The organism is Mycobacterium mantenii, from assembly GCF_010731775.1.
In the GTDB taxonomy this organism is placed as follows: Bacteria; Actinomycetota; Actinomycetes; order Mycobacteriales; family Mycobacteriaceae; genus Mycobacterium; species Mycobacterium mantenii.
Genome location: NZ_AP022590.1, coordinates 3672765 through 3728297, shown reverse-complemented (window position 1 = coordinate 3728297; position 55533 = coordinate 3672765). Strand labels below are relative to the sequence as shown.

At 67.4% G+C, this 55533-nt stretch carries 60 protein-coding genes and 1 pseudogene (2 of these 61 running past the window's edge); 39 read left to right on the top strand and 22 right to left on the bottom strand.

The features are described 5' to 3' along the window. A protein-coding gene (locus tag G6N50_RS16820) for an MMPL/RND family transporter (RefSeq protein WP_083095000.1) crosses the window boundary here: on the top strand, positions 1-1808 show its 3' portion. It extends 1123 nt beyond the left edge of the window; 1808 of the gene's 2931 nt are visible here — the last part of the coding sequence; the start codon falls outside the window, past its left edge; the stop codon is at positions 1806-1808. 91 nt (positions 1809-1899) lie between these two features. Here G6N50_RS16820 and G6N50_RS16815 read toward each other — a convergent pair whose 3' ends face one another. From G6N50_RS16815 to G6N50_RS16795, 5 genes are all read right to left on the bottom strand, one after another. Continuing rightward, entirely contained in the window at positions 1900-2253 is a 354-nt protein-coding gene (locus G6N50_RS16815; protein ID WP_232068767.1) for a hypothetical protein, read from the bottom strand. A 96-nt stretch (positions 2254-2349) separates the two neighbouring features. Continuing rightward, entirely contained in the window at positions 2350-2802 is a 453-nt protein-coding gene (locus G6N50_RS16810) for a DUF5078 domain-containing protein (protein WP_083095001.1), read from the bottom strand. Between the two features lie 79 nt (positions 2803-2881). After that, positions 2882-3793: a crotonase/enoyl-CoA hydratase family protein gene (locus G6N50_RS16805; RefSeq protein WP_083095002.1), complete on the bottom strand. Its 912-nt coding sequence runs from the start codon at positions 3791-3793 to the stop codon at positions 2882-2884. Between the two features lie 7 nt (positions 3794-3800). Next, the gene (locus tag G6N50_RS16800; protein ID WP_083095003.1) at positions 3801-4112 is read right to left on the bottom strand and encodes a hypothetical protein; all 312 of its coding nucleotides are present in this window, start codon (positions 4110-4112) and stop codon (positions 3801-3803) included. A gap of 10 nt (positions 4113-4122) precedes the next feature. Continuing rightward, positions 4123-6165 carry a prolyl oligopeptidase family serine peptidase gene (locus G6N50_RS16795; RefSeq protein WP_083095004.1) on the bottom strand — a complete coding sequence of 681 codons (2043 nt, stop codon included), beginning with the start codon at positions 6163-6165 and terminating at the stop codon, positions 4123-4125. Between the two features lie 76 nt (positions 6166-6241). On the opposite strand from G6N50_RS16795, the gene exaC reads away from it, so the two are divergent. Genes exaC through G6N50_RS16765 form a run of 6 tightly spaced genes read left to right on the top strand, consistent with a single transcriptional unit; the run spans position 6242 to position 10939 of the window. Next, positions 6242-7765 (top strand): acetaldehyde dehydrogenase ExaC, encoded by a 1524-nt coding sequence (gene exaC / locus G6N50_RS16790; protein WP_083095005.1) that lies wholly within the window; start codon positions 6242-6244, stop codon positions 7763-7765. 56 nt (positions 7766-7821) lie between these two features. Continuing rightward, complete coding sequence (locus G6N50_RS16785; protein WP_083095006.1) at positions 7822-8310, top strand: DUF779 domain-containing protein; 489 nt, start codon at positions 7822-7824, stop codon at positions 8308-8310. A 19-nt stretch (positions 8311-8329) separates the two neighbouring features. Next, positions 8330-8608 (top strand): putative holin, encoded by a 279-nt coding sequence (locus G6N50_RS16780; protein WP_179970023.1) that lies wholly within the window; start codon positions 8330-8332, stop codon positions 8606-8608. Next, a complete protein-coding gene (locus tag G6N50_RS16775; protein WP_179970022.1) occupies positions 8601-9203 on the top strand; it encodes a hypothetical protein in 603 nt (200 codons plus the stop codon). Before G6N50_RS16780 ends, G6N50_RS16775 begins: the two co-directional genes overlap by 8 nt. A 49-nt stretch (positions 9204-9252) precedes the next feature. Next, positions 9253-10650 carry a dihydrolipoyl dehydrogenase gene (gene lpdA / locus G6N50_RS16770; protein WP_083095008.1) on the top strand — a complete coding sequence of 466 codons (1398 nt, stop codon included), beginning with the start codon at positions 9253-9255 and terminating at the stop codon, positions 10648-10650. Positions 10651-10657: 7 nt separating this feature from the next. Beyond that, positions 10658-10939, top strand: a complete 282-nt coding sequence (locus G6N50_RS16765) for a hypothetical protein (RefSeq protein WP_083095009.1) — start codon at positions 10658-10660, stop codon at positions 10937-10939. Here the strand turns inward: G6N50_RS16765 and G6N50_RS16760 are convergent. After that, a complete protein-coding gene (locus G6N50_RS16760; protein WP_083095010.1) occupies positions 10934-11500 on the bottom strand; it encodes a carboxymuconolactone decarboxylase family protein in 567 nt (188 codons plus the stop codon). The genes G6N50_RS16765 and G6N50_RS16760 overlap by 6 nt on opposite strands. After that, entirely contained in the window at positions 11497-12912 is a 1416-nt protein-coding gene (ramB, locus tag G6N50_RS16755) for an acetate metabolism transcriptional regulator RamB (RefSeq protein WP_083095011.1), read from the bottom strand. Before ramB ends, G6N50_RS16760 begins: the two co-directional genes overlap by 4 nt. Before the next feature lie 161 nt (positions 12913-13073). Between ramB and G6N50_RS16750 the strand changes: the two genes are divergently transcribed. The 4 genes from G6N50_RS16750 (at position 13074) to G6N50_RS16735 (ending at position 17370) form a co-directional block, all read left to right on the top strand. Further along, the gene (locus G6N50_RS16750) at positions 13074-13868 is read left to right on the top strand and encodes an acyl-[acyl-carrier-protein] thioesterase (RefSeq protein ID WP_083095012.1); all 795 of its coding nucleotides are present in this window, start codon (positions 13074-13076) and stop codon (positions 13866-13868) included. A gap of 267 nt (positions 13869-14135) precedes the next feature. Then, entirely contained in the window at positions 14136-15422 is a 1287-nt protein-coding gene (gene aceA / locus G6N50_RS16745) for an isocitrate lyase (protein ID WP_083095013.1), read from the top strand. A gap of 128 nt (positions 15423-15550) precedes the next feature. Then, on the top strand, positions 15551-16414 hold the full coding sequence (locus tag G6N50_RS16740) for a 3-hydroxybutyryl-CoA dehydrogenase (RefSeq protein ID WP_083095014.1): 864 nt from the start codon (positions 15551-15553) through the stop codon (positions 16412-16414). 95 nt (positions 16415-16509) lie between these two features. After that, positions 16510-17370, top strand: coding sequence for a cyclopropane mycolic acid synthase family methyltransferase (locus G6N50_RS16735; RefSeq protein WP_083095015.1), 861 nt, complete (start codon positions 16510-16512; stop codon positions 17368-17370). A 60-nt stretch (positions 17371-17430) separates the two neighbouring features. Here G6N50_RS16735 and pcaA read toward each other — a convergent pair whose 3' ends face one another. Both pcaA and G6N50_RS16725 read right to left on the bottom strand, forming a co-directional pair. Further along, positions 17431-18294 (bottom strand): cyclopropane mycolic acid synthase PcaA, encoded by an 864-nt coding sequence (gene pcaA, locus G6N50_RS16730; RefSeq protein ID WP_083095016.1) that lies wholly within the window; start codon positions 18292-18294, stop codon positions 17431-17433. A 183-nt stretch (positions 18295-18477) separates the two neighbouring features. Further along, a complete protein-coding gene (locus G6N50_RS16725; protein WP_142275536.1) occupies positions 18478-19197 on the bottom strand; it encodes a TetR/AcrR family transcriptional regulator in 720 nt (239 codons plus the stop codon). A 134-nt stretch (positions 19198-19331) separates the two neighbouring features. Here G6N50_RS16725 and G6N50_RS16720 point away from each other — a divergent pair, with 134 nt between their 5' ends. The 6 genes from G6N50_RS16720 (at position 19332) to deoC (ending at position 23599) form a co-directional block, all read left to right on the top strand. Continuing rightward, positions 19332-20714 carry a DUF445 domain-containing protein gene (locus G6N50_RS16720; RefSeq protein ID WP_142275537.1) on the top strand — a complete coding sequence of 461 codons (1383 nt, stop codon included), beginning with the start codon at positions 19332-19334 and terminating at the stop codon, positions 20712-20714. 93 nt (positions 20715-20807) lie between these two features. Further along, positions 20808-21221, top strand: coding sequence for a helix-turn-helix domain-containing protein (locus G6N50_RS16715; protein WP_067836915.1), 414 nt, complete (start codon positions 20808-20810; stop codon positions 21219-21221). A gap of 275 nt (positions 21222-21496) precedes the next feature. Continuing rightward, positions 21497-22102, top strand: coding sequence for a heparin-binding hemagglutinin HbhA (gene hbhA / locus G6N50_RS16710; RefSeq protein WP_083095019.1), 606 nt, complete (start codon positions 21497-21499; stop codon positions 22100-22102). 87 nt (positions 22103-22189) lie between these two features. After that, a complete protein-coding gene (locus G6N50_RS16705) occupies positions 22190-22477 on the top strand; it encodes a DUF2516 family protein (RefSeq protein WP_067103121.1) in 288 nt (95 codons plus the stop codon). 4 nt (positions 22478-22481) lie between these two features. Continuing rightward, entirely contained in the window at positions 22482-22922 is a 441-nt protein-coding gene (locus G6N50_RS16700; protein WP_083095020.1) for a DUF2599 domain-containing protein, read from the top strand. Then, positions 22922-23599, top strand: coding sequence for a deoxyribose-phosphate aldolase (deoC, locus tag G6N50_RS16695; RefSeq protein WP_083095021.1), 678 nt, complete (start codon positions 22922-22924; stop codon positions 23597-23599). The genes G6N50_RS16700 and deoC overlap by 1 nt, the downstream gene beginning before the upstream one ends. Before the next feature lie 19 nt (positions 23600-23618). Here the strand turns inward: deoC and G6N50_RS16690 are convergent, their stop codons facing one another. From G6N50_RS16690 to G6N50_RS16680, 3 genes are read right to left on the bottom strand one after another with little or no spacing between them, the layout of a single operon-like run. After that, complete coding sequence (locus tag G6N50_RS16690; protein ID WP_179970021.1) at positions 23619-24662, bottom strand: LmeA family phospholipid-binding protein; 1044 nt, start codon at positions 24660-24662, stop codon at positions 23619-23621. Further along, positions 24659-25492 carry a carbon-nitrogen hydrolase family protein gene (locus tag G6N50_RS16685; RefSeq protein ID WP_083095023.1) on the bottom strand — a complete coding sequence of 278 codons (834 nt, stop codon included), beginning with the start codon at positions 25490-25492 and terminating at the stop codon, positions 24659-24661. The genes G6N50_RS16690 and G6N50_RS16685 overlap by 4 nt, the downstream gene beginning before the upstream one ends. 54 nt (positions 25493-25546) lie before the next feature. After that, on the bottom strand, positions 25547-26059 hold the full coding sequence (locus G6N50_RS16680; RefSeq protein ID WP_083095024.1) for a DUF2505 domain-containing protein: 513 nt from the start codon (positions 26057-26059) through the stop codon (positions 25547-25549). A 26-nt stretch (positions 26060-26085) separates the two neighbouring features. On the opposite strand from G6N50_RS16680, the gene G6N50_RS16675 reads away from it, so the two are divergent. Beyond that, positions 26086-27195: a UDP-N-acetylmuramate dehydrogenase gene (locus G6N50_RS16675; protein ID WP_083095025.1), complete on the top strand. Its 1110-nt coding sequence runs from the start codon at positions 26086-26088 to the stop codon at positions 27193-27195. A 32-nt stretch (positions 27196-27227) separates the two neighbouring features. Beyond that, a complete protein-coding gene (locus G6N50_RS16670; protein WP_179970165.1) occupies positions 27228-28604 on the top strand; it encodes a L,D-transpeptidase in 1377 nt (458 codons plus the stop codon). Here G6N50_RS16670 and G6N50_RS16665 read toward each other — a convergent pair. Continuing rightward, positions 28588-29337: an SDR family NAD(P)-dependent oxidoreductase gene (locus G6N50_RS16665; protein ID WP_083095027.1), complete on the bottom strand. Its 750-nt coding sequence runs from the start codon at positions 29335-29337 to the stop codon at positions 28588-28590. The genes G6N50_RS16670 and G6N50_RS16665 overlap by 17 nt on opposite strands. A 233-nt stretch (positions 29338-29570) precedes the next feature. On the opposite strand from G6N50_RS16665, the gene G6N50_RS16660 reads away from it, so the two are divergent. From G6N50_RS16660 to regX, 6 genes and pseudogenes are all read left to right on the top strand, one after another. Next, a complete protein-coding gene (locus tag G6N50_RS16660) occupies positions 29571-30851 on the top strand; it encodes an ROK family protein (RefSeq protein WP_232069000.1) in 1281 nt (426 codons plus the stop codon). A gap of 60 nt (positions 30852-30911) precedes the next feature. Then, positions 30912-32186 carry a D-inositol-3-phosphate glycosyltransferase gene (gene mshA / locus G6N50_RS16655; RefSeq protein ID WP_083095029.1) on the top strand — a complete coding sequence of 425 codons (1275 nt, stop codon included), beginning with the start codon at positions 30912-30914 and terminating at the stop codon, positions 32184-32186. A gap of 50 nt (positions 32187-32236) precedes the next feature. Further along, positions 32237-32798: pseudogene (locus G6N50_RS16650) on the top strand (YbjN domain-containing protein). A 47-nt stretch (positions 32799-32845) separates the two neighbouring features. After that, on the top strand, positions 32846-33595 hold the full coding sequence (locus G6N50_RS16645) for a phosphoglyceromutase (protein WP_083095030.1): 750 nt from the start codon (positions 32846-32848) through the stop codon (positions 33593-33595). A gap of 153 nt (positions 33596-33748) precedes the next feature. Next, positions 33749-34978 carry a sensor histidine kinase gene (locus tag G6N50_RS16640; RefSeq protein WP_142275538.1) on the top strand — a complete coding sequence of 410 codons (1230 nt, stop codon included), beginning with the start codon at positions 33749-33751 and terminating at the stop codon, positions 34976-34978. A 49-nt stretch (positions 34979-35027) separates the two neighbouring features. Then, positions 35028-35711 carry a two-component sensory transduction protein RegX gene (regX, locus tag G6N50_RS16635; RefSeq protein ID WP_007768263.1) on the top strand — a complete coding sequence of 228 codons (684 nt, stop codon included), beginning with the start codon at positions 35028-35030 and terminating at the stop codon, positions 35709-35711. A gap of 187 nt (positions 35712-35898) precedes the next feature. Here regX and G6N50_RS16630 read toward each other — a convergent pair whose 3' ends face one another. The 3 genes from G6N50_RS16630 to G6N50_RS16620 are packed head-to-tail and all read right to left on the bottom strand — an operon-like array spanning position 35899 to position 39034. After that, positions 35899-37767, bottom strand: a complete 1869-nt coding sequence (locus tag G6N50_RS16630; protein ID WP_083095031.1) for a GMC family oxidoreductase N-terminal domain-containing protein — start codon at positions 37765-37767, stop codon at positions 35899-35901. After that, entirely contained in the window at positions 37764-38093 is a 330-nt protein-coding gene (locus tag G6N50_RS16625) for a hypothetical protein (RefSeq protein WP_083095032.1), read from the bottom strand. The genes G6N50_RS16630 and G6N50_RS16625 overlap by 4 nt, the downstream gene beginning before the upstream one ends. Beyond that, complete coding sequence (locus tag G6N50_RS16620) at positions 38090-39034, bottom strand: hypothetical protein (RefSeq protein WP_083095033.1); 945 nt, start codon at positions 39032-39034, stop codon at positions 38090-38092. The genes G6N50_RS16625 and G6N50_RS16620 overlap by 4 nt, the downstream gene beginning before the upstream one ends. Before the next feature lie 45 nt (positions 39035-39079). On the opposite strand from G6N50_RS16620, the gene G6N50_RS16615 reads away from it, so the two are divergent. Next, positions 39080-39796, top strand: coding sequence for a FadR/GntR family transcriptional regulator (locus G6N50_RS16615; protein WP_083095034.1), 717 nt, complete (start codon positions 39080-39082; stop codon positions 39794-39796). Between the two features lie 9 nt (positions 39797-39805). On the opposite strand, the gene G6N50_RS16610 is transcribed toward G6N50_RS16615, so the two are convergent. Further along, on the bottom strand, positions 39806-40600 hold the full coding sequence (locus G6N50_RS16610; RefSeq protein WP_083095035.1) for a hypothetical protein: 795 nt from the start codon (positions 40598-40600) through the stop codon (positions 39806-39808). 119 nt (positions 40601-40719) lie between these two features. Here G6N50_RS16610 and G6N50_RS16605 point away from each other — a divergent pair, with 119 nt between their 5' ends. From G6N50_RS16605 to G6N50_RS16565, 9 genes are all read left to right on the top strand, one after another. Beyond that, entirely contained in the window at positions 40720-41736 is a 1017-nt protein-coding gene (locus G6N50_RS16605; RefSeq protein WP_083095036.1) for a Ppx/GppA phosphatase family protein, read from the top strand. After that, positions 41733-42710, top strand: a complete 978-nt coding sequence (locus tag G6N50_RS16600) for a hypothetical protein (RefSeq protein ID WP_083095037.1) — start codon at positions 41733-41735, stop codon at positions 42708-42710. The genes G6N50_RS16605 and G6N50_RS16600 overlap by 4 nt, the downstream gene beginning before the upstream one ends. Before the next feature lie 14 nt (positions 42711-42724). Next, entirely contained in the window at positions 42725-43567 is an 843-nt protein-coding gene (locus G6N50_RS16595) for a sugar phosphate isomerase/epimerase family protein (protein ID WP_083095038.1), read from the top strand. A 25-nt stretch (positions 43568-43592) separates the two neighbouring features. Beyond that, on the top strand, positions 43593-44447 hold the full coding sequence (locus G6N50_RS16590; protein ID WP_083095039.1) for a thioesterase family protein: 855 nt from the start codon (positions 43593-43595) through the stop codon (positions 44445-44447). A gap of 27 nt (positions 44448-44474) precedes the next feature. Beyond that, positions 44475-45350: a pyrroline-5-carboxylate reductase gene (proC, locus tag G6N50_RS16585; protein WP_179970020.1), complete on the top strand. Its 876-nt coding sequence runs from the start codon at positions 44475-44477 to the stop codon at positions 45348-45350. Positions 45351-45488: 138 nt separating this feature from the next. Beyond that, entirely contained in the window at positions 45489-45743 is a 255-nt protein-coding gene (locus G6N50_RS16580) for a cell division/environmental response transcriptional regulator (RefSeq protein WP_067836986.1), read from the top strand. Positions 45744-45889: 146 nt separating this feature from the next. Next, positions 45890-45991, top strand: a complete 102-nt coding sequence (locus tag G6N50_RS16575) for a 30S ribosomal protein bS22 (protein ID WP_003402602.1) — start codon at positions 45890-45892, stop codon at positions 45989-45991. 51 nt (positions 45992-46042) lie between these two features. Further along, a complete protein-coding gene (locus tag G6N50_RS16570; RefSeq protein ID WP_083095041.1) occupies positions 46043-47170 on the top strand; it encodes an SDR family oxidoreductase in 1128 nt (375 codons plus the stop codon). Further along, the gene (locus G6N50_RS16565; RefSeq protein WP_179970019.1) at positions 47152-48240 is read left to right on the top strand and encodes a lysophospholipid acyltransferase family protein; all 1089 of its coding nucleotides are present in this window, start codon (positions 47152-47154) and stop codon (positions 48238-48240) included. Before G6N50_RS16570 ends, G6N50_RS16565 begins: the two co-directional genes overlap by 19 nt. A 62-nt stretch (positions 48241-48302) precedes the next feature. On the opposite strand, the gene G6N50_RS16560 is transcribed toward G6N50_RS16565, so the two are convergent. The 5 genes from G6N50_RS16560 to G6N50_RS16540 all read right to left on the bottom strand — a co-directional run bounded on the left by G6N50_RS16560 (position 48303) and on the right by G6N50_RS16540 (position 51492). Next, positions 48303-49229 carry a cyclopropane mycolic acid synthase family methyltransferase gene (locus tag G6N50_RS16560; protein WP_083095042.1) on the bottom strand — a complete coding sequence of 309 codons (927 nt, stop codon included), beginning with the start codon at positions 49227-49229 and terminating at the stop codon, positions 48303-48305. Next, complete coding sequence (locus G6N50_RS16555) at positions 49230-49751, bottom strand: FAS1-like dehydratase domain-containing protein (RefSeq protein ID WP_083095043.1); 522 nt, start codon at positions 49749-49751, stop codon at positions 49230-49232. It lies immediately after the preceding gene. Between the two features lie 44 nt (positions 49752-49795). Continuing rightward, positions 49796-50704, bottom strand: coding sequence for an HAD family hydrolase (locus tag G6N50_RS16550; RefSeq protein WP_083095044.1), 909 nt, complete (start codon positions 50702-50704; stop codon positions 49796-49798). Between the two features lie 196 nt (positions 50705-50900). Continuing rightward, entirely contained in the window at positions 50901-51191 is a 291-nt protein-coding gene (locus tag G6N50_RS16545) for a WXG100 family type VII secretion target (RefSeq protein WP_083095045.1), read from the bottom strand. Then, the gene (locus G6N50_RS16540) at positions 51184-51492 is read right to left on the bottom strand and encodes a WXG100 family type VII secretion target (RefSeq protein WP_083095046.1); all 309 of its coding nucleotides are present in this window, start codon (positions 51490-51492) and stop codon (positions 51184-51186) included. Before G6N50_RS16540 ends, G6N50_RS16545 begins: the two co-directional genes overlap by 8 nt. 60 nt (positions 51493-51552) lie before the next feature. On the opposite strand from G6N50_RS16540, the gene G6N50_RS16535 reads away from it, so the two are divergent. The 4 genes from G6N50_RS16535 to G6N50_RS16520 all read left to right on the top strand — a co-directional run. After that, entirely contained in the window at positions 51553-51822 is a 270-nt protein-coding gene (locus G6N50_RS16535) for a glutaredoxin family protein (protein WP_083095082.1), read from the top strand. A gap of 126 nt (positions 51823-51948) precedes the next feature. Then, positions 51949-53319, top strand: a complete 1371-nt coding sequence (locus G6N50_RS16530; RefSeq protein ID WP_083095047.1) for a glutamyl-tRNA reductase — start codon at positions 51949-51951, stop codon at positions 53317-53319. Positions 53320-53332: 13 nt separating this feature from the next. After that, complete coding sequence (gene hemC, locus G6N50_RS16525; RefSeq protein WP_067837304.1) at positions 53333-54280, top strand: hydroxymethylbilane synthase; 948 nt, start codon at positions 53333-53335, stop codon at positions 54278-54280. A gap of 23 nt (positions 54281-54303) precedes the next feature. After that, positions 54304-55533, top strand: partial view of a bifunctional uroporphyrinogen-III C-methyltransferase/uroporphyrinogen-III synthase gene (locus G6N50_RS16520; RefSeq protein WP_083095048.1) — the 5' portion only. Its footprint extends 432 nt past the window's final position; the window shows 1230 of its 1662 coding nt (coding positions 1-1230); the start codon lies at positions 54304-54306; the stop codon falls past the right edge of the window.

Genomic DNA, 55533 nt, shown 5'->3' with positions numbered 1-55533 from the left:
GTCGCATGGGCACCGTGGTCGTTCGCTGGCCCGCACCGGTACTCGCGGTGACCATCGGGGTTGCGCTGGTTGGTCTGCTAGCCCTGCCCGGTTACAAGACGGACTACGACAACCGCCACTTCCTGCCGGCGGACACCCCGGCCAATGTCGGTTATGCCGCCGCGGACCGGCACTTCGACCAGGCTCGGCTCAATCCTGAGCTGTTGATGATCGAGACCGATCACGACCTGCGTAACCCGGCCGATTTCCTGGTCCTGGACAAGGTCGCCAAGGCGGTCTTCCACATCCCCGGTATCGGCCGGGTGCAGACCATCACCCGGCCGTTGGGCACGCCGCTCGACCACAGCACCCTCGGTTTTCAGATGGGTGCGCAGGCCGCAGGGCGGATTCAGACCCAGCACTATCAGGACGAGCAGGCGGCGAACCTGCTCAAGCAGGCGGACGAGCTGCATAAGACGATGGCGACCCTGCATGAGCAGATGCAGGTCACCCAGGACCTCAGCAACACCACGCACGAAACCACCAGGCTCACCAAAGAAACCGTGAAGATCACCGAGGCATTGCGCGACGACATCGCCAACTTCGACGACTTCTTGCGGCCGATTCGTAGTTACTTCTACTGGGAGAAGCACTGCTACGACATTCCGGTGTGCTGGGCACTCCGGTCGGTCTTCAATGCACTCGACGGCATCGACCAGGTGGCTGAGAACATCGTGAACCTCAGCGCGAACCTGGACAAGCTGGATCGGATCCAGCCGAAGTTGGTGGCGCTGATACCGCCGCAGATCGAGAGCCAGCAGCGCAATCTCGACACCATCATGTCGAACTACGCGACCACCATGGGTCTCAACGAACAGGCGAGAGCGCAGTCTGACAACGCCACCGCCCAGGGCGATGCCTTCGACAAAGCGAAGAACGACGACACGTTCTACCTTCCGCCGGAGGCGTTCAAGAGCCCGGATTTCGCCCGGGGTCTCAAACAGTTCATCTCGCCCGACGGGCACGCCGTCCGGCTGATCATCTCCCATGAAGGCGACCCGGCGAGTCCTGAAGGCATCAAACACATCGAACCGATCAAGCAGGCCGTGCACGAGGCGATCAAGGGCACCCCTTGGGAGGGCGCCAAGGTCTACCTCGGCGGCACCGCCGCGACGTACAAGGACATGCACGACGGCTCCGACATCGACCTGATGATCGCCGGAATTTCCGCGGCCACACTCATTTTCGTCATCATGCTGATCATCACGCGAAGCGTCGTGGCGGCCGTCGTGATCGTCGGGACGGTGTTGTTGTCGCTGGGCGCCTCGTTCGGACTCTCCGTGCTCTTATGGCAGTACATCCTGGGCGTGAAGTTGCACTGGATGGTGCTGGCGATGGCGGTCATCCTGCTGCTGGCGGTCGGCTCCGACTACAACCTGCTGCTGATATCGCGGTTCAAGGAGGAAATCCACGCCGGGCTCAAAACCGGGACGATCCGCGCGATGGCCGGTTCGGGCTCGGTGGTGACCTCCGCCGGTCTGGTGTTCGCCGCCACCATGGCCACGTTCATGTTCAGCCCGCTGCTGGTGATGGCCCAGGTGGGTACGACGATCGCGCTGGGTCTGCTGTTCGACACCTTGATCGTGCGGTCGTTCATGACGCCGTCGCTGGCCACCTTGCTCGGGCGCTGGTTCTGGTGGCCGCAGCACGTGCGTCCACGGCCGGCCAGCACCATGCTGCGACCGTACGGACCGCGTCCGGCCGTGCGCCAGCTGATCCTCAACGACGTCGACGAGCACCCACCGGGCGGAGTGGTACAACCGCGCTGATCCTATGAGGCGCTTGAGTGTCGAGATTCGCACTGGCGTGGAGAACTGCGACTCGAGCCCGAGGCCAACACCGAACGGCCACGACTCCGAACTACTGACGGAGGTCGGTCACGCTTAAGGCGTGACTCAGCTTGTGTACCGGTCTGCCGCAGGTCAGGCAGTAGGCACGCGGGGTGGACCTGATCCGGTCAAGCTGCCGCAGCACCTCGGTCTGCAGGTCGCGCAGGCAGCCGGTGCATAGGATGCCGACGGAATTGCCGAGCGGGTCCAGGGAGGGCTGATTGCAGCCGTCCACGGCGTGCCGGTGCACGACGTGGGTGGCGCGGCTGGTGCAACCGGCGTCGGATTGGCAGGTGACTTCATGCCAATCGAGCGTCGCCAGGATGCCCGCGAATTTGTTGCGGTGGGCCTCGCCCCGAAATGACTCAGCGCCTGTGCTGTGCATGGCACAACTATCCCGCGGGGAGGCGCGGCGGACCATCCGGTTAACGGATGATTGGGATGTCCCCCGATCGGGGGACGGCGGTTGAAGGCGTGCGGCTTATGCCCAGTTCCACACCGACATGTCGCCGGCCGGGTACGTGTTGCAGATGTCGGTGGCTTTGGCCACCACGCCCTTGTTGTTCCAGAAGATCTTCATGTGGTTGGGCCAGGCCACCCACAGCGGATCGGAGACGGGCGCATAGAAGTTCTCGGAGTAGTTCCGGCGGTCCTGCGGCGACAGCGAGTAGAACCAGTGCGCCTTGTCGATGGTCGCCTGCTGGACGTTCGGGTGGTTGTTGAAGTCGATCATGTAGCGCTGGTAGTACACCGGGCTGGTGTCCCGGGAGGCCGCCAGGATCTGCTCGGCGTCGCACGTCGTATTGATCATCCGGCGGGGGATCGGAAAGTCCTCCGTGGAATCGGCCCCCGCGGTCGACGGAAAGATCGCAGCGGTGATACCCAGAGCAAGAAATGCGGCGCCTGCACGCAGGCCAGTACTCAGCCGAGACATAGTTGTTACGGTAACACTTTTTGGCTGGCCGGGGACAGTTCCCAGCTCACTGCCAGGATTTCGCTAGTCCATCTCAGTATCAGTCGCGATCAGGGACGATGACGTGCGTAGGATCGGGCCGCAACTCCGGCGGGGCCTGGCTGTAGTCGCCGAACGGGCCGTCGCGGCGCTCGACGGCTGCCCGCACGCCCTGGGTTTGCGCGGTGTCGATGAAGGCCAGCGCGTCGGGGGTGTTGCGCATCAGGCCGTCGAGGATGCCGCCCAGCGTCTGGGTGGACGCCAGCCCCATGTTCTCGTAGGCCTGGTTGACGATCAGCTTCTGCGCCTGCAGCTGCGACAGGGGGATTTGCGCCAGCTCGGCGGCGATCTCGGCGACGCGCGCCTCGAGCCGTTCGAACGGCACCGCCTCGTTGATCAGCTCGATCTCGGCGGCCTGCGCGCCGGTCAGCGGCCGGCCGGTCAGCGAGTGCCACTTCGCCTTGGCCAGGCTCAGCCGGTAGAGCCACATGCCGGTCAGATATGCCCCCCACATCCTGCTGTAGGGCGTGCCGATCACGGCGTCTTCGCTGGCGATGACGAGGTCCGCGCAGAGCGCGTAGTCGCTGGCTCCGCCCACGCACCAGCCGTGCACCTGGGCGATCACCGGCTTGGACGCCCGCCAGATGGCCATGAACTTACTTGTGGGGCCGGTCGCGCGGGCACTGACCATCGCGAAGTCCTTGCCCGGGTCCCACTTGCCGTCGGTCATCATGGCGTCGCCCCAGTGCTGGAACCCGCCGCCGAAGTCGTAACCCCCGGAGAAGGCGCGGCCCGCGCCGCGCAGCACGATGACCTTGATCGCCGCGTCGCGCTCGGCCAGGCCGATGGCCGCCTCGATCTCGTCGGGCATCGGCGGCACGATGGTGTTGAGCTGCTCGGGGCGGTTCAGCGTGATGGTGGCGACCGGGCCGGCCGTCGTGTAGAGCAGCGTCTCGAAGTCGCTCGTCGGCATGGCTTCCTTACGGGTCGGGCTCGCGGTTTTCCGGCGAGGATGCGTAGATGCGCCCGTTGATCTTCAGATAAGGCGTGGTGAGGTAGGCCGAGAAGGCGACGATGGCGGAAAAGACCGCCGCCGAGAGGACGCCGTTCGGCCAGAGCTGGCCGGTCCCGAACGCAAAGCAGACGATGCCGACGATCGCGGTCGCCCAGTAGAACCGGCGCCCGGCGCGACGGTGCTTGATAAACCTATAGCGCGCCTGGGCCGCCGAGACCAGGATGAAGATCAATCCCGTCGCCAGCAGCGTGAGTTCGATGCGTTGGATCGCTGACACGCTGATGATCTTAGGGGCGGGTGAGCATCTGCCACAGGAACGAATAGGTCAGCGCCGACTTGAATGCGACCTGCTCGTTGTCGGCCGCGCCGGCGTGCCCGCCCTCGATGTTCTCGTAGTAGAAGACCGGATGACCGGCGGCCTCCAGTGCCGCGGTCATCTTGCGGGCGTGACCCGGATGCACCCGGTCATCGCGGGTCGACGTCGTCATCAGCACCGGCGGATAGTGGCGCGTCGCCGAAACGTTTTGGTACGGCGAGTATTCGGAGATGAACGCCCAATCCTTCGGGTTGTCCGGGTCGCCGTATTCGGCCATCCAGGAGGCGCCCGCCAGCAGCAGGTGATAGCGCTTCATGTCCAGCAGCGGCACGCTGCACACCAGGGCGCCGAATCTGTCCGGGTACTTGGTCAACATGATGCCCATCAGCAGGCCGCCGTTGCTGCCGCCCTGCGCGCCGAGCTGGTCGACGGTGGTGATGCCGCGCTCCACCAAATCGGTTGCCACGGCGGCGAAGTCCTCGGCCACCTTGTGCCGGCCCTCGCGCATCGCCTGGGTGTGCCAGGCCGGGCCGTACTCGCCGCCGCCGCGGATGTTGGCCAGGACGTAGGTGCCGCCGCGGGCCAGCCACAGCCGGCCCAGCACGCCGCTGTAGCCCGGGGTGTTCGACGATTCGAAGCCGCCGTAGCCGTAGAGCAGGGTGGGTGCCGGGCCCTCGGACCCGTGCGGGCCGCCGGGCCGCACCACGAAATAGGGGATCGGCGTACCGTCCTGCGAGGCGACGAAATGCTGTGTCACAGAGATGTTTTCGGCATCGAAGAAGGCCGGCGCGGACTTGATCTGTTCGAGTTGCCCGCCGTCGGTTCCGCGCATCAGCCGCGACGGAGAGTCGAATCCGCTGGAATCCAGGAAGAATTCGTCGCCGGTGTCGTCGGCGGAAACGACGACGGTGTTGGTCGCGGCCGGAATACCGGGGACGGGCTCACGCCGCCAGCTGCCGGGCGTGACGATCTCTACGCGGCTGGCCACGTCGGCCAGTGAGACGATCAGCAGCCGGTCCTTGGTCCACGCGTAATGGTTGAGGGCCGTGTGCGCGTCGGGCTCGAAGACGACCTGCAATTGCGCTGTGCCGGCGAGGAATTCTTCATAGTTGGCGGCCAGCAGCGACCCGGCGGTATAGCTGGCGTTGCCCAATAACCAGTCGCTGCGCAACTCGATTAACAGCCACTCGCGGTGCAGGCTCACGCTGGCGTCGGTGGGCGTGTCGATGCGAATGAGTTCCGGGCCGCGCAGTTCGTAGACCTCTTCGTTCCAGAAGTCCAAAGCCCGGCCGATCAGGGTGCGCTCGTAGCCGGGGATCCGGCTGGTGCTTGCCACCACGTTCACGTCCGAACGTGCCCCCTCGAAGACCGTTTCGGCGTCGGCGAGGGGGGTGCCGCGGCGCCACCGCTTGACCACCCGAGGGTAGCCGGAATCGGTGAGCGAGTCGGCGCCGAAGTCCGTGCCGACCAGCACGGTGTCCGGGTCGTCCCAGCTGACCTGCGACTTGGCTTCCGGAAGCTCAAACCCGTCGTCGACGAATTCCCGCGTCAGCATGTCGAATTCACGCACGATGGAGGCGTCGGAGCCGCCGCGGGACAGGCTGACCAGCGCGCGGGTGTATTCGGGGTAGATGACGGCGGCGCCGGCCCACACCCATTTCTCGCCGTCGTCCCGGCCCAACTCGTCGACGTCGATCAGCACATCCCACTCGGGAGACTCGGTGCGGTAGCTGTCCAGCGTGGTGCGCCGCCACAGCCCGCGCGGGTTGGCCGCGTCGCGCCAGAAGTTGTAGAGGTACTCGCCGCGGCGGACCACATACGGGATGCGGGCGTCGGTGTCGAGCACTTCGAGTGCCTCGGCGCGCATCCGCTCGAAATTCTCGTCGCGGAAGCGCGCCAGCGTCGGCTCGTTACGCGTCCGCACCCAATCCAGCGCCTCGTCACCGGTGACGTCCTCGAGCCACAGGTACGGATCTTCGTTGTCGTGCGGGGCGGCGTGAGCTTGCGACGTCATAGAAGCCATAGAAATCCATTGTGGCTCCGGCGGTAGTGTGAGGTGAATTACACAGCCGAACGAGGGGTGAGAGCAGATGACTGTTTTCGCACGTCCGGGTTCCGCCGGGGCATTGATGTCGTATGAATCCCGCTACGAGAACTTCATCGGCGGGCAGTGGGTTGCGCCGGCCAAGGGACGCTACTTCGAGAACCCGACCCCGGTCACCGGCCAGACGTTCTGCGAGGTGGCCCGCTCCGACGAGGCCGACATCGAGAAGGCACTCGACGCCGCGCACGCGGCCGCTCCCGGGTGGGGCAAGACGGCGCCGGCCGAGCGGGCGGCGATCCTGAACAAGATCGCGGACCGCATCGAGGAGCACACCGCCGCGCTGGCGGTGGCCGAGGTCTGGGATAACGGCAAGCCGATCCGCGAGGCGCTGGCCGCCGACATTCCGTTGGCCGCCGACCACTTCCGGTATTTCGCCGGGGCGCTGCGGGCGCAGGAGGGCTCGCTGTCGCAGATCGACGAGGACACCGTGGCCTACCACTTCCACGAGCCGCTCGGCGTGGTCGGGCAGATCATCCCGTGGAACTTCCCGATCCTGATGGGCGCGTGGAAACTGGCGCCCGCGCTGGCAGCCGGCAACGCCGTGGTGCTCAAACCCGCAGAGCAGACACCGGTTTCGGTGCTCTACCTGATGTCGCTGATCGGCGATCTGCTGCCGCCCGGGGTGGTCAACGTCGTCAACGGATTCGGCGCCGAGGCAGGCAAGCCGCTGGCGTCGAGCAACCGGATCGCCAAGATCGCGTTCACCGGCGAGACCACCACCGGGCGATTGATCATGCAATACGCGTCGCAGAACCTGATCCCGGTCACCCTGGAACTCGGGGGCAAGAGTCCCAACATCTTCTTCTCCGACGTGATGGCCAAGGCCGACGACTATCAGGACAAAGCGCTGGAGGGCTTCACCATGTTCGCCCTCAACCAGGGCGAGGTGTGCACGTGCCCGTCGCGCAGCCTGGTCCAGGCCGACATCTACGACGAGTTCCTCGAGCTGGCCGCGATCCGCACCAAGGCGGTCCGCCAGGGCGACCCGCTGGACAGCGAGACCATGCTGGGCTCGCAGGCATCCAACGACCAGCTGGAAAAGGTGTTGTCCTACATCGAAATCGGAAAGGACGAGGGCGCCAAGATCATTACCGGCGGCGAACGCGCCGAGCTCGGCGGCGACCTGTCCGGCGGCTACTACATGCAGCCGACGATTTTCGGCGGCAACAACAAGATGCGGGTCTTTCAGGAGGAGATCTTCGGGCCGGTGGTGACGGTGACGTCGTTCGCCGATTACGACGACGCGATCTCGATCGCCAACGACACCCTCTACGGCCTGGGCGCCGGGGTGTGGAGCCGCGACGGCAACACCGCGTATCGGGCCGGGCGCGACATCCAGGCCGGCCGGGTGTGGGTGAACTGCTATCACGTCTATCCCGCGCACGCGGCATTCGGCGGCTACAAGCAGTCCGGCATCGGCCGGGAGAACCACAAGATGATGCTCGATCACTATCAGCAGACCAAGAACCTGATGGTGTCCTACTCCGAGAAGGCGCAAGGGTTCTTCTGATGCGCCGGCGACGATAGACGGAGCGGAGCGATCGAAAAAGGGAGAGGAGTGGCGCGATGGGTCTCCCGCCAGCCGGGGTGGTGATCACGGCCGGTGCCGCCGAACTGCTGGCGCGCCTGCAGGACCGCCACGGCCCGGTGATGTTCCACCAGTCCGGCGGCTGCTGCGACGGGTCGTCGCCGATGTGTTACCCGCTGGGCGACTTTCTGGTCGGCGACCGCGACGTCTTGCTCGGCGTCCTCGACGTCGGGACAGGCGGGGTACCGGTGTGGATTTCGGGTCCGCAGTACACGGCCCACTATCGCGACAAGCACACCCAACTGGTCATCGACGTGGTGCCGGGCCGCGGCGGCGGGTTCAGCCTGGAGGCGCCCGACGGGGTGCGGTTCCTGTCCCGCGGGCGGGGCTTTACCGACGAAGAACGGGCCGCGCTGGCCGCCGCGGCGGTGATCACCGGCGCCGATTACGAACGCGGCGAACGGCCCCAGGCGCGGGGTCCGGTGGTGGCCGACGCGGCCTCGGCGACATGCCCCACGCGCCGGTAGCCGCAGTACAGTCGGGGAAGTGATCCCTCTTCCGCGTCCCTGGTTGTTGGCCAGCGCCATGTTGATCGGCAGTGCGGTCGGACTTCTGGCGGGTGTGGCGTGCACCGTGGCTATCCACGCCAGCGTCCGCCCGGGCATCGCGATCGCGTTGGGGGTCGGCATCCTCAGCGTGGTCGGGCTGACGACGATCCTGCTCTCCGGACGCCGCTGGGTCACCATGCTGGGCGCGTTCCTGCTGTCGGTGGCGCCGGGCTGGTTCGGCATGCTGGTCGCGTTGCGGGTGACCGCTGGTGCCTGACGACAAGGCGCCTGACCACAAGGACGCCTCGAACCCCGGCACCGAGGCCTTCGTGCCGGACTTCTCGGATGGCGACGACGACTCCGAGCACACCGGCACCCAGTCATGGGTCCCCGATTTCGATGACGACACCGGCGAGCACCCCGTCGCGACCGAGCCCGGGCCTTCCACCGCGACCGCGGACGTCGAGGCGACGACGCCCACGCCGGACGCCGACGAAGAGCCGCCCGAACCCGTCGGCCCGGTGCAACCGATCAACGTGCCCGGCCGTTACCTCTACCTCAAGTGGTGGAAGCTGGCGTTGGTGCTCCTCGGCGTATGGGCGGTGGCGGCCGTGATCGGGCTGGGCCTGTTCTATTGGTGGTACCACTCGGCCGACAAGACTCCGGCGCTGTTCGTGGTCCTGGTCTACGTGGTGGCGTGCATCGTCGGCGCGGTGATGCTGGCGATGACCCAGGGCAGGCCGCTGGTTTCGGCGCTCTCGGTGGCGGTGATGTCCGGGCCGTTCGCGGCGCTGGTCGCCGCGGCGCCCCTGTACGGCTACTACCACTGCGAGCGAGTGGGGCACTGTCTGGTCGGCGTCATTCCGTACTGACGCCTCGCCCGGGCGGCCACCAGGGGTCCTGGCGCACTAGGGTGGGCTCGTGACTTCTCACTATGACGTCGTCGTCCTCGGCGCCGGTCCCGGCGGATATGTCGCAGCTATCCGCGCCGCGCAATTGGGCCTGAACACCGCAGTCGTCGAACCCAAGTATTGGGGTGGAGTCTGCCTCAACGTCGGCTGCATCCCGTCCAAGGCGCTGCTGCGCAACGCCGAACTCGCGCACATCTTCACCAAGGAGGCCAAGACCTTCGGCATCAGCGGCGAGGCGACCTTCGACTACGGAATCGCATTCGACCGCAGCCGCAAAGTGTCCGAGGGCCGCGTCGCCGGCGTGCACTTCCTGATGAAGAAGAACAAGATCACCGAGATCCACGGCTACGGCCGGTTCAGCGACGCCAACACGCTGTCGGTCGATCTCAACGACGGCGGCACCGAGACCGTCACGTTCGACAACGCCATCATCGCCACCGGCAGCAGCACCCGCCTGGTTCCCGGCACGTCGCTGTCGGAAAACGTGGTCACCTACGAAGAACTTATCCTGTCCCGCGAGTTGCCGGAATCGATCATCATCGCCGGCTGTGGGGCGATCGGCATGGAGTTCGGCTACGTGCTGAAGAACTACGGCGTCGACGTGACCATCGTGGAGTTCTTGCCGCGCGCGCTGCCCAACGAGGACGCCGAGGTCTCCAAGGAGGTCGAGAAGCAGTTCAAGAAGCTGGGCGTCAAGGTCCTCACAGGAACGAAAGTCGAGTCGATCTCCGACAACGGCTCCGAGGTGACCGTCGTCGTCAGCAAGGACGGCAACTCGCAAGAACTGAAGGCCGCGAAGGTGTTGCAGGCCATCGGTTTTGCGCCCAACGTCGAGGGCTTCGGCCTGGAGAAGGCCGGTGTCGCGCTGACCGACCGCAAGGCCATTGGGATCACCGACTACATGCGCACCAACATCGAACACATCTACGCGATCGGCGACGTCACCGGGAAGCTGCAGCTGGCCCACGTCGCCGAGGCCATGGGTGTGGTGGCCGCCGAAACCATCGCCGGCGCCGAGACTTTGGCGCTCGGCGACTATCGGATGATGCCGCGGGCGACGTTCTGCCAGCCCAACGTCGCCAGCTTCGGACTCACCGAGGAGCAGGCCCGCGACGAAGGCCACGACGTTGTGGTGGCGAAGTTCCCGTTCACCGCGAATGGCAAGGCCCACGGCGTAGGCGACCCCAGCGGATTCGTCAAGCTGATCGCCGACGCCAAATACGGTGAGCTGCTGGGCGGACACCTGGTCGGCCACGACGTCTCCGAACTGCTTCCGGAGCTAACGCTGGCCCAGAAGTGGGATCTGACCGCCACCGAGCTGGCGCGCAACGTGCACACCCACCCGACCATGTCTGAGGCGCTGCAGGAATGCTTCCACGGCCTGGTCGGGCACATGATCAATTTCTGACCCGTCGATGATGCGCACCGTGAGCCCTCAGACCATCGCGGGTGCCGTCGCCGGCCTGGCGACCGGTTATGTCCTGTGGTTGCTGGCCATTTCGAACGGCGACAACGCGACGGCCGGCCAGTGGGGCCCGCTGGTGCTGCTGGCATCGGTGGTGCTGGGGATCGGCGCGGCGGTGTGGGGCTTGCGGCAGCGACGGCGTGGCAAGCAGTCATGGGGTGCGTTCGCCTTCGCGCTGCCGGTACTTCCCGTGATCCTGACGCTGGCCATCCTCACCGACGTCTATTTATGACCGGTGTGGGTTGTCCAGCGGAATCTCGAGCGCTGACATCGTCGCAGCAAGACCGTCGTATTGGCTTGCAAGCAAACAGAATTCGATCAGCTGTCGGCGATCCAGGTGAGTCGCCAGCTGACGCCAGGTATCGGCGGTGACCGTGCGGTCCTTGACGAACTCATCCGTCGCCGCCAGCAGCGCCTGCTGACGCACGGTCAGGTGTGCCTCGACCGGGTCCAGCTGCTCGGGCCAGGCGAAGATCGCGGTCTGCAGGTCCGCATCCAGCCCGGCCTTGCGGGCCATCCGGCGATGGTGCTGCAACTCGTATTCGCACGCGCGCAGATGTGCCACCCGCAGGATCACCAATTCGGTGTCGATGGTGGGAAGCTTGCCGCGCAGCAACCGGCCCCCGTACGCCAGCCACGTCCAGAACAGCAGCCGGCGCTGGCCCAGGGTGGTGAACAGGTGCATCTCCGGGGCGCCCACGGTGCGCGCACCCAACTTCGCGACCACCCAATTGATCGGTCCCAGTTCGCGAAACCGCCCCGACGGGATGCGGCCGTCCGGTGCGGTACTCATGGTTGGGTCACCAGATAGGGGGACACCGTGCTGCGGTGCTCGTCGAGATCGAGCGCGCGGCCGAGCGCCGGGAAGGCGCGCTGCGGGCAATTGTCGCGTTCGCAGACCCGGCAGCCCGCGCCGATCGGTGTCGCTATGTCCCCCGACAAGTCGAGTCCTTCCGAGTAGACGAGCCGGTGCGCGTGGCGAAGCTCGCAGCCCAAGCCGATCGCGAAGGTCTTACCCGGCTGACCATACCGGGCCGCGCGACGTTCCACGGTGCGGGCCACCCACATGTAGTTGCGGCCATCGGGCATCTGGGCGATCTGCACCAGGATCTTGCCCGGATTGGCGAACGTCTCGTAGACATTCCACAGCGGGCAGGTGCCTCCGCTGGAGGAGAAGTGAAAACCGGTGGCGGACTGGCGTTTTGACATGTTGCCGGCCCGGTCGACCCGGATGAACGAGAACGGCACGCCGCGCATCGACGGCCGCTGCAACGTCGAAAGCCGGTGCGCGATGGTCTCGTAACTGATCGAGTAGAACGACGACAGCCGCTCGACGTCGTAGCGGAAATTCTCCGCGACGTCGTGGAACTGGCGGTAGGGGAGCACGGCGGCCGCGGCGAAGTAGTTGGCCAACCCCAGCCGGGCCAGCGTGTGTGACTCGTCGCTGGTGAACTTGCCCTCCTCCACCAAAGTGTCGATCAGATCCCCGAACTCGAGGTAGGCCAGCTCGGCGGCCATCTTGAAGACCTGCTGCCCCAACGACAGGTGATTGCTGAATTCCAGCGTCTTGGTCGCGGGGTCGAAACGGTGCAGCACGGTGTCACCGAGATCGATCCGCCGGTTGATGTGCACCCCGTGCACCTCGGTGAGCCGGCGGGTCAGCTCACGCGCCAAATCGCCGTGGTGCAAACGCATTTTGATGGTCAGGTCTTCGGCGGCGGTGTCCAGCTCGTGCAGGTAGTTCTGCCGTTGATAGAAGTAGTCGCGCACTTCTTCGTGCGGCATGGTGATCGACCCGCTGCCACTGCCGTCGGAGTACCGCTCCTCGGTGGCGGCCGCAAGCTGCGCCGTGGTGATCCGGTAGCGCCGGTGCAGGTTGACCACCGCACGGGCGAACCCGGGATGGGCGTTGACCATCTCGGCGACCTCGGTTGGGTCGACGTCGATGTCGAGATCCCGGTCCATGGTGACCTCGCGCAGCTCGGCGACCAGCCGAGTGTCGTCCTGCGAGGAGAAGAAGGTCGCGTCCACCCCGAAAACCTCGGTGATGCGCAGCAGCACCGCCACCGTCAGCGGCCGAACGTCGTGCTCGATCTGGTTGAGGTAGCTCGGCGAGATCTCCAGCATCTGGGCCAGGGCGGCCTGGGAAAACCCGCGTTCGTTGCGCAGTTGGCGAACGCGGGAGCCGACGAACGTTTTGGACACTTCTCCGAGGTTACCGGCTATGCGAAGGTATGGTTCGCAGACTTGGCAGCAAGCACGGTCGCGTCGGGATTGGTTTTTGGCCCAGCTCGTTGGCATGATTCGCAACGGAGGCCCCAGGACTGGCCTGGGGTGCCCACGAGGAGGAAACGGGGAGCGAAGCCGTGAGCCTGGACAAAGAACTGATGCCGGTTCCCGACGGCCACCCCGACGTGTTCGACCGCGAATGGCCGCTGCGGGTGGCCGACATCGACCGCACGGGCCGGCTGCGTCTGGACGCGGCGTGCCGGCACATTCAGGACATCGGCCAGGACCAGCTGCGCGAGATGGGTTTCGAGGAAACCCACCCGCTGTGGATCGTCCGCCGCACGATGCTCGACCTGATCCGCCCCATCGAGTTCCAGGACATGCTGCGGTGCCGGCGGTGGTGTTCGGGCACTTCGAACCGGTGGTGTGAGATGCGGGTCCGGGTCGACGGCCGCAAGGGCGGGCTGATCGAGTCCGAGGCCTTCTGGATCAACATCAACCGGGAAACCCAGATGCCGTCGCGCATCTCCGACGACTTCCTGGCGGGCCTGCACAAGACCACGTCCGTCGACCGGCTGCGGTGGAAGGCCTATCTGAAGCCGGGCAGCCGCGACGACGCGGTCGAGATTCACGAGTTTCCGGTCCGGGTCACCGACATCGACCTGTTCGACCACGTCAACAACTCGGTGTACTGGAGCGTCATCGAGGACTACCTGGCGTCGCACCTGGCGTTGATGGCGCGGCCGCTGCGCATCACCATCGAGCACGAGGCGCCGGTGGCGCTGGGCGACAAGCTGGAGATCATCTCGCACATCCATCCGGCCGGATCGACCGAACAATTCGGTCCCGGGCTCGTCGATCGGCCTGTTACAACGCTCACATATGCGGTCGGCGACGAGACCAAAGCGGTCGCCGCGCTCTTCAATCGCTAACCGGACAAGCGTCCCGTTAATTTGCCAGCTGACCTGCGGATTCGGGTTACTGGCGGGTAGCTTCTGAAACGGTTCAGTTCCCGTTCATCTTCGCAAGATTTGCTAATTCCGGCGAAGCCGTTGCCGAAATTGGCAAATGAAACGGGTGGAAATGCATGGTCAGGCTGTGCCATCTTCGAGTTAGCACACCAGTGAAGTTGAGCCGCTAGCTACCGCCGGTGAGGCATCCACCAACTCAGTAGTGAAGATCGTGAAGGAGCATGCCCAATGTCTGTCGTTGGCACCCCCAAGAGCGCCGAGCAGATCCAGAAGGACTGGGACACCAACCCGCGTTGGAAGGGTGTCACCCGGACCTACAGCGCCCAGGACGTCGTCGCCCTGCAAGGAACCGTCGTCGAGGAGGCCACGCTGGCCCGCCGCGGCGCCGAGGTGCTCTGGGAGCAGCTTCACGACCTGGAGTACATCAACGCGCTCGGCGCCCTGACCGGCAACATGGCCGTGCAGCAGGTCCGCGCCGGCCTGAAGGCCATCTACCTGTCGGGTTGGCAGGTCGCGGGTGACGCCAACCTGTCCGGCCACACCTACCCCGACCAGAGCCTCTACCCGGCCAACTCGGTGCCGCAGGTGGTCCGCCGGATCAACAACGCGCTACTGCGCGCCGACGAGATCGCCAAGGTCGAGGGTGACACCTCGGTGGAGAACTGGCTGGCCCCGATCGTCGCCGACGGTGAGGCCGGTTTCGGTGGTGCGCTCAACGTCTACGAGCTGCAGAAGGCCATGATCGCCGCCGGTGTTGCGGGATCGCACTGGGAGGACCAGCTGGCCTCGGAGAAGAAGTGTGGCCACCTGGGCGGCAAGGTGCTGATCCCGACCCAGCAGCACATCCGGACCCTGACTTCGGCCCGCCTGGCCGCCGACGTGTGCGACGTTCCGACCGTCGTCATCGCCCGGACCGACGCCGAGGCCGCCACGCTGATCACCTCCGACGTCGACGAGCGCGACCAGCCGTTCATCACGGGTGAGCGGACCAAGGAAGGCTTCTACCGCGTCCGAAACGGCCTCGAGCCGTGCATCGCGCGGGCCAAGGCCTACGCGCCGTACTCCGACCTGATCTGGATGGAGACGGGAACTCCGGACCTCGAGCTCGCCGCCAAGTTCGCCGAGGGCGTCAAGGCCGAGTTCCCCGACCAGATGCTGGCCTACAACTGCTCGCCGTCGTTCAACTGGAAGAAGCACCTGGACGACTCCACCATCGCGAAGTTCCAAAAGGAGCTTGGTGCAATGGGATTCAAGTTCCAGTTCATCACGCTGGCCGGCTTCCACGCCCTGAACTACTCGATGTTCGATCTGGCCTACGGCTACGCCCGCAACCAGATGAGCGCGTACGTCGAGCTGCAGGAGCGCGAGTTCGCCGCCGAGGAGCGTGGCTACACCGCCACCAAGCACCAGCGCGAGGTGGGTGCCGGTTACTTCGACCGCATCGCCACCACCGTGGACCCGACCTCGTCGACCACCGCGCTGACCGGTTCCACCGAAGAGGGTCAGTTTCACTGAGCCGCTGAGCCCGCGAGGTCGCGGCGCACGCCGCGGCCCGAAAATGAGATGAAGTAGCGTAGGCCCCGCCCGGCTAAAGCCGGGCGGGGCCTATTGCGGTGCAAGACGATACGACACCGGAGAAGACAGTGAGTGATGCAACGATTCAGCGGGTAGGCGTTGTCGGGGCCGGCCAGATGGGGTCCGGCATCGCCGAGGTCTCCGTCCGCGCCGGTGTCGACGTGACGGTGTTCGAGACCACGGAGGCCCTGATCACGGCCGGACGCAACCGCATTGTGAAGTCGCTGGAGCGGGGCGTCAGCGCCGGCAAGGTGACCGAGCGGGAACGCGACCGGGCGCTGAGCAAGCTCACCTTCACCACGGACCTGAAGGACCTTGCCGACCGCCAGTTGGTCATCGAGGCGATCATCGAGGACGATGCCGTCAAGGCGCAGGTGTTCGCCGAACTCGATCAGGTCGTCACCGACCCCGACGCGGTTCTGGCGTCCAACACCTCCAGCATCCCGATCATGAAGATCGCCGCGGCCACCAAGAACCCGCAACGCGTGCTCGGTCTGCACTTCTTCAACCCGGTCCCGGTGCTGCCGTTGGTCGAGTTGGTCAGCACGCTGGTTACCGACGACGCCGCCGCTGCCCGCACCGAGGAATTCGCGAGCGCGGTGCTGGGCAAGCAGGTGGTGCGCTGCTCCGACCGATCCGGGTTCGTGGTGAACGCGCTCCTGGTGCCCTACCTGCTGTCGGCGATCCGCATGGTGGAGGCCGGCTTCGCCACCGTCGAAGACGTCGACAAAGCCGTGGTGGCCGGGCTGTCGCACCCAATGGGCCCGCTGCGGCTGTCCGACCTGGTCGGTCTGGACACCTTGAAGCTGATCGCGGACAAGATGTTTGAGGAGTTCAAGGAACCGCAGTACGCACCGCCGCCACTATTGCTGCGCATGGTGGAGGCCGGCCGGCTCGGCAATAAGGCGGGCCAGGGGTTCTATACCTATTGAGTAACGTCTCGCTACTCGTCCGTGCCCGGACGGCTGGCCACCGGCCCGTCGGTTAGTATGCTCGCGTTGAATAGGATGAAAGGTCTACATCGGGCATGACAGGTTTGGAACCGTACTACGAGGAGTCGCAGTCCATCTACGACGTCTCGGATGAATTCTTCGCGTTATTCCTAGATGCCACAATGGGCTACACCTGCGCCTATTTCGAGCGCGACGACATGACGCTCGAAGAAGCTCAAATCGCGAAGTTCGACCTGGCGCTGGGAAAGCTGAACCTCGAGCCCGGGATGACGCTGCTGGACATCGGTTGCGGCTGGGGCGCCGCGCTGAAGCGGGCTGTCGAGAAGTACGACGTCAATGTCATCGGAATTACGCTGAGCCGCAATCAGTTTGAGTACAGCAAGAACCTGCTGGCCGGCCTGCCGAGCAGCCGCAACATCGAGGTGCGCCTGCAGGGCTGGGAAGAGTGCGAGGACAAGGTCGACCGGATCGTGACGATCGGCGCCTTCGAAGCGTTCAAGAGCGAGCGTTATCCCGCATTCTTCCAGCGCGCCTACGACATACTTCCCAGCGACGGCAGGATGTTGCTGCATACAATTCTCGGCCAGACCCAGAAACAGATGTACGAAAACGGCGTCAAATTGACGATGAGCGATATCCGATTCATGAAATTTATCGGTGACGTGATTTTTCCGGGCGGACAGTTGCCATCGGTGGAGGATCTCTTGAAGCTCGCGCCCGAAGGCGGATTCTCGGTCGAAAAGGTGCAATTACTGCAGCCGCATTATGCTCGCACACTGAACATGTGGGCCGCCAACCTCGAGGCCAACAAGGAGCGTGCGATCGCCATCCAGTCCCAGGAAATCTACGACCGGTACATGCACTATCTGACCGGGTGCGAGAACTTCTTCCGCAAGGGCATCTGCAATGTGGGGCAGTTCACGTTGGTCAAATAGAGCAGGCGAATCAGCCCCGAACGGTCATCCGTTCGGGGCTGATTGCTCGTTGTGGGCCGGTTACTTCTCCAGCGTGAATTGATTGACGTCGGTGTATCCCTCACGGAACAGCTTCGCGCAGCCGGTCAGGTACTTCATGTAGCGGTCGTAGACCTCGTGGGACTGGATCGCGAGGGCCTGCTCGCGATTGGCCTCGAGGGCTTCGGCCCACAGATCCAGGGTTCTGGCGTAGTGCAACTGCAGCGACTGGACGCGGGTCAACTCGAAGCCGGCCGTCACCCCATACTCGCCGACGGTCTGCGGGGTCGGCAGCCAGCCGCCGGGGAAAATCTCGGCCAGGATGAATTGCGAGAACTGGACGATCTCGTGGGTCAGCGTCATGCCCTTGGCCCGGGCGACCTTGAACGACGGACGAACGATGGTGTGCAGCAACATCACTCCGCCCGGCGGCAGCGCCTGGTAGGCCATCTTGAAGAAGCGGCCGTAGCGTTGGCGGCCGAAGTGCTCGAACGCGCCGATCGACACGATGCGGTCCACCGGCTCGTAGAACTTCTCCCAGCCTTCCAGCAGCACCCGTCGGGTGCGGGAGGTGTCCATCTGGTCGAAGGACTTCTGCACGTGCTCCGCCTGATTCTCCGACAGCGTCAGGCCCACGACGTTGACGTCGTATTTCTCGATGGCCCGCCGCAGCGTGGCGCCCCAGCCGCAACCGATGTCCAGCAGCGTCATCCCGGGCTCAAGCTTCAGCTTCCCCAGCGCCAAATCGATTTTCGCGATCTGCGCCTCCTCGAGCGACATGTCATCACGCTCGAAATAGGCGCAACTGTAGGTCTGAGTGGGGTCCAGGAACAGCCGGAAGAAATCGTCGGACAAGTCGTAATGGGCTTGCACATTTTCGAAATGCGGCGTGAGCTGCACAGACATGTCGACAAGAGCCTTTCTATATGCCGGGACAGGGGAGGAAGCCACACGACAACCCGCAATATCCCCCGATACCCCCACTGCATGCTAATCGCTGCGACGGTACGAGTCGCCCGCACACGGCGCGTCCTAGCGTCACACGGAACGGGTGAAATTCCCAAAAGCGCCCACCGGGCGCCGGGCCGTTTAGAGCGTGGACCCGTTGTCCAGCTCTCGGGGCGGCACGATCGGTGACGGGTGAGGCTCCTCGCGAAACTTCTCCAGCGAGCCGCCGACTTCGACGATCCCCTTGAGCGCATTCCAGCTCAGCATCGTCAAATAGTCGATCAACTCGTCGCGACTCATGCGCGGGTTCGACATCCAGGAGTGGGTGGCCAACTGGACGCCGCCGACGATCAGGTACGCCCACGGTTCGACGCCGCCGGTGTCCATCCCGGCGTGCTGCATGCGGCGGCGCATCATCACCGCGAGCATGCGGGCGATGATGCGCTCGGAGTCGGCAAGGACTTTGCTCTTGCTGGCCGAACTGTTGGCCATCACGAATCGGTAGGGCTCGGGCTCGTTGGCGACGGTTTCGACGTACACGCGGATGATCTCGCGGGCCAGGTCGAAGCCGTCGAGGTTAGAGGTAAGGGCCGCAGCCATGTTGGGAATCAGGGTGGTTTGGGTGAACCGCATCATCACGGCCGTCGTGAGGTCGTTCTTGTCGACGAAATAGCGGTACAGCACCGTTTTGGAGACCCCGATCTCGGCGGCGATCTCGTCCATGCTCAGCGCCCCGCCCAACCGGCGAATCGCGTCAATCGTGCCGTCGACCAGTTCGTTACGACGCTCCACTTTGTGTTGATGCCAGCGCCGCTTGCGCCCATCCATTTTGACGCTCACAGCCGTGATGTGCTCTGCCACTATCGCCTAATTCCCATTCCCTAGACGCCCCTGATCTTACGGCGTGAGGGGGTGCGTTTCTTGCTCTGGCCGGGCGTGGGCGAGACGTCGCGAACAGTGTCGTACACCGATTGCGGGGAAAGATAGATGATGGAGTGGTGTCACATAGAGCCTCGGTGCGAGGCGAAACGTCGGGCCCGCCGCGGGCGAGGCCCGATTCGGCGACGCCGTTGACCGCCCCGCGCCCGGGTCGCGCGTCCCTTGCCGAGACCTTCGCCGGCGCCGATCCCGACGCCGACGCGCAGCGCCGGGTGGCGCTGCGCCGGATGAAGATGGTGGCACTGAGTTTCCTGATCGGTGCCACCGGCGTGTTCCTGGCCTGCCGGTGGGCCCAGGCGCATGCCAGCCTGGGGACCTGGGTCGGATACGTCGGCGCCGCCGCCGAGGCCGGGATGGTAGGCGCCCTGGCGGACTGGTTCGCCGTGACCGCGCTTTTCCGGCACCCGCTGGGCATTCCCATCCCGCACACCGCGATCATCAAGCGCAAGAAAGACCAGCTGGGCGAGGGTCTGGGCACGTTCGTACGGGAGAACTTCCTGTCGCCGGAAGTGGTCGAAACCAAGCTGCGCGACGCCCAGGTGTCCGGCAGGCTCGGCAAGTGGCTGTCGGAAGCCACACACGCCGAGCGGGTGGCCAGCGAGGCGGCCACGGTGCTGCGGGTGCTGGTGGAGTTGCTGCGCGACGAGGACGTCCAGCAGGTGATCGACCGGATGATTGTGCGCCGCATCGCCGAACCCCAGTGGGGCCCGCCGGTCGGGCGGGTGCTGGCCACCTTGCTGGCCGAGCACCGGCAGGAGGCGCTGATCCAGTTGCTGGCCGACCGGGCGTTTCAGTGGTCATTGAAGGCCGGTGAGGTCATTCAGCGCGTGGTTGAGCGGGACTCACCGACCTGGTCGCCGCGCTTCGTCGACCATCTGGTCGGCGACCGCATCCACCGCGAGCTGATGGATTTCACCGACAAGGTGCGTCGCAACCCGGACCACGAATTGCGTCGATCGGCCACCCGCTTCCTGTTCGACTTCGCCGACGACCTGCAGCACGATCCGGACACCATCGCGCGCGCCGACGCGATCAAAGAGCAGCTGATGGCGCGCGACGAGATCGCCAACGCCGCGGCGACGGCGTGGAAGACGCTGAAGCGGCTGGTGCTCGAGGGTGTCGACGACCCCTCCAGCACGCTGCGCACCCGGATCGCCGACACGGTGGTGCGCATCGGGGAATCGCTGCGCGACGACGCCGAACTGCGCGACAAGGTCGACAACTGGCTGGTCCGGGCGGCCCAGCATCTGGTCTCGCAGTATGGGGTGGAGATCACGGCGATCATCACCGACACGATCGAGCGCTGGGACGCCGAGGAGGCCAGCCGGCGCATCGAATTGCACGTAGGCCGTGACCTGCAATTCATCCGGATCAACGGAACCGTGGTCGGTTCCCTGGCGGGATTGGCGATCTACGCCGTCGCGCAGTTGCTGATCTAGCGGATTTCTAGCAGTGCTAACAAGTGCTTGCAATAGCAAGCACTTGTTGTAGTCTGTGTGCGTCAACATCAGCCACTCGACCAGGAGCACGCCATGACACCCGAGGAGAAGCTCTCCGCCAAGGTGTCCAACGCTGCCTCCGACATGGCCTCTGACATCGGCAGTTTCATCCGCAGCCAGCGTGAACTCGCGCAGGTCTCGGTGCGTCAGCTCGCCGAGAAGTCCGGGGTCAGCAATCCATATCTGAGCCAGGTGGAGCGCGGATTGCGTAAGCCCTCCGCCGATGTCTTGAACCAGATCGCGAAGGCCCTCCGGGTTTCCGCCGAGGTTCTCTATGTGCGCGCCGGAATTCTCGAGCCCAGTGACAAAAGTCAGGTGCGGGACGCGATCGTCACCGACACCGCGATCACCGAGCGCCAAAAGCAAATCCTGCTCGACATCTACTCATCATTCGCCCAGCAGAACGAATCGATCCACGAGGAGTGTTCGACAGAATCCGACAACTGATCAGTCCGTTTCGCGCGGCACCCTAGCCAGCTGTGCCAGGGGATTCGCGCTACAAAGCGGGCTTTCCACCTCGCGGAAGCGAGTCGATGATGTATAGACGACCGGCCGTCGCGGTTACCCAACGGGGGAGGACTTTCCAGCTGAATTGCTGGGCTAACCACCCGGGCCCCGGCAGCCCCAGTTGCAAAGGAGACTTTTGCACCTAACTTATCGACCAGACAACTGATAACACCGAAATAACCGAAGCGAGACCAAACACCATGAGAGGAACGAACATGGCGGAAAACACCAACATCGAAGACTTGCGGGCCCCGCTGCTCGCCGCCCTGGGCGCGGCCGACCTGGCGTTGGCCACCGTCAACGACCTGATCGCCGGCCTTCGGGAGCGCGCCGAAGAGACCCGCGCTGAGACCCGCACTCGGGTCGAGGAGCGCCGCGCTCGCCTCACCAAGCTTCAGGAAGACCTGCCCGAGCAGTTCACCGAGCTGCGCGACAGGTTCACCACTGACGAGCTGCGCAAGGCCGCCGAGGGCTACCTCGAGGCAGCGACCACCCGGTACAACGAGCTGGTGGAGCGCGGCGAGGCCGCCCTGCAGCGGCTGCGTAACCAGAGCGCCTTCGAGGACGCCTCCGCGCGCGCCGAGGGCTATGTCGACCAGGCCGTGGAGCTGACGCAGGAAGCGCTCGGCACCGTTGCGTCGCAGACCCGCGCGGTCGGCGAGCGCGCCGCCAAGCTGGTCGGCATCGAGCTGCCCGGCAAGACCGAGGCGACCACTAAGAAGGCCCAGAAGGCCGTCGCCAAGAAGGCTCCGGCCAAGAAGGCTCCGGCCAAGAAGGCCCCCGCCAAGAAGGCTCCGGCCAAGAAGGTCACCCAGAAGTAAGCACGGCGCACCACGACGTCCGGCTCCGAGTCGCCTCCAGGTGACTCGGAGTCGACGTTTTGGCGGGCGCCCGCCTACGCTTAAGGCGTGAGCCACCTCGTGGGAACCGTCATGCTGGTCTTGCAGATCGCCGTCCTGGTCACGGCGATCTACGCGTTCGTGCATGCCGCGCTGCAACGACCCGACGCCTATACCGCCGCCGAGAAGCTGACCAAGCCGGTGTGGTTGTTGATCCTGGGAGGGGCGGTCGCCCTGACATCCATCTTGGGCTTCGTGTTCGGCGTGCTCGGCATGGCGATCGCGGCCTGTGCAGCCGGTGTTTACCTGGTCGATGTGCGGCCCAAACTGCTTGAGATTCAAGGTAAGTCGCGCTAGCGGAATGAAGGCCCTGCTGACGGCGCCGGTCGCGGCGCTCGTCGCCCTGTCCTGCCCGGTGCCGCCCGCCGCTGCTGCGCCCGATCCGGGCGGCGCCGCCGCCGATCCCACCGTCCCGCCGCCGCCGTACATCGACCACACGCAGTGGGCGCAGTGGCAGGGCCGAAGCAGCCTGCGGGTCTTCCCGTCGCCGGCCGGCCGGACCGCCTCGAGAATTCCCGCAACGACGGCCCTGGCCGACGAGGCCTGGGCCGAGGTGCTCGCCTTGTCCCCGAACGCCGACACCGCCGGCATGCGCGCGCAGTTCGTCTGCCACTGGCAGTTCGCTGAACTGGGTCAGCCCGGCAAGGTCAGCTGGAACCTGGAGCCGTGGCGACCCGTCGTCGACGACGCCGACATGGTTGCCTCCGGCTGCAATCCCGGCGGTCCGGAAGAATCCTTCTGATGGCAACCCAACCCAGCCGCGCTCAGTTGGCGGCGTTCGTCGACCACACTCTGCTCAAACCCGAAGCAACCGAGGCCGACGTGGCCGCCCTGGTCGCCGAAGCGGCCGAGCTGGGCGTCTACGCGGTGTGCGTCTCGCCTTCGATGGTGCCCGTCGCCGTGCGGGCCGGCAGCGGTGTGCGGGTGGCCGGCGTGGCGGGTTTTCCGTCCGGCAAGCACCTCTCGGCGGTGAAAGCGCACGAAGCGGCTCTGGCCGTCGCGTCCGGTGCCGTCGAGATCGACATGGTCATCGATGTCGGGGCGGCGCTGGCCGGCGACATCGAAGCGGTGCGCTCCGACGTGCACGCCGTGCGCAGCGCGATCCGCGGCGCCGTCCTCAAGGTGATCGTGGAGTCGGCGGCGCTGTTGACGCTGGCGGGCGAACCCACGCTGACGCAGGTATGCCGCGCCGCCGAAGACGCCGGCGCCGACTTCGTCAAGACGTCAACGGGGTTTCACCCGGCGGGCGGGGCATCCGTGCGCGCAGTGGCGCTGATGGCCCAGGCCGTCGGTGGGCGCCTCGGGGTGAAGGCCAGCGGCGGCATCCGCACCGCCGCGGACGCGCTCGCGATGCTGGATGCCGGCGCCACCCGGCTGGGGCTGTCGGGGACCCGGTCGGTGCTCGACGGCCTCGGGTGAACGGACTAGACGCCCGCCGTCAGAGGTTGGCGAAACAGGGGTCGTTGTTGTTCCCGGCGGGGATGGTGGCGTTCCGCGTGGAGAAGTGGCTGGTCACACCCTTATCGGTGACCTGCACGCTGTCGGCGTGGATGCCCAGCGGGTAGTTCTTGGTCAGGTTCGAGGTGAAGTCGTCCAGCGTCGACTGCACGGACTCCTTGGGCATGGTGAAACCGAGCGCGTTGAAGCTGACGATCTGCAACTGCAACCCGGTGCCCGACACCACCGGCTTGGCCGTGATGTTGTCCAGCATGCCCTTCAACTCGATGGTGCCGTCCGCGGGATGCGTGGTCACCGTGTTGGTGACGAACGGACCCAGCACCGGGATCGCGTTCTGCACCGACTGCTTGATGCCGTCACTGGTCCAGTCGATCGTGGCGTCCAGCGAGCCGAGGGTGCCCTTCGAGTTGCCCGTGTCCTTGAGCCGGACGTCGTTGATGTTGATCGAGAGCTTCATGCCCTTGGCGTCGCGGATGTTGTTGCCGGCGGTCTGCACCGAGATGTTGGTGTAGTGCTTGGTCGCCTGCTGCCACAGCATCAGGGGTGTCACCCCGAAGGACGCGGTGGCCTGGTCCTTGACTTCGCACGCCACCGCCTCGGCGACCTTGGAGTCCGCGACGTGGCGCACGTACAGCTCGGCCCCGATCAGGCCGGCAATGATCAGCGCGAACACGATGATGAAGATCAGCAGGACGGACACTGGGTCACGGCCGAAGCGGCGCTTCTTCTTCCCGGGTGTCGCGTCATCGCCGGGGGGCGTCGTCAGCCGCTCCGTCGGACTCGCGGGCGGGGTCGGCGGAGGCGGGTAGCCGGGCTGCTGCATGTTCGGCTGGGGCGTCCCGAATCGCTCGGTCTGACCCGGCGGGGGACCGGGAGCGGGAGGCGGCGGGGGTACGTGACCCGGACCGCCGGTGCTTATCCGCTCGGTCGGCCGCTCTGTGGGCGGCTGGCCGAAGGGTCCCTGGTTGGCGGGACGGGCCCACTTCGACGGGTCCGGGTTCGGTGGTCCTTGTGGGTTCGTCACCCGACCGATTCTGCCCTATCAACCTGAGCAAAGTCCGAGCGGTTGCTCAGGACTGCGATGGTCTTGCGCGCGTCGGCGACCCTGTCGACGTCGATGTCGGCCACCACCAGCTGCGGGTGCGGGCCGGCCGACGCGACGACTTCGCCCAACGGGGAGACGATCAGGCTGCCCCCGACGCCGGTCGGTGCGCCCGTCCCGGACCCGTGCGCGTCGCCGGGATCCGCCTGACCAGCCGCCGCGACGTAGCTCATCGAGTCGAGCGCGCGGGCGCGGGCCAGCAGCGTCCACTGGTCGAGTTTGCCGGGGCCCGCGCCCCAGGATGCGCAGACGGCGATCACCTCGGCCCCGCGGCGGGCCAGCTCGGTGTAGAGCGCGGGAAACCGAATGTCGTAGCAAATGGTCAGCCCGACCCGGACGCCGTCGACGGTGATCACCACCGGGTCGTGTCCCGGCGCGACCGTGCGCGACTCGGTGAAGCCGAATGCGTCGTAGAGGTGGATCTTGTCGTAGTGGGCGTCGGGCTGGGCGGGATGGTCCAGGCCGGCCGCGATCAGCGTGTTGTTCACCCGCCCGTCGCCGGCCGGGGTGAACATGCCGGCGACGACGGCGATGCCGGAGTCGGCCGCGATGCGGCGCACCCCGCCGGCCCAGGGGCCGTCGGCAGGCTCGGCGACCGGACCCAGCGGCACACCGAACCGGCACATGGTCGCCTCCGGGAACACCACCAGCTTCGCGCCCGCGTCGGCGGCCCGACGGCTGTATTCGTCCACCAGCTGCAGGTTTGCTGCCGGATCGGTGCCGCTGAGGATCTGCGCCAAGGCGATTCGCATGAGCGCCAGCTTAGGCCCGGCGACTACGCGGCCTGGTCCGGCGACACATCAGCCTCAGGCCGTATTGGAGATCCACTCTGTGGTGAAGCGCTGCTCGGCGGCGACCACTTCGGCCAGCCTGGTGCCGATGATGTTCTCCAACTTGCCGCCGATGATCGGGACGCGCACCTGCACGGTGGCGCGGAACGTCAACCGGGCGCCGCCGGTCTCTTCGACGGCCTCCAGGACGGTGGTGCCGGCGAGGTTCACCGGCGCATCCACGATCGAACCCACGACCGACCCCGTCGCGGCGCCGCCGGTGACCGGCCCCCACGTCTCCTCGCGCCGGATACACAGGTCGCCGTTGTGCAGCTGGGTGACCATTCCGGGCAGCTTGTGACTGCGGATCACCTGCAGCGTGACGACCTCGACGGTGTCCTCGACGCCGACCCGCAGCGACTCCAGCGTGGCGAGGTCGACACCGGACCCGGCCAGCCTGGCCCGCCAGTAATCCGCGTCGGTGAAGGCGCGGTGCACCTCCTCAACGCTGCCGTCGTAGTCGGCCGACAAGTCGAATGAACGCGGCATAGCAGGTCAGGCTACCGTTACGGGCCATGAAATCCAGCGGTGCCGGTTCGGAGTTCGGCGGCGCGGCGGTGGCCGACGCCACGCCACTGGCGCCCCTGACCACGCTGCGGGTCGGACCGACCGCGCGCCGCCTGATCACCTGCACGACCAGCGAACAGGTGATCGCCACCCTGCGGCGGCTGGACACCGAAACGCCTGGCGGACAACGCGGCCCGGTGCTGGTCTTCGCCGGCGGCTCCAACCTGGTAATTTCCGACACGTGCGCGGACCTGACCGCGGTGCGGCTGGCCAATACCGGCATCACCGTCGAGGGCGCCGTGGTGCGCGCCCAGGCGGGCGCGGTGTGGGACGACGTCGTGGTCGCGGCCATCGAGCACGGCCTCGGCGGGCTGGAATGCCTGTCCGGCATTCCCGGATCGGCAGGGGCCACCCCGGTGCAGAACGTCGGGGCCTACGGCGCCGAAGTCTCCGACACCATCGCCCGGGTCCGGGTGCTGGATCGCGGCAGCGGCGAGGTGCGCTGGGTCCCGGGCGGCGAGCTGGGCTTCGGCTACCGCACCAGTGTGTTCAAACGCGGCGACGGTGAAACCCCTTCCGTCGTACTGGAAGTCGAGTTCGCGCTGGACCCATCGGGGCGCAGCGCGCCGCTACGCTACGGCGAGCTGGCCGCCGAGCTGGGCGTGGACGCCGGCGAACGCGCCGACCCGCAAGCCGTTCGCGACGCGGTGCTGGCCTTGCGGGCGCGCAAGGGCATGGTGCTCGACCCGGCCGATCACGACACCTGGAGCGTGGGTTCCTTCTTCACCAACCCGGTGGTCGCCCCGGACGTTTACGAGCGGCTGGCGGCGGCCGTCGACGGGCCGGTCCCGCACTACCCGGCGCCCGACGGCGTCAAGCTGGCCGCCGGCTGGCTGGTGGAGCGGGCGGGCTTCGGCAAGGGCTACCCGAAGCCGGGCCCCGGCGGCCTCGAACGGCCCTGCCGGTTGTCCACCAAGCACGCGCTGGCGCTGACCAACCGCGGCGGCGCTGGCTCCGAAGACGTGATAGCCCTGGCCCGGAGCATCCGCGACGGCGTCCGGGCTGTGTTTGGCATCACACTGGTCCCCGAACCCGTTCTGCTCGGCTGCAGGCTGTAGCGGCAAAATTTGCCGACGCGCTCCCGGCCCCGATTTGTCGTGGCCGGGGTGGCCGATTTTGCCCGGTATCTTTGATTTTCGTGACCCCGTCCCGCGCCCCGCGGCCGTTCAACCGGCGTGCCGCTTTGGCGACCCTTGGGCTGGGCGTGCTCGCCCCCAACGTGCTGGCCGCATGCGGCGGCCCGACCGCGAAACAGGCCGAGAAGAAAGAGCAGCCGGCTCCCCAGCTGAAGTACCAGCCCGTCAACGCGACCGAGAACGTGGTGCCGATCGCTCCGGTCAGCGTCGAGGTCAACGACGGCTGGTTCCAGCACGTCACGCTGTCGAATTCGTCGGGCAAGGCCGTCGCGGGCGCCTTCAACCAAGACCGCACCGTCTACACGACCACCGAGCCGCTGGGCTACGACCAGACCTACACCTGGAGCGGCTCGGCCGTCGGGCACGACGGCAAGGCGATCCCGGTGGCGGGCAAGTTCACCACGGTTTCGCCCACCAAGAAGATCGGTGGGGCATTCCAGCTCGCCGACGGCCAGACCGTCGGGGTCGCGGCGCCGATCATCATCCAGTTCGATGGGCCGATCAGCGACAAGGCCGCCGTCGAAAAGGCGCTGACCGTCACCACCAACCCGCCCGTCGAGGGCAGCTGGGCCTGGCTGCCCGACGAGGCTGCCGGTGCCCGCGCGCACTGGCGCACTCGCGAGTATTACCCCGCGGGCACCACGGTCAACGTCGAGGCCAAGCTCTACGGCCTGCCGTTCGGCGACAGCGCCTACGGTGCCGAGGACATCTCGCTGAACATCCAGATCGGTCGCCGGCAGGTGGTGAAGGCCGAGGTCTCTTCGCACCGCATCCAGGTGATCCGCGACGAGGGCGTCGTCATGGACTTCCCGTGCAGCTACGGCGAGGCCGACAAGGCGCGCAACGTCACCCGCAACGGCATCCACGTGGTCAGCGAGAAGTACGCCGACTTCTACATGTCCAACCCGGCCGCCGGCTACAGCCACGTGCACGAACGCTGGGCGGTCCGGATTTCCAACAACGGCGAATTCATCCACGCCAACCCGGCGAGCGCCGGCGCGCAGGGCAACACCAACGTCACCAACGGCTGCATCAACCTGTCGACCGGCGACGCCGAGCAGTACTTCCAATCGGCGATGTACGGCGACCCCGTCGAGGTGACCGGCAGCACGATCCAGCTGTCCTACTCCGACGGCGACATCTGGGACTGGGCCGTGGACTGGGACACCTGGGTGGCCATGTCCGCGCTGCCGCCCCCCACCGCGCGCCCGCCGTCGACGCAGATCCCGGTCACCGCCCCGGTCACGCCGTCCAACGCGCCGACCCTGTCGGGCACCCCAACCACGTCGACAACGCCCGCCAGCACCGGCCCCGCTACCCCCGGCGGTTAAACCGGGAGGCCGACGCCTGGTCGCGCGGCTTCATCACGATCAGATCTAGATCGACGTGTGACGGCCGCGAGGCGACGAACCCGATCACCTCGGCCACGTCGTCGGCCACCAGCGGGGTGATGCCGGTGTAGACGGCGTCCGCGCGTTGTTGGTCGCCGTCGAAGCGGACCAGTGAGAATTCCGTTTCGACCGCACCCGGGGCGATCTCGGTCAGCCGCACCGGTTTGCCCAACAGCTCGCCACGCAGCGTGCGGTGCAGCGCTCCCTGCCCGTGCTTGGCCGCCGTGTAGCCTGCGCCGCCGTCGTAAACCTCAAGTGCCGCAACGGAAGTGATGGTGATGATCAGCCCGTCCCCGGAATCGACCAGCTTGGGCAACAACGCGCGGGTGACCCGCAGCGTGCCGATCACATTGGTCTCCCACATCCACCGCCAATGCTCCAGGTCGGCATCGGCGACCGGTGCCAGCCCCCTGGCGCCGCCGGCGTTGTTGACCAAGACGTCGACGCGGTCCACTTTGCTCGCCAATGTTTCGACCGCGGCATCGTCTGTGACATCGGCCACAATCGCGGTACCGCCGATTTCACTGGCCAGGGCCTGAATCCGGTCTGCCCGGCGCGCCACCGCAACGACGTGAAAGCCCTGCGCAGCCAAGATTCGGGCGGTTGCTGCGCCGATCCCCGAACTGGCCCCCGTGACTACTGCGACTCGCTTATTCCTGCCAGTTTTCACCATCGAAACAACCTTAATGAACGTGCTAGATTTTTCGTGTGCTCCACAGCGCCCTGTCCAACATCACGACCGCCGCGTGTCTTTGCGCGGCGGGTGCGTGTTGTTGCTGCGCACTTTGCCGCTCCTGACCCAGCCAGGTGTGGCCAAGACGGCCAGCAAAAATCGGACAAAGGACGCTCGTGCGCACGGATACCCTCACCCCTACCCATCATTCGCCCGGTCGTGCCGTCGGGCACCTGCTGCCCGGTCAAAAAGGCCACCGCTCGGTGCGCCGGCAGATCGTGCCGCCGGCACTGAACATCCCCGACTCGGCGGCCGCCTCCGTCTTCCGGGCCGTCCGGCTGCGTGGCCCCGTCGGCCGTGACGTCATCGCCGGCGTCACCTCACTGAGCATCGCCACGGTCAACCGCCAGGTCATCGCGCTCCTGGAAGCCGGCCTGCTGCGAGAGCGTGCCGATCTGGCCGTCTCCGGGGCGATCGGCCGCCCGCGCGTGCCGGTGGAGGTCAACCACGAGCCGTTCGTGACGCTGGGCGTCCACATCGGTGCGCGAACCACCAGCATCGTGGCCACCGACCTGTTCGGCCGCACGCTCGACACGGTGGAAACCCCGACACCGCGAAACCCCGCCGGGCCCGCCCTCGCGTCGCTGGCCGACAGCGCCCGCCGCTACCTGCGGCGCTGGCATCGCCGGCGGCCGCTGTGGGTCGGGGTCGCCATCGGTGGCACCGTCGACAGCGCCACCGGCCAGGTCGACCACCCGCGACTGGGCTGGCGGCAGGCGCCGGTCGGACAGGTGCTGGCCGACGCGCTGGGCCTGCCGGTATCGGTGGCCTCGCACGTCGACGCCATGGCCGGCGCCGAGCTGCTGCTGGGCATGCGGCGATTCCTGCCCAGCTCACCGACCAGCTTGTACGTCTACGCCCGCGAGACCGTGGGCTATGCGCTGGTGATCGGCGGGCGGGTGCACGTCCCGGCCAGCGGCCCGGGCACCATCGCGACCTTGCCGGCCCACTCCGAGCTGCTGGGCGGCACAGGCCAGCTGGAATCCACCGTCAGCGACGAAGCCGTCGTGGCCGTCGCCCGCCAGCAGCGCATCCTGCCGTTTGCCCCCGCCAACCGCGCGAACGGGTCCGCCGCCGGTATCTCCGATCTGTTGCGGGTGGCACGAGCCGGCAACCAGCGGGCCAGGGACCTGCTCGCCGAGCGGGGCCGCGTGCTCGGTGAGGCGGTGGCATTGCTGCGCGACATGCTCAACCCCGACGAATTGGTGGTGGGCGGTCAGGCATTCACCGAATACCCCGAGGCAATGGAGCAGGTGGAGGCGGCGTTCGCGGCACGGTCCGTGCTGGGGCCCCGCGACATCCGCCTGACCGCCTTCGGCAACCGAGTGCAGGAGGCCGGCGCGGGAACCGTGTCGCTGTCCGGGTTGTACGTCGACCCGCTGGGGGCGATGCGGCGGGCGGGGGCCCTGGACGCCCGGCTGCATCACGTGGGCCGCGACGAGTCGTCCGCCTGACGCCGCTTCGTGCCCAGCGCGCTTGGGCTGGCCGGCGAACCATCCTGTAAAGATGACAGGGTGCGCCACGATGACGTTTTCCGGCTGAATGAACCGCGCCGGGTCGCAGTGTTGGCGGTCCACACCTCACCGCTGGCCCAGCCCGGCACCGGCGACGCGGGCGGCATGAACGTCTACGTGCTGCAAACCGCACTGCACCTGGCGCGGCGGGGCATCGAGGTGGAGATCTTCACGCGGGCGACCGCCTCCGCGGACCCGCCGGTCGCGCGGGTGGCGCCCGGGGTGCTGGTCCGCAACGTGGTGGCGGGCCCGTTCGAGGGCCTGGACAAATACGATCTGCCCACCCAGCTGTGCGCGTTCGCGGCCGGGGTGTTGCGCGCCGAAGCATCGCATGAGCCGGGCTACTACGACATCGTGCACTCGCACTACTGGCTGTCCGGGCAGGTCGGCTGGCTGGCCCGCGACCGCTGGGCGGTGCCGCTGGTGCACACCGCGCACACTCTCGCCGCGGTCAAGAATGCGGCGCTGGCCGAGGGGGATTCGCCCGAGCCGCCGCTGCGCACGGTCGGCGAGCAACAGGTTGTCGACGAGGCGGACCGGCTGATCGTCAACACCGATGACGAAGCCAGGCAACTGATCTCGATTCACCATGCCGACCCGGCGCGCATCGACGTCGTCCATCCCGGTGTGGACCTCGACGTGTTCCGCCCCGGCGACCGCAGCGCCGCCCGGGCGGCATTGGGGCTCCCGCTCGACGAGGACATCGTGGCGTTCGTCGGCCGGATCCAGCCGCTGAAGGCGCCCGACATCGTGTTGCGCGCCGCCGCGCAATTGCCCGGGGTTCGCATCGTGGTGGCCGGCGGGCCCTCGGGTAGCGGGTTGGCATCCCCGGACGGATTGGCCCGGCTGGCCGACGAGCTCGGCATCACCGACCGGGTGACGTTCCTGCCCCCGCAGTCGCGCCACAATTTGGCCACGTTGTTCCAGGCGGCCAATCTCGTTGCGGTGCCCAGTTATTCGGAGTCGTTCGGTCTGGTCGCGCTCGAGGCGCAGGCGTGCGGGACGCCGGTGGCGGCGGCCGCGGTCGGCGGGCTGCCCGTGGCCGTGCGGGACGGGGTCACGGGCACGCTGGTGGCCGGGCACGACGTCGGGCAGTGGGCGGATGCCCTGAGCGGGCTCCTGCGCCTGTCCGCGCCGCAAGCCGAGGCGATGGGCCGCGCGGCCGCTGCGCACGCGACCACGTTCTCCTGGGATCACACCACCGACGCGCTGTTGGCCAGCTATCGGCGCGCGATCCGCGAGTACACCGCCGAGCGCAGGGGAGTGGGCGCATGACTGCCGCCGCCGGCGACGATGCAGAGCGAAGCGATGGGCAGGAGCGGCGCATGACCCCAACAGTGGAGCGCGTGATCGAGGATGCCCTGCAGGCCAGCGGGCTGAATTACTCGAAACATGCTGGGGCGCATGGTGGTTTGTCGGGTCTGGTGGTCGAACTGCCCGGCGAGCGCAAGCTCAAGACCAACACCATCCTCAGCGTCGGCGAGCACTCGGTGCGGGTCGAAGCCTTCGTGTGCCGCAAGCCCGACGAGAACCACGAGGGCGTCTACCGCTTCCTGCTCAAGCGCAACCGCCGCCTCTACGGCGTGGCCTACACGCTGGACAACGTCGGGGACGTCTATCTGGTGGGCCGCATGTCGCTGGCCTCGGTGGACGCCGACGAGCTCGACCGGGTGCTCGGGCAGGTGCTCGAGGCGGTGGACTCGGACTTCAATACGTTGCTGGAGTTGGGTTTTCGCTCGTCGATCCAGAAGGAGTGGGAGTGGCGGGTGTCGCGCGGCGAGTCGCTGAAGAACTTGGAGGCCTTCGCCCACCTGATCGACGACGACGATGACGATGCAGAGCGCGAAGCGCGATGAGAAGGAGTCGAGCATCGGGTCACGACGATGACGATGACGATGACGACCGCTGAATGAGTGCGTGAGAGACTGACCGGCATGGGTGACACCGCCACGCTGGTACTGCTTCGCCACGGCGAAAGCGAATGGAATTCGCTGAACCTCTTCACCGGTTGGGTCGACGTCGGCCTCACCGAAAAGGGCCGGACCGAAGCCGTGCGCAGCGGTGAGCTGCTGATCGAGAACAACCTGTTGCCCGACATCCTCTACACGTCGCTGCTGCGCCGGGCCATCTCCACCGCGCACCTGGCGCTGGACGCCGCCGACCGGCTGTGGATTCCGGTGCGGCGGACCTGGCGGCTCAACGAACGCCACTACGGCGCGCTGCAGGGGCTGGACAAGGCCGAGACGAAGGCCCGCTACGGCGATGAGCAATTCATGGCCTGGCGGCGCAGCTATGACACGCCGCCCCCGCCCATCGAGAAGGGCAGCACCTACAGCCAGGACACCGATCCCCGGTACGCCGACATCGGCGGCGGCCCGCTCACCGAGTGCCTGGCCGACGTGGTCGTGCGCTTCCTGCCGTACTTCACCGACGTCATCATCCCGGACCTGCGCAGCGGCAAGACGGTGCTGATCGTGGCGCACGGCAATTCGCTACGGGCCCTGGTCAAGCACCTCGATCAGGTGTCCGACGACGAGATCGCCGAGTTGAACATCCCGACCGGCATCCCGCTGCGCTACGACCTGGACGCTGACCTGCGGCCGGTGGTGCCCGGCGGTACCTATCTCGACCCGGAGGCGGCCGCCGCCGGGGCCGCCGCGGTTGCCAGCCAGGGGCGCGGCTGAGCTGGGCGCCCGCGCCATCCCTGCGCGTTAAAGGCCATTTAGCCAAACATCGCGTGAACGGGAGCGGAACACCTGTTGCGCAGGGTGTGACTTGTCCGATTTTGGCCTCGTTCCGCTAGGGCAGCGTTCAGGAAGATTTGTAGGATTTGCTATGTGACTGTGTTCTCGGCACTGTTGCTGGCCGGGGTTTTGTCCGCGCTGGCGCTGGCCGCGGGTGTACTGGTCGGGACCCGGCTGTCACCGCGGGCGGTGCAGCGTCGCCAGCGGGTCAGCACCGAATGGACCGGGATCACCGTCGCGCAGATGCTGCAACGCATAGTGGCCCTGATGCCGCTGGCAGCGGCGGTGGTGGACGCCCATCGCGACGTCGTGTACCTCAATGACCGGGCCAAGGAGTTGGGCCTGGTGCGCGACCGCCAGCTCGATGACCAGGCCTGGGAGGCGGCGCAGCAGGCCCTGACCGGCATCGACGTCGAATTCGACCTGCGGCCGGCCAAACGGGCGGGTGGCCGGTCCGGGCTCTCGGTGCACGGGCATGCCCGGTTGCTCAGCGAAGAAGACCGCCGGTTCGCCGTGGTCTTCGCCCACGACCAGTCCGACTATGCGCGGATGGAAGCGACCCGGCGCGACTTCGTGGCCAACGTCAGCCACGAGCTCAAGACCCCGGTGGGGGCCATGGCCCTGCTCGCCGAGGCCCTACTGGCGTCCTCCGACGACTCCGAAACCGTGCGGCGGTTCGCCGAGAAGGTGCTCGTCGAAGCCAACCGGCTGGGTGACATGGTCGCCGAGCTGATCGAGCTGTCCCGGTTGCAGGGTGCCGAACGGTTGCCCAACGTCATCGAGGTCGGAGTCGATAAGGTTGTGAGCGAAGCGATTTCGCGCCACAAGGTGGCGGCCGACAACGCCGATATCGAGGTCCGCACCGACGCGCCCAGCGGTTTGCGGGTGCTGGGCGACGAGACGCTGCTGGTCACCGCGCTGGCCAACCTGGTGTCCAACGCGATCGCCTATTCGCCACCGGGTTCGCCGGTGTCGATCAGCCGGCGCCGGCGCGGCGAGAACGTCGAGATCGCGGTGACCGACCGCGGCATCGGGATTGCCCTGGAAGACCAGGAACGGGTTTTCGAGCGGTTCTTCCGCGGGGATAAGGCGCGCTCACGCGCCACCGGCGGCAGCGGGCTGGGCCTGGCCATCGTCAAGCACGTCGCGGCCAACCACAACGGCAGCATCGGGGTGTGGAGCAAACCCGGTACCGGATCGACCTTCACCCTTTCCATTCCGGCGGCCATCGCGTCCGATCCAGACGACGGCGAAGTCGAGGAACCGCAGGGTCGCGAAGCGCGGCCCAACCGCTCACAACGAGAGGAAGAATTAAGTCGATGACCCGCGCGTATGACGATGCAAAGCGCAGCGACGAGGAGGAATCGCGCCGATGACCAGTGTGCTGATTGTGGAGGACGAGGAGTCGCTGGCCGATCCGCTGGCGTTCCTGCTTCGCAAGGAAGGTTTCGAGGCCACCGTGGTGACCGACGGTTCGGCCGCGCTTGCCGAGTTTGATCGGGGCGGCGCCGACATCGTGTTGCTCGACTTGATGCTGCCCGGAATGTCTGGCACCGACGTCTGCAAGCAGCTGCGCGCGCGTTCCAGCGTGCCGGTGATCATGGTGACCGCCCGGGACAGCGAGATCGACAAGGTCGTGGGCCTCGAGCTCGGCGCCGACGACTATGTGACCAAGCCGTATTCGGCGCGTGAGTTGATCGCGCGGATCCGGGCGGTGTTGCGCCGCGGCGGTGACGACGATTCCGAGATCAGCGACGGTGTGCTCGAATCCGGCCCCGTGCGGATGGACGTCGAACGCCATGTCGTTTCGGTCAACGGCGACACGATCACCTTGCCGCTCAAGGAATTCGACCTTCTCGAGTATCTGATGCGCAACAGCGGCCGAGTGCTCACCCGCGGGCAGTTGATCGACCGGGTGTGGGGTGCCGACTACGTCGGCGACACCAAGACGCTCGACGTCCACGTCAAGCGTCTGCGGTCCAAGATCGAAGCCGACCCGGCCAACCCGGTGCACCTGGTGACGGTGCGGGGGCTGGGCTACAAGCTGGAGGGCTAGTCCGAAGCGCCGGCGGCGGATTGTTGGTTTCGAAGACGGTCCGGGCATCGTCGTCGGCCGCAAGGGTTCTCCGGGCAGCCACAACGGCGCCTGGCCGATGGCCCGTCGAAGGTCGACGATGAATCGGGAACCGGCACCCACCGTTCTTAACACACGACGCCGCGAGAGCCCCTCGGCGCACAGTCGCTCAGCGGGCGGCGTCGACGATGTGGTCGGCCACGCCCAGGGCGAGCGCCATGATCGACAGCTGAGGATTCACCTCCGGGCAGCTGGGCAGGATCGACGCGTCGGCCACCCAGACACCGCGCACGCCGCGCAGCCGGCCCGTCGCGTCGACCGGGCACGACTGCTCATCGGCGCCCGCCGCCGCGGTGCCGGTCGGATGAAACGCCGCGACGTGCAGGCTTCTCGGGTCGGCGCGACGCAGCGCATCCTGCAGCGCGGGCAGCGACGTCACCGTCTTCGCATGCGGCAGGCCGGTGAGGACCTCGACGGCGCCCGCGGCGAACAGCAGTCGCCCCATGGCCTCCATCGCCGTCACGAGCTTGGCGGCGTCGCCCCTGTCGATCGGGTAGCGCAGCACCGTCTCGCCGCGAATCGACGACACCGAGCCGACGCCACGGTCGGCCACCATGGCGCCGAACGTGGCGACCTGCGGCGCCCGGTCGAGCCAGCCGAGCAGTTCAGCGCCGTAACCCGGAAAGACCATCGATCCCATACCCGGCGGGGTGGACGTGGCTTCGATGAGCACGCCGTGGGACTCGTGCAGCTCGTGGACGGCGGCGCTTTGCAGCACGCCGTGCCAGGCCACGACGTCGGAGTCGAAGCGGCCGGCGAGCACCGTCGCGGGATGCAGCGCCAGGTTGCGGCCGACCCGCGGGTGCGAACCAATATCACTGCGCCGCAATAGGTTCGGTGTCTCCGTGGCGCCGGCGGCGACGACCACCGTGTCGGCCAGGATGTCCAGCGCGGTGCCGTCGGGTCGGCGCGCGCGCACGCCGTGGGCGCGCCCGTGCTCGTGCAGCACCCGTTCCACGCGGGCGTGCGAGACGATCCGGGCGCCTGCCGCGCAGGCCTGCGGCAGCGCGTTGAGGTGCACCCCGAACTTGGCGTTGCGTGGGCAGCCGATGGCGCACTGGCAACAGCCCTCACAGCCGGGGGCGTTGCGCGGGATGGGCGCCGCCTGCCAGCCCAGCGTCGTGGCGGCGTCGAGCAGCAGGCGCCCGTTGCGGCCCATGATGTCCATCGGCACCGGCGCGACCCGCAGCGTGCGTTCGACGTCGTCGAGGTGGTTGGTCAGCCGGTCGTGGTCGGCCAGGCCGAGTCCGAACGTGTCGCGCCAGCGCCGCGCGACGGCGGCCGGCGGCCGGTAGCAGGTGCCGGAGTTCACGACGGTGGTGCCGCCGACCGCGCGGCCGATCGGCAGCACCACCGACGGGCGTCCCAGCGCGATCGTGGCTCCGCCGCCGCGGTACAACCCGGCGTACCGGTCGATCGGGTGGGTGGTGCGGAACTCTTCGACCGTCCAGCGCCGTCCCTCCTCGAGCACGACCGTGTCGAGACCCGCCCGCGCCAGGGTTCGGGCCGCCATCGCGCCGCCGGCGCCCGAGCCGACGACCACCGCGTCGGCGGTGACGACGGACGGGCAGTCGGCCGAGGAGGCGATGGTCAGATCCGCATCGGGGCGCGCCGCGTCGTGCTCGCGGGCGCGGGCGAAGAGTTCGGACGCATAGGTGTCGGCGCCGTTGGCGAGCAACACGATTGCCTTGAGCGCCTCGAGGGCAGCGCCGGCCTCCGGGCCGAGCGAAGCCACTCGGCGCAACACCCGATCTCGGCCGCCGGGGCGCAGCCGCGACAGTGACCGGCCGGTGGTGAGATAGCTTGCGGCGCTTACCGATGCGAATCCGGCGCGCACGCCCAGCCGGGATGTCGCCGGTAGCTGGGTGAGGTAGCGTTCGATGCGCTCGGCCAGCTGAGCCGGCGGCGGGCCGCCATGTTCCTCGGGCAGCAGCGCGGTGCCGAACGAAGCGGTCGCCCGCTCGGCCGCACGGCTCATGCCAGCAATCCGAACCGGCGGCCCATCTTGATGAAGAACGGATAGGCGGCGAAGATGGCGGCCGCCGCCGCGTGCAGGGGCCAACCCCCTTCTGCCGTGTTGACCTTGAAAACCCCGCTGTTCCACATGAAGTCGCGCCCGTTGCGGGCGCGGAACGGCCGCCACAGCAGTCCGAGCCCGGGCACGTTGTTGTAAAGGCCGAACGACCCGCCGAAGAAGATGCCGAGGACCGCGGCCTCGGCGACGTCTCGCCGATCGGGCGGCACGTGCCGCTCGATGAGCGCGCCGCTGGCCATCAGCAGCGGCGGGTCGAGAAGGAAGCTCATGTCGGGATCCTTTCGTTGATGTCGGGCGCCTCGGCGCCGCGCAGGCCTACCTCGGCATGTCCGAGCACCGACCAACGGCGGTCATCGATTTCGACGTGGACGTCGGCCTGTTCGGTGTTCGTGCATACCGCAATGCCGCCGTCGGGGTCGGTGTAGCCCAGGCTCACGCAGCGGTCCGGCTGCTGGTCGACCCGGATGAGCACCCGGCGACCACCGATGCGGCCCTCCAGCTGCCAGTGCCTCGGGCCGAGCGTTGTCCGCATCCGCAGGGACGGCAAAGTGCTTGCGGGCCAGTCTTTTCCGTCGAGACGGAAGCGCACGAAAGCCAGCGGTGCGAGCCTGCGTAAGCCCGGCTTGTGTGACACGGCGGTGACCACCTCGAGGACGTCGCCGCCCCCGAGGTCGGCGTGGATCCACCCCCAGCGCTTGGCGTTTCCGTGTCCGTAGATGTGGGCGACGCCGCCGCGCCACCCCTCGATGGGCGCGGCGGCGCCGGCCACGGTCAGTGAGCCGGCGAAGTCGGCGGTGGGGGCGAGGACGACCTGCGCGCCGGGCAGCAGCTCGCGCTCCCACGTCAGGCGCGGGAACGTCCACAGCGGGCGGGCGGCGTCCCGCCAGGACAGGTCCCAGGCGAGCGATCCGGCCCGGCCGGCGAGCTGCCCGTCGGCCACCCGGACCCCGTCGGCGTTGAACCAGTCGGCGCCGGCCGCGGGCCGCGCGGGCTCGGGTCCGAAGCGTTCGGTGCGGGGCGACCCCTCGGGTGGAAACCAGGTGGTCCAGCCGTGCGCGTAGGCCGCGCCCCGCAGCGGCGCCACGGTCTCGCAGTGGATCCACAAGCCCGCACATGTCCGCGCGTCGGAGAGGGTGGCGTACCAGACCTCGAGGCGTCCCGCCTTGCCGCGCCAGCGGGGGGTCGCGGCCGACCGTTGTTCGTCGTCCATAACTTGCTCCCATCGCCGACGTCGTCCACTATATTGGTTGAGCCAATGAACCAGTCAAGTCCGATTCAGCCGCCGGATCGCCAGCGGGTGGATGAGCAGATCGCCGCCTCGATCGCCGACGCCATCCTCGACGGCGCGTTTCCGCCCGGCTCCGCCTTGCCGCCGGAGCGCGACCTGGCGGAGCAACTCGGTGTCAATCGCACGTCGTTACGGCAGGGTCTGGCCCGCCTGCAGCAGATGGGTCTCATCGAGGCCCGGCACGGCAGCGGCAACCTGGTGCGCGATCCCCAGGCGCTCACCCATCCCGAGGTGGTCGAGGCGCTGGTTCGCCGATTGGGACCCGAGTTCTTGGTGGAGCTGCTCGAAATCCGGGCGGGGCTGGGGCCGCTGATCGGCCGGCTGGCGGCGCAGCGCGGCCTGCCCGAGGATGCCGAGGCGCTGCGCGCCGCGCTGACCGCGGTCCGGTACGCCGAGAGCGCGGCGGCGCGCCAGGCGGCCGACCTCGACTACTTCCGCGTGCTCATTCACAGCAGTCGCAACCGCGCGTTGGGACTGCTGTACCGGTGGGTCGAGCAAGCTTTCGGTGGCCGCGAACACGAACTCACCGCGGCCTATGACGACGCCGCCACGGTGGTGGCCGAGCTGGGGGCGATCACCGAGGCGGTGCTGGCGCGCGACGCGGCGGCGGCCGGCGCCGCGGTCGAGGCATACCTCAACGCCAGCGCCCTGCGGATGGTGGTGGCTTACCGCACGCAAGCCTGAGGTACCCCGCTACTCGGCGATACGCGTCGCCGGATGTACCGCGATGAGCCCTAACTTGCTGCGGCGCTTGCACATTGCGGCCAGTTCCGAGTACGCCTTGCTGCCCAGCAGCTCGATGAGTTCGTCGGCCAGGCTTTCCCACACCTGCTTGGCGCCGACATGAGCGGCCGGATCGCCGGTGCAGTACCAGTGCAGGTCGGCGCCGCCGGAACCCCAACCGCGACGGTCGTATTCGGTCACCCAGGTCTTGAGGATCTCGGTGCCGTCGGGCCGGGTCACCCACTCCTGGCTGCGCCGGATCGGCAACTGCCAGCAGACATCGGGCTTCATGGTCAGCGGCGGCACGCCCAGCTTGAGGGCCTTGCTGTGCAGCGCGCAGCCGACACCGCCCGAGAATCCCGGCCGGTTCAGGAAGATGCACGCATCCTTGTGCTTGCGGGTGCGGTACTGCGGTTGGCCGTCATGTTCGTCAAGCTCCAGATATCCCTTGCGGCCCAACCCCTTTTCGCGAAACTGCCAGTCGGCGTCGGTCAGCTTCTGCACCGCGTCGTCCAGCCGGGCGCGGTCGTCGTCGTCGGACAGGAACGCGCCGTGCGAGCAGCACCCGTCGTCCGGGCGGCCCTCGACCGTGCCGCGGCAGGACGGGGTGCCGAACACACACGTCCACCGAGAAAGCAGCCAGGTCAGGTCCGCCGCGATCAGGTGCTCGGGGTTGTCGGGGTCATAGAACTCCACCCATTCGCGGGCGAAATCCAGCTCGACCTCTTGTCCCGGTTCCGGGTGCGAATTCGCCACGCAGTCCACGTTAGACCACGGTTCCGTCCATCCGAGCGGCTGACACTCGGGGCCCGTATGGCCGCCATCACGGCGGGTTGACCGGGTCGCGCAAAGCATCGCCTGCGAGGCTTCGTTAGTTTGTTTACGTGCGATTGGGCGTTCTCGACGTGGGTAGCAACACGGTGCATCTGCTGGTGGTCGATGCCCACCGGGGCGGTCACCCGACGCCGATGAGTTCGACCAAGGCCACTCTGCGCCTGGCGGAGGCCACCGACAGCGCGGGCAAGATCACCAAACGCGGTGCCGAGAAGCTGATCTCCACGATCGACGAATTCGCCAAGATCGCCGACAGTTCCGGCTGCGCGGAGCTGATGGCCTTCGCCACATCGGCGGTCCGGGACGCCGGCAACTCCGAGGACGTGCTGAGCCGGGTGCGCAAGGAGACCGGCGTCGAGTTGCGGGTGCTGACCGGGGTCGACGAGTCGCGGCTGACCTTCCTGGCGGTGCGCCGATGGTACGGGTGGAGCGCGGGCCGCATCATCAACCTCGACATCGGTGGCGGCTCGCTGGAGATGTCCAGCGGTGTGGACGAGGAGCCCGAGGTCGCGCTGTCGCTGCCGCTGGGCGCCGGCCGGCTGACCCGCGAGTGGCTGCCCGACGATCCGCCCGGCCGGCGCCGGGTGGCGATGCTGCGGGATTGGCTGGACGCCGAGCTCGCCGAAGCCAGCGTGAACATCCTCGAGACGGGTAGTCCGGACCTGACGGTGGCGACATCGAAGACGTTCCGCTCGCTGGCGCGGCTCACCGGCGCGGCGCCGTCGGGCGCCGGGCCGCGGGTGAAGCGGACGCTTACAGCAAATGGCCTCAGGCAACTCATATCTTTCATCTCTAGGATGACGACCGCTGACCGGGCAGAACTGGAAGGAGTGAGCGCCGAACGGGCCCCGCAGATTGTCGCGGGTGCTCTGGTGGCCGAGGCAAGCATGCGAGCGCTGTCGATCGAATCCGTGGATATCTGCCCGTGGGCATTACGGGAAGGTCTCATCTTGCGCAAACTCGACAGCGAAGCCGACGGATCGGCCCTCATGGAGCCTTCGGTGCGTAATGCTGGAGGTCAGGTAGTTGATCGGAACCAGCACCGATCGAGAGGCGACAAACCATGACCGGACCGAACCCCGAGACTGAAGGCCCCGGCACTCGGCCGATCTCGGTCGCTGAGCTGCTGGCCAGGAACGGCACCATCGGCGCCCCGGCGGTCACCCGGCGGCGTCGCCGTCGGCGCGGCGACAGCGACTCGGTGACCGTCGCCGAACTGACCGGCGAAATCCCGGTGGTCGGCGATGACGACGAAGCAGATCCCGGTGCCACCGACACGATCGACGTTGTCGAACCGTCCGCCGACGCCGAGCCGGTAACCAAAGACGAGCCCGTAACCAAAGACGAGCCCGACGCCCCCTACTGGTCCGAGCCCGAGCCGCGCTGGCCCAAATCCCCGCCGCAGCCCAAGCGCGCGTCGGGGCCCGAGCGCAGCGAATACCCGCGGCCGTTGCCCGAGGGCGACCGGTCGGGCTCGCTGGCCAACGGCACCGGGGGACAAGCCTCCGGGGCGGAGCACATGAGTCCCGACCCGATGGACCATTACGCCGACATCCCCGTGGACGTCATGGACTCCGAGGTGCGCGAGGCCGAACCGGCGCTGGAGGACTCCGCCTACGTGCGCTCCTTCCTGCGGCCCGCCGACTCGGAGCTGGACGAAGACGAGGACGGCGAGGGATCGCTGACCGCCGGGGTGCTCGGGCGCGAGGAGCATCTCGATGGCGAGGATCGTCGCGCGGACGCGGACTCCGATGGTCACCCGGAGCGCGGCAGGTTCGAGGCGGTGTGGCGTGGCGGTGTGGTCGTGCTGCAGTCGATGCTGGCGGTCGCGTTCGGCGGCGGGCTGTTCGTGGCCTTCGACCAGCTGTGGCGCTGGAACAGCCTGGTGGCGCTGGTGCTGTCGGTGCTGGTCATCCTGGGCCTGGTGGCGGGGGTCCGGGTGGTTCGCAAAACCGAGGACATCGCCAGCACGTTGATCGCGGTCGCGGTGGGTGCGCTGATCACCCTGGGGCCCTTGGCGCTGTCGTTGCAGTCGGGCTAGCGGCACCGTAGACAGTGCGCCCAGCCATCAAAGTCGGCCTTTCCACGGCTTCGGTGTACCCGTTGCGGGCCGAGGCCGCCTTCGAGTACGCGGCCCGGCTCGGCTACGACGGCGTCGAGCTGATGGTGTGGGCCGAATCGGTCAGCCAGGACGTCGCCGCCGTTAAGAAGCTGTCGCGGCGCTACCGCGTCCCGGTGTTGTCCGTGCATGCACCCTGCCTGCTGATCTCGCAACGCGTGTGGGGCGCCAACCCGGTCCCCAAGCTGGACCGCAGCGTGCGCGCCGCCGAACAGCTGGGCGCGCAGACCGTGGTCGTGCACCCGCCGTTTCGCTGGCAGCGGCGCTATGCCGAGGGCTTCACCGAACAGGTGGCGGCGCTGGAAGCGTCGAGCGACGTGATGATCGCGGTGGAGAACATGTTCCCGTTCCGGGCGGACCGGCTCTTCGGGGCCGGCCAGTCGCTGGAACGGATGCGTAAGCGGGGCGGCGGGCCCGGCCCGGCGATCTCGGCGTTCGCGCCCTCCTACGACCCGCTCGATGGCAACCACGCGCACTACACGCTGGATCTGTCCCACACCGCGACCGCGGGCACCGACTCGCTGGACATGGCCGAGCGGATGGGGGCCGGCCTGGTGCACCTGCACCTGTGCGACGGCAACGGTCTGCCCGCCGACGAGCACCTGGTGCCCGGGCGCGGCACGCAGCCCACCGCCGAGGTGTGCCAGATGCTGGCCGGCAGCCATTTCGCCGGGCACGTCATCCTGGAGGTGTCGACGTCCAGCGCGCGGTCCGCCAACGAGCGCGAGGCCATGCTCGCCGAATCGCTGCAGTTTGCCCGCATGCATCTGCTGCGCTGACAACCCAGGAGAAACCCAAGACAACATGACTGCGTTATTCACCACCGCGATGACGTTGCGGGAGGTCGGTTCCGGCGTCTACGACGGCGAGCTCGACAAGCGCTGGACCATCGGCCCCAAAGTGCACGGTGGCGCGATGCTGGCGCTCTGCGCCAACGCCGCTCGCACCGCCTGCGGCGGTCAGCCGGACGGGCTCGAATCCGTCCCGCAGCCAGTCCTGGAACCGGTCGCGGTGTCGGCGAGCTTCCTGTGGGCGCCCGATCCCGGCCAAGTGCAGTTGGTGACCTCGATCCGCAAGCGGGGCCGCTGGATCAGCGTCGTCGACGTCGAGCTCAACCAGGGCGACCGCACCGCGGTGCACGCCGTGGTCAACCTCGGCGAGCCCGAGCACTTTCCTCCCGACGGTCGGGTCAAGCCGCTGCTGTCGGCCAACCCGGTGCTGGACCTGATGGCGCCCGAGCCGCCCGACGACATCGAGCCGATCGGGCCCGGCCATCCGCTGGCCGGCCTCGTGCACCTGGGGGAGGGCTGCGACGTGCGGCCGGTGCTGTCCACGATGGCGGCCCGCGCCGACGGCCGCCCCCCGGTGATCCAGATGTGGGCCCGCCCCCGCGGGGTGGCCCCCGACGCGCTGTTTGCGCTGATGTGCGGCGATCTGTCGGCACCGGTGACCTTCGCCGTGGACCGCACCGGCTGGGCGCCCACAATCCAGCTCACGGCCTTCTTGCGGGGCCTGCCGGCGGACGGCTGGCTGCGCATCATCGCGACCTGCACCGAGATCGGGCACGACTGGTTCGACGAGGACCACACCGTCGTCGACAGTCTGGGGCGCCTGGTGGTGCAGGCCCGCCAGCTGGCATTGGTCCCTGCCGCTCGATAGTGCGCGGTGTCTGCGATGCTGTCCGGCATGGCAAGAATCGCGATCGTCGGTGGCGGCAGCATCGGGGAGGCACTGCTGTCGGGTCTGCTGCGGGCGGGCCGGCAGGTCAAAGACCTGGTGGTGGTCGAGCGGGTTCCGGAGCGCGCCAAGTATCTGGCCGACACCTATTCGGTGCGGATCGGCTCGGTGTCCGACGCGGTGGAGAACGCGTCCTTCGTCGTGGTCGCGGTGAAACCGGCCGACGTCGAGTCGGTGATGGCGGAGATCGCCCGCGCGGCGGGCACCGCCGAGAACGACACCGCCGAGCAGGTCTTCGTCACGGTGGCCGCCGGGATCACCATCACCTACTTCGAAGCCAAACTGCCGGCCGGGACGCCGGTGGTGCGGGCGATGCCGAACGCGGCGGCCCTGGTCGGCGCCGGCGTCACGGCCCTGGCCAAGGGCAGGTTCGTCACCCCGCCGCAGCTGGAGGGCGTCTCGGCCCTGTTCGACTCCGTCGGCGGCGTCCTGACAGTCCCGGAAAGCCAGATGGACGCCGTCACCGCCCTGTCGGGCTCCGGGCCGGCCTATTTCTTCCTGATGGTCGAGGCGCTGATCGACGCGGGCGTCGCGGCGGGCCTGAGCCGCGAGGTGGCCGCCGACCTGACCGCGCAGACCATGGCGGGCTCGGCCGCCATGCTGCTCGAGCGCATGGACGACGATCGGCAGCGGGGTGAGGCCGAGGCGCCGGGACTGCGGGTGGACGCCACGGCGACGCAGCTGCGGGCGACGGTGACCTCGCCCGGCGGTACCACCGCGGCCGGCCTGCGCGAGCTGGAGCGAGGGGGCCTGCGAGCGGCGGTCGACGCGGCCGTTGAGGCCGCCAAAATGCGCTCTGAGCAGCTAAGAATTACATCAGAGTAATCCAAGTTTTTTGAACTGATTGTCCCCCACCAGTACCAGTAACCCCATTAGTCCCGCTATTCTCCTCTTGTAAGCACGTGTGGGTGCCAGCGGAGGGGAAGCCGCTGGCATGCGCGTGCCTGACACGATTGGGTTGCGATGACGTCTAGTAACGGGCCATCAGCGCGAGATGCTGCAGGTAAGCGGGACGCCAGTCCCGTGGACGGCCAGCAGGGCAGGACGCAGTTTCTCACCGTCGCCGAGGTAGCGGCGTTGATGAGGGTCTCCAAGATGACGGTGTACCGGTTGGTGCACAACGGCGAGCTGCCCGCGGTCCGGGTGGGCCGGTCCTTCCGGGTGCACGCCAAGGCTGTCCACGACATGCTGGAGACGTCGTATTTCGACGCCGGGTGACCTGAATCGGTGCCGTCTGGTGGGTGGCGCCCAGGCTCCGTAGTTGCGCGGCGAGCGCTCGACGCCGGTTTGGTGTTCGGTGCGTTCCGCCGGGTAAAGTGTCCGGGTCAAGCTTTGAAGCAGGTCACGGTCAGATAGCGGAGTTCATGGGTTCAGTAATCAAGAAGCGGCGCAAGCGTATGTCCAAGAAGAAGCACCGCAAGCTGCTGCGTCGCACCCGGGTGCAGCGCAGAAAACTCGGCAAGTAGCCCCGTCCGCGGCATCGTGCCGCCATCTCGCCTGGCCGTTAGGCTGTCCGGGTGGATCCGTCGAATGGGGACAACGCCGGCCCGGGCGACACCGCCGGCAACACGGTGCATTACCCCAAAATCGTGCTGGTCACAGGTGCCTGCCGGTTCCTGGGCGGCTACCTGACGGCTCGGCTCGCGCAGAACCCGATGATCCAGGGGGTCATCGCGGTGGATGCGATAGCCCCGAGCAAGGACCTGCTGCGCCGGATGGGGCGCGCCGAGTTTGTCCGGGCGGACATCCGTAATCCCTTTATAGCCAAGGTGATTCGCAACGGCGACGTCGATACGGTGGTGCACGCCGCGGCGGCGTCCTACGCGCCGCGATCCGGCGGCACCGCGGCGTTGAAAGAGATCAACGTGATGGGCGCGATGCAGTTGTTCGCGGCCTGTCAGAAGGCGCCCTCGGTGCGCCGGGTGGTGCTCAAGTCGACGTCCGAGGTGTATGGCTCGAGCGCGCACGATCCGGTGATGTTCACCGAGGACAGCACCAGCCGCCGGCCTTTCCGCAGCGGTTTCGCCAAGGACAGCCTCGATATCGAGGCCTACGCGCGCGGATTGGGACGGCGCCGGCCCGATATCGCGGTGACGATCCTGCGGCTGGCCAACATGATCGGCCCCGCGATGGACACCACGCTGTCACGGTATCTAGCTGGGCCTTTGGTGCCGACCATGTTCGGTCGCGACGCGCGGCTGCAGTTGCTGCACGAGCAGGATGCGCTGGGCGCGCTGGAGCGTGCGGCGATGGCCGGCAAGGCCGGAACGTTCAACATCGGTGCCGACGGCATCATCATGTTGTCCCAGGCGATCCGGCGGGCCGGACGAATTCCCTTGCCAGTACCGGGTTTTGGAGTTTGGGCATTAGATTCTTTGCGACGTGCCAATCGCTACAACGAAATCAGTCGCGATCAGTTTGATTATTTGAGTTACGGCCGCGTCATGGACACCACGCGGATGCGCTCGGACCTTGGCTTTCAGCCGAAATGGTCCACCGCGGAGGCCTTTGACGACTACGTTCGGGGCCGAAGCTTGACTCCCATTATCGACCCACATCGGGTACGCTCCTGGGAGGGTCGCGCCATATCCTTGGCTCAGCGCTGGGGTAGCCGAAATCCAATTCCGTGGGGTGGGGTCAGGTAGGTATCGTGGCGGGTGAAACCAGAGCGAATGTCATTCCACTGCACACTAATCGGGGTCGGGTAGCAGCCCGTCGGAGAGCCGATCACAAAGCAGAGGCATCTCGCCAACATCCGTCGTTGCTGTCTGATCCGAGCGGCCGCGCGTCGGCCGAGCAGATCGCCGCGGTGGTTCGCGAGATCGACCAGCACCGCCGGTCCGCGGGGGTATCGTCCGCCGACGCACCGCTGAATGACTTGGCCCAGCGCGTCGCCTCGGTTGCCGGATTTCTCCGGCAGCGCCTGACCGGCGATTACAGCGTCGACGAATTCGGCTTCGACCCGCACTTCAACAGCGCGGTCGTCCGGCCTTTGCTGCGACTGTTCTTCCGGTCCTGGTTCCGGGTCGAGGTGAGCGGGGTCGAGAACCTGCCCGCCGAGGGCGCCGCGTTGGTGGTGGCCAACCACGCCGGCGTGCTGCCGTTCGACGGGTTGATGCTGTCGGTGGCCGTCCACGACGAGCACCCCGCGCATCGCGAGCTGCGGCTGCTGGCCGCCGACATGGTGTTCGATCTGCCCGTGGTGGGCGAGGCGGCCCGCAAGGCCGGCCACACCATGGCCTGCACGACCGACGCGCACCGGTTGCTCGCCGCCGGCGAGCTCACCGCCGTGTTCCCCGAGGGCTACAAGGGTCTGGGCAAGCGCTTCGAGGACCGCTACCGGCTGCAGCGGTTCGGCCGCGGTGGATTCGTCACGGCGGCGCTGCGGACCAAGGCGCCGATCATTCCCTGCTCGATCATCGGGTCCGAAGAGATCTACCCGATGCTGACCGACGTCAAGCTGCTGGCGCGGCTGTTCGGGCTGCCGTACTTCCCGATCACGCCCCTGTTCCCGCTGGCCGGGCCGGTGGGCTTAGTGCCGCTTCCGTCGAAGTGGCACATCGCGTTCGGGGAGCCGATCTACACCGACGACTACGCCGCCTCCGACGCCGACGACCCGATGGTCACCTTCGAGCTGACCGACCAGGTGCGCGAGACCATCCAGCAGACGCTGTACCGGTTGCTCGCCAACCGTCGCAACATCTTCTTCGGCTGAGCCGCGCAAAAGGAAACGCCACCGCGGAATTTCGCGATGGCGTTGACCTTTGAAGAAGCCGACTATTTGACCATCGTGAACTGGCAGACGTTCGTATAGCCGTCCCGGAACAGGTCCGAGCAGCCCCGCAAGTACTTCAGGTAGATGTCGTACGTCTCCTGCCCCTTCAGGGCAATCGCCTCGTCCTTGTGCGCCTCGAGGGCATCCCCCCAGGCGGTCAGCGTCGGAACGTAGTTCTTACCGATGAAGTGGTGGCGCTCGATCTTGAAACCCGCTTCGGTCGAGTACTTATCGACCAGGTCGACCTGGGGCAACTTCCCGCCCGGGTAGATCTCCTTCAGGATGAAACTGATGAACCGCAGCAGGGTCATGTTCACCTGCAAGCCCATCGCCTTGCCCTCTTCGGCGGAGGGCACCACGATCGAGTGCAGCAGCATGCGGCCGTCGTCGGGCAGCAGGTCGTAGTACTTCTTGAAGAAGGTGGCGTAGCGCTCGTACCCGGCGTCGCCCGCGCCGTCGGCGAAGTGCTCGAACGCGCCCAGCGACACGATGCGGTCGATCGGTTCGTCCGGGAATTCCTCCCAGCCCTGGATCCGCACCTCCTTGCGGCGGGGGCTGTCCATCTTTTCGAACTCCGCCACGCAGTGGGCGTGCTGGTTCTCGCTGAGCGTCAGGCCGATGACGTTGACGTCGTACTCGGCCACCGCGTGCCGCATAGTCGAGCCCCAGCCGCTACCGATGTCGAGGAGTGTCATGCCGGGCTCGAGGTTCAGCTTGTCCAGGGCGAGCTTGCGCTTGGCGTACTGGGCCTCTTCCAGCGTCTTGGTCAGATTCTGCGGGTCCGGGTTCTCGTCGAAGTAACCGCAGCTGTAGGTCATCGACGGGTCAAGCCAGAGCTTGAAGAACTCGTTCGACTTGTCGTAGTGCGACCGGACCTTCTCGACCGGAGGCTTCAGCTGCGTGCTTTGCGTTTCCCCCTGTGCAGACATTTACAACGCCCCTAACTTTCCTGCGGATATGGATGCAACGGCCGCGGCGGTAGCTTCGACGTCCTCTTGGTTTGAAGACTCTCCCAACATCGTGACGACACTCGTCACGATCGGATTTCCATCGGCGTCGGTCACTTCGCTGCGGATCTCCGCCAGCACGGTGCCGTGGGACTCGATGACCGAGTCGAGGTAAGTGTCGAAGTACAGCCTATCGTGCGCCAGGATCGGCCGGTGGAACTTGAATTTCTGGTCGCGGTGAATGACTCGGGCGATGTTGATCGGAATGCTGAACTTGGTGAAGATCTCCAACTGGACACGGCGCCCGGCGATGGCGAGGAACGTCAGCGGCGCCACCATCGCCGGGTACCCCGCGTTTGTTGACTCATTCTCGTCGAAGTGCGCCGGATGGTCGTCCTTGATCGCCAGCGCGAACTCACGGATCTTCTCGCGACCGACCTCGAAGTAATCCGGCGCGCGGTAATGGCTGCCGATGAGTCCTTCGGCTTCCTTGGGGACCGTCATGGCGCTATGCCCTCCGCTCGTTTTTGTCTGCGCGGCGCAGCCTATCAGCGCGATTGCCGTCGAGAGGCCAGCGCAGCCAGCGCACCGCCCGCTGCGCCGAGCGCCAATGCCGACGGCACCCCGATCCGGGCCGCTTTGCGGGCGGTGCGGAAATCACGGATTTCCCATCCGCGCTCCCGGGCCAGGGTGCGCAGCCGGGCATCCGGGTTGATGGCGACGGCGGTGCCCACCAGCGACAGCATGGGCACGTCGTTGTAGCTGTCCGAGTATGCGGTGCAGCGTTTCAGGTTGAGCCCCTCGCGAATTGCCAGCGACCGCACGGCGTGTGCCTTGCCGGTGCCGTGCAGGATCTCGCCGACCAGCCGGCCGGTGAAGACGCCGTCGACCGATTCCGCGACCGTGCCCAGCGCACCGGTCAGGCCGAGCCGTCGGGCGATGGTCGCGGCGAGTTCGTAGGGCGTGGCGGTGATCAGCCACACCTGCTGGCCGGCGTCCAGGTGCATCTGGGTGAGCTCGCGGGTGCCGGGCCAGATCTTGTCGGCGATGATCTCGTCGTAGATCTCCTCGCCCAGGGCGACCAGCTGTTCGACCGATCGGCCCTCGATGAAGGCGAGCGCCTTGCGCCGGCCGGCCGCCACGTCGTTGCTGTTTTCTGTTCCCAGAATCTGGAACTTGGCCTGCGCGTAGATGAATCCGACGACATCGCGGTAGGTGAAGTAGTTGCGCGTGGCCAGCCCGCGCCCGAAGTGCACTGCCGACGAGCCCTGCACCAGCGTGTTGTCGACGTCGAAGAAGGCGGCGGCGGTCAGGTCGATCGGGGGCTGCGGGCGGTCCTCCGAGGCGGCCGCTTCCTGCATGCCCTCGATCGCCCGGGCGGCGCTGGCGTCCGCGGCCAGCGCCGCCAAGTCAACCCAACCGGTGTGGTCTGCGTTGACCGGGTCTGAGGAAGTCATCGCCTAACCTCCTGATCGCTGTGCTGCCTGGCGACCCAGTGGGTGCCCGATCTCCAACCCTATCGGGCAGATGGCGTGGGGGCGTTGACGTGTCCCAGGCTGGGCGAGCGTGACGCTGGCGTCACGTTCGACGCCGAGTGTGACGCCAGCGTCACGTTGGGTCGATGAGCTCGCCGACGTCAGCGGCGCCATCTCTTCACGACCACATACCGAGATTCGTCGACATCGCGTTGGTGTAGTTGCCGTGCGCGGTCGTGGCCACCCTCTCGAGTTGCGCCAGCGCTTCGCGCATCATCGCCTCGCCGCGCACCCAGTGCCGATGCGCCTCGGCATGAGCCGCCGCGGCATCACCCGTCCACGATGTGTGCAACCGTGTTACGCGAGAATCGATTTCGGCGATCATGTCTTCGGCGTAGCGTTGAAACGTCGCCATCCGCTGTACCGCGTCGGCCAGCGCCTGCGGATCCACGCGAAACGCCTCAGCCACCGCGCACCCCCCGCTCCGCAGCCGCGGAGGTAGCCTCGGTGCCCTGATACGCCCCGCCCGCCTGGCCCACCAGATGCGCCAGCATCGACAACCCGAGCTCTACCTCGCGAGCGCCCCGATGCCATAGCTCCCACGCCGATCCGTACGCGGTCCCCGACGCGCCCTGCCAGCCGCCCAGCAGCTGCCCGACCTGATCGTCGAGCTGGGACAGCTGGGCCGAAAGCTGTTCGGCTGCACCGCTCAGCGATACGGCAGCGCCCTGCATCACCACCGGATCCACCCGCAGCGTGCCCTCGGCCATTGTCGGAACATAAACGCCTGGTAGATGGGCCCACAAGTCACCGATGCCACACTGGTGCCCATGACTGAGGCGACCAGCCGGCCCCAGGTGGAGCTGTTGACCCGCGACGGGTGCACCATCTGCGAGCGCGTGCATGCCCGGCTGTCGGAGCTGGCCGCTGAGTTGGGCTTCGAGTTGTCGGTGACCGACGTCGACGCCGCCGCGGCGGCGGGCAATCCCGCGCTGCGGGCCGAGTTCGGTGACCGGCTGCCCGTGATTCTGCTCGACGGCCGCGAACACAGCTACTGGGAGATCGACGAGCCCCGGCTACGGGCCGATCTCGGCGGCTGACCCGTCAGCCCGCCGCTCGGCCGGCCGGCGCCGGACAATTATTTGGTAGCCCAGCTGATAAACGTTTACCGTGGACAGCAGTTCAGTCACTGGAAGAAGCAAGGGAGCTGGCCAGGTGATGCTGCCGTGAGCGTCTTGCTCTTCGGGGTTTCGCACCGCAGTGCGCCGGTCTCCGTCCTGGAACAACTCAGCATCGACGAGTCCGATCAGGGCAAGATCGTCGACCGGGTGTTGCAGTCGCCGCTGGTGACCGAGGCGATGGTGCTGTCGACATGCAACCGGGTCGAGGTCTACGCGGTGGTCGACGCGTTCCACGGCGGTCTGGCGGTGATCGGGCAGGTGCTGTCGGAACACTCCGGGATGTCGATGGCCGACCTCACCAAATACGCGTACGTCCGATACAGCGAGGCCGCCGTCGAGCATCTGTTCGCGGTGGCCAGCGGCCTGGATTCCGCCGTGATCGGCGAGCAACAGGTGCTCGGCCAGGTCCGGCGCGCCTACGCCGGCGCCGAGACCAATCGCACCGTCGGCCGGGTGCTGCACGAGTTGGCCCAACGGGCGCTGTCGGTGGGCAAGCGGGTGCATTCCGAGACCGCCATCGACGCCGCCGGCGCCTCGGTGGTGTCCGTCGCCCTGAACATGGCCGAACGCCGGCTGGGCGGGCTGTCGGGCAAGACCGCGGTCCTGGTCGGCGCCGGAGCGATGGGCGCCCTGGCCGCGGCCCACCTCTCTCGTGCCGGCATCGGGCACATCTACGTACTCAACCGGTCGCTGTCGCGGGGCCAGCGCCTGGTCCGCAAGATTCGCGACACCGGAGTGCGGGCCAACGCCCTGCCGTTGGAGCGGCTCGCCGACACCCTGGCCGGGGCCGACGTCGTCGTCAGCTGTACCGGCGCGGTGACCCCGGTGGTCTCGCTGGCCGACGTGCACCACGCGCTGGCCGCCGCGCACCGCGACGAAGAGACCAACCCCCTGGGGATCTGCGACCTGGGCATGCCGCGCGACGTCGACCCGGCGGTGGCCGGACTGCCCGGCGTCTGGGTCGTCGATGTGGACCGCGTACAGCACGAGCCCTCGGCCCACGCCGCGGCCGCCGACGTCGACGCCGCCCGCAACATCGTCGCCACCGAAGTTGCTGCCTATCTGGCCGGACAGCGGATCGCCGAGGTCACGCCGACGGTCACGGCGTTGCGTCAGCGCGCCGCCGACGTCGTCGAAGCGGAGTTGCTGCGCCTCGATAACCGGCTGCCCGGACTCGAGAGCGCACATCGCGAAGAGGTGGCCCGCACCGTCCGGCGGGTGGTGGACAAACTGCTGCACGCGCCGACCGTGCGGATCAAACAGCTCGCCAGCGCGCCCGGTGGTGACAGCTACGCCGAGGCGTTGCGCGAACTCTTCGAGCTCGACCAGACCGCCGTTGACGCCGTGGCTGCGGGCGAATTGCCAGTCATTGCAAACGGATTCGACGCGGGTACTCCGCAGCAAACCGCCGAGTAGGCGATTGGCGAACGTGATCCGGATAGGCACCCGGGGCAGCCTGCTGGCCACCACCCAGGCCGGGGTCGTCAGAGACGCTTTGATCGCGCTGGGACACCCGGCGGAGCTGGTGACCATCAGCACCGCCGGGGACAAATCGTCGGCGCCCATCGAATCCCTCGGGGTGGGTGTCTTCACCACCGCACTGCGCGAAGCGATGGACGAGGGCCGTGTCGACGCCGCGGTGCACTCCCACAAGGACCTGCCCACCGCCGACGACCCAAGGTTTGCTGTGGCCGCCATACCGGTGCGCAACGACCCGCGCGACGCGGTGGTGGCGCGGGACGGACTGGTGCTCGCGGAGTTGCCACCCGGTTCGCTGGTGGGGACCTCCTCGCCGCGGCGGGCGGCGCAGCTTAGAGCATTGGGTCTCGGTTTGGAAATCCGCCCCCTACGAGGCAACCTAGATACCAGGTTGAACAGGGTAAGCAGTGGTGATCTCGACGCGATCGTGGTAGCCCGGGCGGGACTGGCCCGGCTCGGTCGCCTCGACGATGTCACCGAGACGCTAGAGCCGGTGCAGATGTTGCCAGCACCGGCTCAGGGCGCGCTCGCCGTCGAATGCCGCGCCGGTGATAGCCGGTTAGCGGCAGTGCTGGCGGAGCTGGACGACGCCGACACGCGTGCGTCGGTCACCGCCGAGCGAACCCTGCTGGCCGAACTGGAGGCCGGTTGCTCCGCACCGGTGGGCGCGATCGCGGAAGTGGTCGAGTCCATCGATGAGGAAGGCCGGATCTTCGAAGAGCTGTCGCTGCGCGGTTGCGTGGCGGCGCTGGACGGGTCCGACGTGATCCGCGCGTCCGGTATCGGCAGTCCCGGTCGGGCACGAGAGCTTGGGCTTTCGGTGGCCGCGGAGCTGTTCGAGCTGGGCGCGCGCGAGCTGATGAGCGAAGCGCGGCAAGACCCGGCGCGAGGAAATTAAATGCGAATCACGTGGGAGCGACAATGACGACGCGAGGCCGTAAGCCGACACCCGGCCGCATCACGTACGTGGGCTCCGGCCCGGGTGACCCGGGATTGCTGACGACCCGGGCCGCGACGGTGCTGGCGAACGCCGCTTTGGTGTTCACCGACCCTGACGTGCCCGAGCCGGTGCTGGCCCTGATCGGCAAAGACCTGCCACCGGTTTCCGGCCCGGCCCCGGCCGAGCCGGCCGCCGCTAACGGTGACGGTGTTTCCGACCAGGGCAAGGCGCAGCCGGCGGTGATGTCCGGCGGTCCCGATATCCGCCCGGCGCTGGGCGACCCCGCCGAGGTGGCCAAGACGCTGACCACCGAAGCGCGGACGGGCGCCGACGTGGTGCGGCTGGTGGCCGGCGACCCGCTGACGGTCGACGCGGTCATCACCGAGGTGAACGCCATCGCGCGCAGCCACCTGCACATCGAGATCGTCCCCGGACTGGCCCCCAGCGATGCCGTCCCGACGTACGCGGGGTTGCCGCTGGGCTCATCGCACACCGTCGCCGATGTGCGCGACCCGCATGTGGATTGGGAGGCGCTGGCCGCGGCGCCCGGTCCGCTGATTCTGCAGGCCACGTCGTCGCACCTGGCCGACGCGGCGCGCACCTTGATCGAGCACGGGCTCGCCGAGAACACCCCGTGCGTGGTGACCGCGCACGGCACCACCTGCCAGCAGCGGTCGATCGAGACCACGCTGCACGGCTTGACCGACTCGGCGGTGCTGGGCGGTACCGACCCCGCCGGCCCGCTGACCGGTCCGCTCGTGGTGACCATCGGCAAGACGGTGGCCAGCCGGGCGAAACTGAACTGGTGGGAGAGCCGCGCGCTGTACGGCTGGACCGTGCTGGTGCCCCGCACCAAGGACCAGGCCGGCGAGATGAGCGAGCGCCTGACGTCCTACGGCGCACTGCCGATCGAGGTGCCGACCATTGCCGTCGAGCCGCCGCGCAGCCCGGCCCAGATGGAGCGGGCCGTCAAGGGATTGGTCGACGGCCGCTTCCAGTGGGTGGTATTCACCTCCACCAACGCGGTGCGCGCGGTCTGGGAGAAGTTCGGCGAATTCGGCCTGGATGCGCGCGCATTCTCCGGAGTCAAAATCGCGTGTGTCGGTGAGTCGACCGCCGACCGGGTCCGGGCGTTCGGGATCAGCCCGGAACTGGTGCCGGCCGGCGAGCAGTCTTCGTTGGGTCTGCTTGACGATTTCCCGCCCTACGAC

Excerpts from the sequence above, each read along its gene's own strand:
- G6N50_RS16645 (WP_083095030.1), top strand. The coding sequence starts at position 32,846 with ATGGGTGACACCGCCACGCTGGTACTGCTTCGCCACGGCGAAAGCGAA.
- G6N50_RS16760 (WP_083095010.1), bottom strand. The coding sequence starts at position 11,500 with ATGAGTACCGCACCGGACGGCCGCATCCCGTCGGGGCGGTTTCGCGAA.
- G6N50_RS16540 (WP_083095046.1), bottom strand. The coding sequence starts at position 51,492 with ATGGCCGAGGGCACGCTGCGGGTGGATCCGGTGGTGATGCAGGGCGCT.
- G6N50_RS16560 (WP_083095042.1), bottom strand. The coding sequence starts at position 49,229 with ATGTCTGCACAGGGGGAAACGCAAAGCACGCAGCTGAAGCCTCCGGTC.
- G6N50_RS16620 (WP_083095033.1), bottom strand. The coding sequence starts at position 39,034 with ATGGACGACGAACAACGGTCGGCCGCGACCCCCCGCTGGCGCGGCAAG.
- aceA (WP_083095013.1), top strand. The coding sequence starts at position 14,136 with ATGTCTGTCGTTGGCACCCCCAAGAGCGCCGAGCAGATCCAGAAGGAC.
- regX (WP_007768263.1), top strand. The coding sequence starts at position 35,028 with ATGACCAGTGTGCTGATTGTGGAGGACGAGGAGTCGCTGGCCGATCCG.
- G6N50_RS16580 (WP_067836986.1), top strand. The coding sequence starts at position 45,489 with ATGACGTCTAGTAACGGGCCATCAGCGCGAGATGCTGCAGGTAAGCGG.
- G6N50_RS16715 (WP_067836915.1), top strand. The coding sequence starts at position 20,808 with ATGACACCCGAGGAGAAGCTCTCCGCCAAGGTGTCCAACGCTGCCTCC.
- G6N50_RS16555 (WP_083095043.1), bottom strand. The coding sequence starts at position 49,751 with ATGACGGTCCCCAAGGAAGCCGAAGGACTCATCGGCAGCCATTACCGC.
- G6N50_RS16700 (WP_083095020.1), top strand. The coding sequence starts at position 22,482 with ATGAAGGCCCTGCTGACGGCGCCGGTCGCGGCGCTCGTCGCCCTGTCC.
- exaC (WP_083095005.1), top strand. The coding sequence starts at position 6,242 with ATGACTGTTTTCGCACGTCCGGGTTCCGCCGGGGCATTGATGTCGTAT.
- proC (WP_179970020.1), top strand. The coding sequence starts at position 44,475 with ATGGCAAGAATCGCGATCGTCGGTGGCGGCAGCATCGGGGAGGCACTG.
- G6N50_RS16590 (WP_083095039.1), top strand. The coding sequence starts at position 43,593 with ATGACTGCGTTATTCACCACCGCGATGACGTTGCGGGAGGTCGGTTCC.
- G6N50_RS16810 (WP_083095001.1), bottom strand. The coding sequence starts at position 2,802 with ATGTCTCGGCTGAGTACTGGCCTGCGTGCAGGCGCCGCATTTCTTGCT.
- G6N50_RS16550 (WP_083095044.1), bottom strand. The coding sequence starts at position 50,704 with ATGACTTCCTCAGACCCGGTCAACGCAGACCACACCGGTTGGGTTGAC.
- G6N50_RS16615 (WP_083095034.1), top strand. The coding sequence starts at position 39,080 with ATGAACCAGTCAAGTCCGATTCAGCCGCCGGATCGCCAGCGGGTGGAT.
- G6N50_RS16665 (WP_083095027.1), bottom strand. The coding sequence starts at position 29,337 with ATGGTGAAAACTGGCAGGAATAAGCGAGTCGCAGTAGTCACGGGGGCC.
- deoC (WP_083095021.1), top strand. The coding sequence starts at position 22,922 with ATGGCAACCCAACCCAGCCGCGCTCAGTTGGCGGCGTTCGTCGACCAC.
- G6N50_RS16575 (WP_003402602.1), top strand. The coding sequence starts at position 45,890 with ATGGGTTCAGTAATCAAGAAGCGGCGCAAGCGTATGTCCAAGAAGAAG.
- hbhA (WP_083095019.1), top strand. The coding sequence starts at position 21,497 with ATGGCGGAAAACACCAACATCGAAGACTTGCGGGCCCCGCTGCTCGCC.
- G6N50_RS16785 (WP_083095006.1), top strand. The coding sequence starts at position 7,822 with ATGGGTCTCCCGCCAGCCGGGGTGGTGATCACGGCCGGTGCCGCCGAA.
- pcaA (WP_083095016.1), bottom strand. The coding sequence starts at position 18,294 with ATGTCTGTGCAGCTCACGCCGCATTTCGAAAATGTGCAAGCCCATTAC.
- G6N50_RS16600 (WP_083095037.1), top strand. The coding sequence starts at position 41,733 with ATGACCGGACCGAACCCCGAGACTGAAGGCCCCGGCACTCGGCCGATC.
- G6N50_RS16535 (WP_083095082.1), top strand. The coding sequence starts at position 51,553 with ATGACTGAGGCGACCAGCCGGCCCCAGGTGGAGCTGTTGACCCGCGAC.
- G6N50_RS16765 (WP_083095009.1), top strand. The coding sequence starts at position 10,658 with ATGATGCGCACCGTGAGCCCTCAGACCATCGCGGGTGCCGTCGCCGGC.
- G6N50_RS16685 (WP_083095023.1), bottom strand. The coding sequence starts at position 25,492 with ATGCGAATCGCCTTGGCGCAGATCCTCAGCGGCACCGATCCGGCAGCA.
- G6N50_RS16680 (WP_083095024.1), bottom strand. The coding sequence starts at position 26,059 with ATGCCGCGTTCATTCGACTTGTCGGCCGACTACGACGGCAGCGTTGAG.
- G6N50_RS16735 (WP_083095015.1), top strand. The coding sequence starts at position 16,510 with ATGACAGGTTTGGAACCGTACTACGAGGAGTCGCAGTCCATCTACGAC.
- G6N50_RS16795 (WP_083095004.1), bottom strand. The coding sequence starts at position 6,165 with ATGACGTCGCAAGCTCACGCCGCCCCGCACGACAACGAAGATCCGTAC.
- G6N50_RS16815 (WP_232068767.1), bottom strand. The coding sequence starts at position 2,253 with ATGCACAGCACAGGCGCTGAGTCATTTCGGGGCGAGGCCCACCGCAAC.
- G6N50_RS16625 (WP_083095032.1), bottom strand. The coding sequence starts at position 38,093 with ATGAGCTTCCTTCTCGACCCGCCGCTGCTGATGGCCAGCGGCGCGCTC.
- G6N50_RS16630 (WP_083095031.1), bottom strand. The coding sequence starts at position 37,767 with ATGAGCCGTGCGGCCGAGCGGGCGACCGCTTCGTTCGGCACCGCGCTG.
- G6N50_RS16675 (WP_083095025.1), top strand. The coding sequence starts at position 26,086 with ATGAAATCCAGCGGTGCCGGTTCGGAGTTCGGCGGCGCGGCGGTGGCC.
- G6N50_RS16805 (WP_083095002.1), bottom strand. The coding sequence starts at position 3,793 with ATGCCGACGAGCGACTTCGAGACGCTGCTCTACACGACGGCCGGCCCG.